The sequence below is a fragment of the Streptomyces durocortorensis genome, assembly GCF_031760065.1.
Lineage (GTDB): Bacteria > Actinomycetota > Actinomycetes > Streptomycetales > Streptomycetaceae > Streptomyces.
Map to the genome: position 1 here is coordinate 458,366 of NZ_CP134500.1, position 56,733 is coordinate 515,098.

50 protein-coding genes (2 of these 50 only partly in view) are annotated in these 56,733 nt (G+C 73.1%); 30 read left to right on the forward strand and 20 right to left on the reverse strand.

Annotated elements, in window-relative coordinates; all coding sequences use genetic code 11:
- A protein-coding gene (locus RI138_RS01850; RefSeq protein WP_311118484.1) for a DUF6421 family protein crosses the window boundary here: on the reverse strand, positions 1-733 show its 5' portion. The gene continues 665 nt to the left of window position 1, outside the view; the window shows 733 of its 1,398 coding nt (coding positions 1-733); the start codon lies at positions 731-733; the stop codon falls past the left edge of the window.
- Positions 734-1,026: 293 nt separating this feature from the next.
- Between RI138_RS01850 and RI138_RS01855 the strand changes: the two genes are divergently transcribed.
- Entirely contained in the window at positions 1,027-1,710 is a 684-nt protein-coding gene (locus RI138_RS01855) for a glycerophosphodiester phosphodiesterase (protein WP_311118485.1), read from the forward strand.
- Between the two features lie 44 nt (positions 1,711-1,754).
- On the opposite strand, the gene RI138_RS01860 is transcribed toward RI138_RS01855, so the two are convergent.
- The gene (locus tag RI138_RS01860) at positions 1,755-2,303 is read right to left on the reverse strand and encodes a GNAT family N-acetyltransferase (RefSeq protein ID WP_311118486.1); all 549 of its coding nucleotides are present in this window, start codon (positions 2,301-2,303) and stop codon (positions 1,755-1,757) included.
- A 191-nt stretch (positions 2,304-2,494) separates the two neighbouring features.
- On the opposite strand from RI138_RS01860, the gene RI138_RS01865 reads away from it, so the two are divergent.
- From RI138_RS01865 to RI138_RS01885, 5 genes are all read left to right on the forward strand, one after another.
- The gene (locus RI138_RS01865; protein ID WP_311118487.1) at positions 2,495-3,100 is read left to right on the forward strand and encodes a DUF5134 domain-containing protein; all 606 of its coding nucleotides are present in this window, start codon (positions 2,495-2,497) and stop codon (positions 3,098-3,100) included.
- A 98-nt stretch (positions 3,101-3,198) separates the two neighbouring features.
- Positions 3,199-4,134 carry a M56 family metallopeptidase gene (locus RI138_RS01870; RefSeq protein ID WP_311118488.1) on the forward strand — a complete coding sequence of 312 codons (936 nt, stop codon included), beginning with the start codon at positions 3,199-3,201 and terminating at the stop codon, positions 4,132-4,134.
- Positions 4,135-4,193: 59 nt separating this feature from the next.
- Positions 4,194-4,904 carry a phosphatase PAP2 family protein gene (locus tag RI138_RS01875; RefSeq protein ID WP_311118489.1) on the forward strand — a complete coding sequence of 237 codons (711 nt, stop codon included), beginning with the start codon at positions 4,194-4,196 and terminating at the stop codon, positions 4,902-4,904.
- Between the two features lie 76 nt (positions 4,905-4,980).
- Positions 4,981-5,712 (forward strand): HAD family hydrolase, encoded by a 732-nt coding sequence (locus tag RI138_RS01880; RefSeq protein ID WP_311118490.1) that lies wholly within the window; start codon positions 4,981-4,983, stop codon positions 5,710-5,712.
- A 57-nt stretch (positions 5,713-5,769) separates the two neighbouring features.
- Positions 5,770-5,946, forward strand: coding sequence for a hypothetical protein (locus RI138_RS01885; protein WP_179500159.1), 177 nt, complete (start codon positions 5,770-5,772; stop codon positions 5,944-5,946).
- 220 nt (positions 5,947-6,166) lie between these two features.
- Here RI138_RS01885 and RI138_RS01890 read toward each other — a convergent pair whose 3' ends face one another.
- A complete protein-coding gene (locus tag RI138_RS01890; protein WP_311118491.1) occupies positions 6,167-7,660 on the reverse strand; it encodes an LVIVD repeat-containing protein in 1,494 nt (497 codons plus the stop codon).
- 156 nt (positions 7,661-7,816) lie between these two features.
- Here RI138_RS01890 and RI138_RS01895 point away from each other — a divergent pair, with 156 nt between their 5' ends.
- Entirely contained in the window at positions 7,817-8,503 is a 687-nt protein-coding gene (locus RI138_RS01895) for a DUF305 domain-containing protein (RefSeq protein ID WP_311122785.1), read from the forward strand.
- A 67-nt stretch (positions 8,504-8,570) separates the two neighbouring features.
- Complete coding sequence (locus RI138_RS01900) at positions 8,571-9,977, forward strand: FAD-dependent oxidoreductase (protein WP_311118492.1); 1,407 nt, start codon at positions 8,571-8,573, stop codon at positions 9,975-9,977.
- Positions 9,978-9,989: 12 nt separating this feature from the next.
- Here RI138_RS01900 and RI138_RS01905 read toward each other — a convergent pair whose 3' ends face one another.
- On the reverse strand, positions 9,990-10,760 hold the full coding sequence (locus RI138_RS01905; protein WP_096628085.1) for a class I SAM-dependent methyltransferase: 771 nt from the start codon (positions 10,758-10,760) through the stop codon (positions 9,990-9,992).
- A gap of 61 nt (positions 10,761-10,821) precedes the next feature.
- Positions 10,822-11,256: a hypothetical protein gene (locus RI138_RS01910; RefSeq protein WP_311118493.1), complete on the reverse strand. Its 435-nt coding sequence runs from the start codon at positions 11,254-11,256 to the stop codon at positions 10,822-10,824.
- A 301-nt stretch (positions 11,257-11,557) separates the two neighbouring features.
- Between RI138_RS01910 and RI138_RS01915 the strand changes: the two genes are divergently transcribed.
- From RI138_RS01915 to RI138_RS01930, 4 genes are all read left to right on the forward strand, one after another.
- Positions 11,558-12,643 (forward strand): WD40/YVTN/BNR-like repeat-containing protein, encoded by a 1,086-nt coding sequence (locus RI138_RS01915; RefSeq protein WP_311118494.1) that lies wholly within the window; start codon positions 11,558-11,560, stop codon positions 12,641-12,643.
- 44 nt (positions 12,644-12,687) lie between these two features.
- Positions 12,688-13,365 (forward strand): uracil-DNA glycosylase, encoded by a 678-nt coding sequence (locus RI138_RS01920; RefSeq protein WP_311118495.1) that lies wholly within the window; start codon positions 12,688-12,690, stop codon positions 13,363-13,365.
- Positions 13,362-14,558 (forward strand): BadF/BadG/BcrA/BcrD ATPase family protein, encoded by a 1,197-nt coding sequence (locus RI138_RS01925; RefSeq protein WP_311118496.1) that lies wholly within the window; start codon positions 13,362-13,364, stop codon positions 14,556-14,558. Before RI138_RS01920 ends, RI138_RS01925 begins: the two co-directional genes overlap by 4 nt.
- A gap of 62 nt (positions 14,559-14,620) precedes the next feature.
- Positions 14,621-15,553: a sirohydrochlorin chelatase gene (locus RI138_RS01930; RefSeq protein ID WP_311118497.1), complete on the forward strand. Its 933-nt coding sequence runs from the start codon at positions 14,621-14,623 to the stop codon at positions 15,551-15,553.
- Between the two features lie 121 nt (positions 15,554-15,674).
- Here RI138_RS01930 and RI138_RS01935 read toward each other — a convergent pair whose 3' ends face one another.
- Together RI138_RS01935 and RI138_RS01940 are read right to left on the reverse strand one after the other, a co-directional pair.
- Positions 15,675-16,748 (reverse strand): lactonase family protein, encoded by a 1,074-nt coding sequence (locus RI138_RS01935; protein WP_311118498.1) that lies wholly within the window; start codon positions 16,746-16,748, stop codon positions 15,675-15,677.
- A 303-nt stretch (positions 16,749-17,051) separates the two neighbouring features.
- Positions 17,052-18,560: an FUSC family protein gene (locus RI138_RS01940; RefSeq protein ID WP_311118499.1), complete on the reverse strand. Its 1,509-nt coding sequence runs from the start codon at positions 18,558-18,560 to the stop codon at positions 17,052-17,054.
- A gap of 334 nt (positions 18,561-18,894) precedes the next feature.
- Between RI138_RS01940 and RI138_RS01945 the strand changes: the two genes are divergently transcribed.
- The 3 genes from RI138_RS01945 (at position 18,895) to RI138_RS01955 (ending at position 21,707) form a co-directional block, all read left to right on the forward strand.
- Positions 18,895-19,401, forward strand: coding sequence for an Lrp/AsnC family transcriptional regulator (locus RI138_RS01945; protein WP_096628112.1), 507 nt, complete (start codon positions 18,895-18,897; stop codon positions 19,399-19,401).
- A 40-nt stretch (positions 19,402-19,441) separates the two neighbouring features.
- Positions 19,442-20,158 (forward strand): HAD family hydrolase, encoded by a 717-nt coding sequence (locus RI138_RS01950; protein WP_311118500.1) that lies wholly within the window; start codon positions 19,442-19,444, stop codon positions 20,156-20,158.
- Positions 20,159-20,405: 247 nt separating this feature from the next.
- Positions 20,406-21,707, forward strand: coding sequence for a serine/threonine-protein kinase (locus tag RI138_RS01955; protein ID WP_311122786.1), 1,302 nt, complete (start codon positions 20,406-20,408; stop codon positions 21,705-21,707).
- 65 nt (positions 21,708-21,772) lie between these two features.
- Here RI138_RS01955 and RI138_RS01960 read toward each other — a convergent pair whose 3' ends face one another.
- Complete coding sequence (locus tag RI138_RS01960) at positions 21,773-22,765, reverse strand: aldo/keto reductase (protein WP_311118501.1); 993 nt, start codon at positions 22,763-22,765, stop codon at positions 21,773-21,775.
- Positions 22,766-23,101: 336 nt separating this feature from the next.
- Between RI138_RS01960 and RI138_RS01965 the strand changes: the two genes are divergently transcribed.
- Positions 23,102-23,602: a DNA polymerase ligase N-terminal domain-containing protein gene (locus RI138_RS01965; RefSeq protein ID WP_398864189.1), complete on the forward strand. Its 501-nt coding sequence runs from the start codon at positions 23,102-23,104 to the stop codon at positions 23,600-23,602.
- Between the two features lie 165 nt (positions 23,603-23,767).
- On the opposite strand, the gene RI138_RS01970 is transcribed toward RI138_RS01965, so the two are convergent.
- Positions 23,768-28,558 (reverse strand): HEAT repeat domain-containing protein, encoded by a 4,791-nt coding sequence (locus RI138_RS01970; protein ID WP_311118503.1) that lies wholly within the window; start codon positions 28,556-28,558, stop codon positions 23,768-23,770.
- Between the two features lie 218 nt (positions 28,559-28,776).
- Between RI138_RS01970 and RI138_RS01975 the strand changes: the two genes are divergently transcribed.
- Positions 28,777-30,135, forward strand: a complete 1,359-nt coding sequence (locus RI138_RS01975; protein WP_311118504.1) for a geranylgeranyl reductase family protein — start codon at positions 28,777-28,779, stop codon at positions 30,133-30,135.
- Positions 30,136-30,262: 127 nt separating this feature from the next.
- On the opposite strand, the gene RI138_RS01980 is transcribed toward RI138_RS01975, so the two are convergent.
- Entirely contained in the window at positions 30,263-32,107 is a 1,845-nt protein-coding gene (locus RI138_RS01980) for a hypothetical protein (protein WP_311118505.1), read from the reverse strand.
- Positions 32,108-32,231: 124 nt separating this feature from the next.
- A complete protein-coding gene (locus RI138_RS01985; RefSeq protein ID WP_311118506.1) occupies positions 32,232-33,164 on the reverse strand; it encodes an ion transporter in 933 nt (310 codons plus the stop codon).
- A gap of 149 nt (positions 33,165-33,313) precedes the next feature.
- On the opposite strand from RI138_RS01985, the gene RI138_RS01990 reads away from it, so the two are divergent.
- Entirely contained in the window at positions 33,314-33,586 is a 273-nt protein-coding gene (locus RI138_RS01990; RefSeq protein WP_311118507.1) for a twin-arginine translocase TatA/TatE family subunit, read from the forward strand.
- A 23-nt stretch (positions 33,587-33,609) separates the two neighbouring features.
- Here RI138_RS01990 and RI138_RS01995 read toward each other — a convergent pair whose 3' ends face one another.
- Both RI138_RS01995 and RI138_RS02000 read right to left on the reverse strand, forming a co-directional pair.
- Entirely contained in the window at positions 33,610-34,632 is a 1,023-nt protein-coding gene (locus RI138_RS01995) for a hemolysin family protein (protein WP_311118508.1), read from the reverse strand.
- A complete protein-coding gene (locus RI138_RS02000; protein WP_311118509.1) occupies positions 34,629-35,960 on the reverse strand; it encodes a hemolysin family protein in 1,332 nt (443 codons plus the stop codon). The genes RI138_RS01995 and RI138_RS02000 overlap by 4 nt, the downstream gene beginning before the upstream one ends.
- 401 nt (positions 35,961-36,361) lie before the next feature.
- Between RI138_RS02000 and RI138_RS02005 the strand changes: the two genes are divergently transcribed.
- On the forward strand, positions 36,362-36,583 hold the full coding sequence (locus RI138_RS02005; RefSeq protein ID WP_096628040.1) for a hypothetical protein: 222 nt from the start codon (positions 36,362-36,364) through the stop codon (positions 36,581-36,583).
- Positions 36,584-36,800: 217 nt separating this feature from the next.
- On the opposite strand, the gene RI138_RS02010 is transcribed toward RI138_RS02005, so the two are convergent.
- Positions 36,801-37,733, reverse strand: a complete 933-nt coding sequence (locus tag RI138_RS02010; RefSeq protein WP_096628038.1) for a M56 family metallopeptidase — start codon at positions 37,731-37,733, stop codon at positions 36,801-36,803.
- Positions 37,734-37,735: 2 nt separating this feature from the next.
- Positions 37,736-38,167, reverse strand: a complete 432-nt coding sequence (locus RI138_RS02015; RefSeq protein ID WP_311118510.1) for a BlaI/MecI/CopY family transcriptional regulator — start codon at positions 38,165-38,167, stop codon at positions 37,736-37,738.
- A 185-nt stretch (positions 38,168-38,352) separates the two neighbouring features.
- Here RI138_RS02015 and RI138_RS02020 point away from each other — a divergent pair, with 185 nt between their 5' ends.
- The 3 genes from RI138_RS02020 to RI138_RS02030 all read left to right on the forward strand — a co-directional run bounded on the left by RI138_RS02020 (position 38,353) and on the right by RI138_RS02030 (position 40,343).
- Entirely contained in the window at positions 38,353-38,928 is a 576-nt protein-coding gene (locus RI138_RS02020) for a TerD family protein (protein ID WP_096628035.1), read from the forward strand.
- Between the two features lie 77 nt (positions 38,929-39,005).
- A complete protein-coding gene (locus tag RI138_RS02025) occupies positions 39,006-39,587 on the forward strand; it encodes a TerD family protein (protein ID WP_096628034.1) in 582 nt (193 codons plus the stop codon).
- A 93-nt stretch (positions 39,588-39,680) separates the two neighbouring features.
- Positions 39,681-40,343 (forward strand): hypothetical protein, encoded by a 663-nt coding sequence (locus RI138_RS02030; protein ID WP_311118511.1) that lies wholly within the window; start codon positions 39,681-39,683, stop codon positions 40,341-40,343.
- 9 nt (positions 40,344-40,352) lie between these two features.
- Here the strand turns inward: RI138_RS02030 and RI138_RS02035 are convergent, their stop codons facing one another.
- From RI138_RS02035 to RI138_RS02045, 3 genes are all read right to left on the reverse strand, one after another.
- Positions 40,353-41,093, reverse strand: coding sequence for a gamma-glutamyl-gamma-aminobutyrate hydrolase family protein (locus RI138_RS02035; RefSeq protein ID WP_311118512.1), 741 nt, complete (start codon positions 41,091-41,093; stop codon positions 40,353-40,355).
- A gap of 59 nt (positions 41,094-41,152) precedes the next feature.
- On the reverse strand, positions 41,153-42,631 hold the full coding sequence (eat, locus tag RI138_RS02040; protein ID WP_311118513.1) for an ethanolamine permease: 1,479 nt from the start codon (positions 42,629-42,631) through the stop codon (positions 41,153-41,155).
- A gap of 137 nt (positions 42,632-42,768) precedes the next feature.
- The gene (locus RI138_RS02045; protein ID WP_398862171.1) at positions 42,769-43,578 is read right to left on the reverse strand and encodes an FCD domain-containing protein; all 810 of its coding nucleotides are present in this window, start codon (positions 43,576-43,578) and stop codon (positions 42,769-42,771) included.
- A gap of 73 nt (positions 43,579-43,651) precedes the next feature.
- Between RI138_RS02045 and RI138_RS02050 the strand changes: the two genes are divergently transcribed.
- From RI138_RS02050 to RI138_RS02060, 3 genes are read left to right on the forward strand one after another with little or no spacing between them, the layout of a single operon-like run.
- Positions 43,652-45,016 carry a glutamine synthetase family protein gene (locus tag RI138_RS02050; RefSeq protein ID WP_311118514.1) on the forward strand — a complete coding sequence of 455 codons (1,365 nt, stop codon included), beginning with the start codon at positions 43,652-43,654 and terminating at the stop codon, positions 45,014-45,016.
- Between the two features lie 40 nt (positions 45,017-45,056).
- Positions 45,057-46,439: an aldehyde dehydrogenase family protein gene (locus tag RI138_RS02055; protein WP_311118515.1), complete on the forward strand. Its 1,383-nt coding sequence runs from the start codon at positions 45,057-45,059 to the stop codon at positions 46,437-46,439.
- Between the two features lie 5 nt (positions 46,440-46,444).
- Entirely contained in the window at positions 46,445-47,230 is a 786-nt protein-coding gene (locus tag RI138_RS02060) for a 3-oxoacyl-ACP reductase (protein ID WP_311118516.1), read from the forward strand.
- A gap of 74 nt (positions 47,231-47,304) precedes the next feature.
- Here the strand turns inward: RI138_RS02060 and RI138_RS02065 are convergent, their stop codons facing one another.
- Positions 47,305-48,510, reverse strand: coding sequence for a helix-turn-helix domain-containing protein (locus RI138_RS02065; protein ID WP_311118517.1), 1,206 nt, complete (start codon positions 48,508-48,510; stop codon positions 47,305-47,307).
- A complete protein-coding gene (locus RI138_RS02070) occupies positions 48,507-48,659 on the reverse strand; it encodes a hypothetical protein (protein WP_179500155.1) in 153 nt (50 codons plus the stop codon). Before RI138_RS02070 ends, RI138_RS02065 begins: the two co-directional genes overlap by 4 nt.
- Before the next feature lie 184 nt (positions 48,660-48,843).
- Here RI138_RS02070 and RI138_RS02075 point away from each other — a divergent pair, with 184 nt between their 5' ends.
- From RI138_RS02075 to RI138_RS02095, 5 genes are all read left to right on the forward strand, one after another.
- Complete coding sequence (locus RI138_RS02075) at positions 48,844-49,827, forward strand: DUF3068 domain-containing protein (protein ID WP_311118518.1); 984 nt, start codon at positions 48,844-48,846, stop codon at positions 49,825-49,827.
- A gap of 243 nt (positions 49,828-50,070) precedes the next feature.
- Entirely contained in the window at positions 50,071-51,240 is a 1,170-nt protein-coding gene (locus tag RI138_RS02080) for a glycosyltransferase family 4 protein (protein WP_311118519.1), read from the forward strand.
- A complete protein-coding gene (locus tag RI138_RS02085) occupies positions 51,237-51,956 on the forward strand; it encodes a class I SAM-dependent methyltransferase (RefSeq protein WP_311118520.1) in 720 nt (239 codons plus the stop codon). The genes RI138_RS02080 and RI138_RS02085 overlap by 4 nt, the downstream gene beginning before the upstream one ends.
- On the forward strand, positions 51,953-56,239 hold the full coding sequence (locus RI138_RS02090; RefSeq protein ID WP_311118521.1) for an alpha-(1->3)-arabinofuranosyltransferase domain-containing protein: 4,287 nt from the start codon (positions 51,953-51,955) through the stop codon (positions 56,237-56,239). Before RI138_RS02085 ends, RI138_RS02090 begins: the two co-directional genes overlap by 4 nt.
- On the forward strand, positions 56,239-56,733 hold the 5' end (the start) of the coding sequence (locus RI138_RS02095) for a condensation protein (protein WP_311118522.1). Its footprint extends 834 nt past the window's final position; only the first 495 of its 1,329 coding nucleotides appear in the window; it begins with the start codon at positions 56,239-56,241; its stop codon lies beyond the right edge, outside the window. Before RI138_RS02090 ends, RI138_RS02095 begins: the two co-directional genes overlap by 1 nt.

Sequence of the window (56,733 nt, forward strand, 5' to 3'; positions counted from 1 at the left end):
CCTGCTCGCAGCGCTGCTGGTCGCCGATCATCTCGCGGATGTCGTCGGGCAGCTCCAGGCCGAGCAGGTCGACGGAGGCCTCGGTGACGCGGCGGAAGCGGGCGGCCTCGCGGTCGCAGAAGATGCCGCCCCAGCTGAAGCGCTCGGGGGCCTCGCGCACGGCGATGGTCTCCGGGAAGAGGACCGCGGAGTTCGTGTCGTACCCGGCGGTGAAGTCCTCGAAGGTGATGCCGCAGAAGAGCGGGTTGTCATAGCGGTTCGCCTCCAGGTCGGCGAGCCACTCGGGCCAGACCATCTTGAGGACGACCGCTTCGAGGTTGCGGTCGGGGTTGCCGTTCTGCGTGTACATCGCGAAGACGACGAGGTGCTGGAGGCCGTCGGTGCGGTTCTTCGCGGGCTGGAAGGCGAGCAGCGAGTCCAGGAAGTCCGGCACACGGAAGCCGTCGGCGGCCCAGCGGCGCAGGTCGGTGACGAGCGCGCGGTGGTAGTCGGCGTCGTGCGGCAGCAGCGGGGACAGCTCCTCGACCGCGCCGATCACGCGCTCGACGGCACGCTCGACGGTCGCGGGGGACGGGGCGCCCTCGGCCTCGAAGTCGATCGATCCGTCCTTGGACTGCCAGGGGCGGATCTCCTCGACGGCACCCTTGAGCACAGGCCAGGCCGGGTGCTCGACCACCCGCTGGGCCGTAGCTATCTCGCCTTCGGTGGCGTCGTGCACAAGAATTTCCGTCATAACACTTCCTCCACGGGAGAACCTCGCGTGGAGCCACCGTAGCCGCGCAGGGTTCCTCCCGACAAGGGGGGTCCTGAAAATTATCCTGTGCACCCCCATGGTCACCGCTGTTTTTCCTGTCACACCCCGGACAGAGGCACAGTTCCCGCAGTCGCTGCGGGAGCCTGCCGACCGGGCCCGCACGGCGGCAGACATCGGGAGCCCCGGCCGTTACCCTCCCCAGTGCCGTATTGCCGTACCTCCGCGCGGGCAGGAGCAGTTGGCGGACAACCGCCGACGGAAACGAGGTCGCCTTGTCTTTTCTCACCCTGGGTCATCGCGGAGTGATGGGTGTCGAGCCCGAGAACACCCTGCGCTCCTTCGTCCGCGCGCAGGCGTCCGGGATGGACGCCATCGAGCTGGACCTCCACCTGAGCAAGGACGGCGCGCTCGCCGTCATGCACGATGCCGCCGTCGACCGCACCACGGACGGAACCGGGCCGATCGCGGCCAAGACCCTGGCGGAGCTGCGCGAGCTCGACGCGGGTCAGGGCGAGCGGGTGCCCGTCTTCGAAGAGGTGCTGGAGGCCGTCTCCGCGCCGCTCCAGGCAGAGATCAAGGACGTGGCGGCGGCCCGCGCGCTGGCGGACGTGATGCTGGAGCGCGGTCTCGTCGGACGCGTGGAGGTGTCCTCGTTCCACGACGAGGCCGTCGTGGAGATCGCCCGGCTGGTGCCCGGCGTACGGACGGTGCTCATCGCCAGCCGCTGGGGCGCGGACGTGGTGGACCGGGCGAAGGCGGCGGGCGCGGCAACGCTCGCGCTGAACATCCGCCGCCTCACCCTGGAGGTGGTGGAGCAGGCGCACGCCGAGGGAGTGAAGGTGATCGGCTGGGTGGTCAACACCCAGGACCAGCTGCGCCTGGCGCGGGCGCTGGGGCTGGACGGCGCGACCACCGACTTCCCTGAGATCCGCCGCACCGGCCGCTTCACCGCCTGAGCCCGGCCGGGCGCGCCGGGCACACCGGGCACACCGGGCACGCCTCAGAGGCTCTTGACCAGCAGTTCGAAGGCCAGTCCGTCGCGCTGCGGGATGCCGAAGCGCTCGTCGCCGTACGGGAACGGGGTGAGCTCTCCCGTACGGCGGTAGCCTCGGCGCTCGTACCAGGCGATCAGGTCCTCGCGCACCGAGATCACCGTCATGTGCATCTCGCCGACGCCCCAGCTCTCCTTCGCGGTGCGCTCCGCCTCGGCGATGATCAGCTTGCCGAGTCCGCCGCCCTGAAGCCCGGGACGCACCGCGAACATGCCGAAGTAGGCGGCCTCGCCCCGGTGTTCGAGCTGGCAGCAGGCGACGAGCTCACCGTCCCGCTCGACCGCGAGGAGCCGTCCCGCCGGGGCGTCGAGGACCTCGCGCACTCCCTGTTCGTCGGTCCGCTGCCCCTGGAGGATGTCGGCCTCGGTGGTCCAGCCGGTGCGGCTGGAGTCCCCGCGGTAGGCCGACTCGATGAGGGCGACCAGCGCCGGGACGTCGTCCCCGGTCGCGTCGCGGAAGGTCAGCCGGGCCGAATCGGCGGGCGGGGCGGTGTCCATGGTGGCGCTCTCCGTTTCTCAGCGGCCTCTCCGCTGCCGTGCGTGCGATCGAGCGTAGCGCGACCTGTAGCGCCCCTCCCGGGCCCCGGCGCACCCCCTTCACACCCCTGTGCGCCGGGTTCGGCGGCGATCGCCCGGGCATCGACCAGTCGACCCGCAGGAGTGCCGTACGTCCGAGGGGGATGCGCGCCGTGCACGGAGGAACCCTGGTCGGCTGGATGCTGCTGGCGTTGTGCGCGGTGAGCGGCGCCTACTGCCTGCTGCACGCCCGTACGGGGACCCCGGCGGAGCGCCGCGCCGCGCGCGCGGAGGCGCTGATGGGCTTCGGCATGGCGGCGATGGCCGTACCCGCCGCGGTGCTGCCGCCCCCGGAGTGGGCGTGGGCACTGTATGCGGTGCTCTTCGGCGCCGCGGCGCTGCGGTCGCTGCGCCCCGCCCTGGGCGGCGGCCATCACCTGCACCACCTGATCGGCTCGCTGGCCATGGTCTACATGGCGATCACCATGGCCCCGGCGGTCTCGGGAGGCGGCGGGGACGGGCATGCCGGACACGGGGCGGCGGGCGGCGCCGGAGGGATACCCGCGCTGACGGGCGCGCTGCTCGTCTACTACGCGTTCTACGTACTGAGCTCGGCCGGGCGGCTGTTGCCCGTGGCCGCCGCGCCCGGCGGAGTGGTGCGCGTCGCCGGGCGCGGGCCCGGAGGATTCGGGAGCGGTACGGACGAACGCTCCGGGCTCACCACGGCCTGCCGGCTCACGATGGGCATCGCCATGTTCGCCATGCTGCTCACCCTGTGAGACGGGAAGTGGGACAGAAGCCCCGGCAAACCGTGGTCTGCGTCACTTGCCGGTCGCAGCCATACCAATGGAAGACCCGCCCCTCATAGTCTGAGGCCATGCTGGTCTCCCTCGCGCTGCTGCTGCTCGGTGCACTGACCGCTCTGGTGACCCCGCGACTCATGGCGCGCGCCCAGTGGCCGGAGCGCGAGCCGGTGGTGGCCCTGTGGGTCTGGCAGTGCGTGGTGGCGGGGGTCCTCGTCTCGTTCGCCCTGTCCATGACGTTGAGCGCGGCGGCCGCCTGGCAGGCGGTGCGCGGCCATGTCTTCGCCCCGGCCCCGCACGCCGTGGTCGAGGCGTACGCCCTGGCGGCGTACGGACCGTGGTCGGCGGTCATCGCGGTGCTGCTGGCGCTGGGCGGACTGTGGAGCGGCGCGATGCTGCTGAGGGAGATCCGGCGGGCGCGGCGGCGGCGCAGGCAGCGCCGGGCCGAGCTGCTGGTCCGCTCCCCTCTCCTGCCGGGCGAGGAACCGGGCGCCGACCGTCTTGTGGTGCTGGAGGGCGAGCGCCCCGACGCCTGGTGGCTGCCCGGTACCGCGCCGCAACTCGTCATCACCACCGCCGCGCTGAGCCGTCTGAAGGGCCGCCAGCTGGACGCCGTGCTCGCCCATGAGCAGGGCCACGCCCAGGCGCGGCACGACTGGCTGCTGCACTGCTCGTCGGCGCTGGCGGTGGGCTTCCCGCAGGTCCCGGTGTTCGCCGCGTTCCGCGACGAGATGCACCGGCTGGTCGAACTGGCCGCCGACGACGTGGCGTCACGCCGCTTCGGCCGGCTCACGACCGCGCTGGCCCTGGTCGGGCTCAACGAGGACCGGGGGGTGTTCGGCCCCTGCCCCACACCGGATGCCCAAGTCCCGCTGCGTGTCAACCGGTTGCTGGCCCCGGTCGAGCGTCTGACGGCGGGCCGTCGGCTGCGCCTGACGGCCGCGGCGGCGCTGGTGCCGGTGGTTCCGCTGGTCGTGGCGTTCGTTCCGGGTCTGCGGGCGCTGGGCTAGGAGTACGCCGGGCGGGGCGGGTTGGGCTTCGGACCGCGTCCTCCGCGAGGATCGCCCCCATGCGCTCCCTCCGAGTCTCCCCGCCGCAGCCCCTGCCCCGCCCCCGGACCGCCGCGCTGTGGACCGCGTCCGTCGCCGCTGCGGCCGCCCTGGCGCTGCTCGCCCTGGTGGCCGCGCGGTGGCCCCCGCTGCTGTCCCTGGACCGCATGGTCGCCGAGGCCCTGCACCGGGACGCGGTGGCCGATCCCGGGCTGGTCCGGGTGAGCCGGGTGCTGACGGACTGGGTGTGGGACCCCTGGACGATGCGCCTCCTGATCGCGGTGGCCGTGGTCGCCCTGTGGTGGCGGGGTGCGCGGCCGCTCGCCCTCCGGGTGGCCGCGACGAGCCTGCTCGCCTCCCTCCTCCAGCAGGGGCTGAAGACCGTCGTGGGGCGCGAGCGCCCGCAGTGGCCCGACCCGGTGGACACGGCCGACTACTCCGCGTTTCCCTCCGGCCACGCCATGACAGCGGCGGTCAGCTGCGGGCTGCTGGTCTGGCTGCTGCGGCTGTACGGCACGGGCCCCGGGGTGTGGGGTGCGGCGCTGGCCGTGGCGGTGGTCTCGGCGGTCGGCGTGGCGGTGACCCGGGTGTATCTGGGGGTGCACTGGCTGAGCGATGTCGTGGGCGGCGCGTTGCTGGGGGTGGCCGCGGTGGCGCTGTGCGCCGCCGGGTACGCACGGGTCCCGGCGCGCCGGGACCCGGCGGGCGCGGCCCGGACTCCCCGGCCCTGAGGGCCCTCGAACACCGCGGCGGGCCCGATGGCAGGCGGTCTTGTCGGCGTGGGAACGTACCGGGAAGGATCGCACCATGGTGGTCAAGGGTGTGCTGTTCGACTTCTCCGGAACCCTGTTCCGTATCGAGCCGGTCCGGGACTGGCTCGCGACCGTGCTGCGCGAGCGCGGCACCGAGGTGGCGCCGGAGGATTTCGAGCGGTACGTGCGTCAGCTCTCGGCCGCCGGTGCCCTGCCGGGCGGTCCGCCGCCGGTCCGGGTGCCGGAGCGGCTGGCCGGGTTGGTGGCCCGCCGGGACCTCAGCGCCACCCTGCACCGCGAGGCGTACACGGGTCTGGCCCGGCAGGTCGCCCTGCCCGATCCGGGGCTGTACGAGGCGCTCTACGACCGCCATATGCTGCCGGACGCCTGGCGCCCCTACCCGGACGCGGCGGAGGTGCTGGAGGGGCTGCGGCGGGCGGGCATCGCCACCGGGGTGGTCAGCAACATCGGCTGGGACCTGCGCCCCGTCTTTCGCGCCCATGGGCTCGACGCCCTGGTCGACGCCTATGTCCTGTCCTACGAGCACGGGATGCAGAAGCCCGCCGCCGGACTGTTCCGGACTGCCTGCTCGCTGATCGCCCGGGATCCGGCGGACGTGGTCATGGTCGGTGACGACCGCGGGGCCGACGGGGGCGCGGCGGCCGTCGGCTGCGAGGTCCGGTTCGTGGACCACCTGCCGGTGGCCGGGCGGCCGGACGGCCTGCGGTCGCTGGGACTCGTACCGCCCCGGGGCGGCAGCGCGGACGGCAGCCGGTCCGGGGTGTGAGGCATATCCCGCCGCGGAGGGGGTAGTAGGGGCGGATCGTGGCCGTAGCCTGGGAGCATGTCCCCGATGTCGTCGTCCGTTTCCGCGCGTTCCACTGCCGAGGTCAACGCGGAGATCCGCGACCTCTGGCAGCGCTCGGGCGGCCGACTGACCCCGCAGGACGAGAGGGAATACCAGCGGCTGCTGGTGGAGTGGGCCGCAGCCACCGGCGACACCGACCGGACCGCCGCCTGAGGGCTTCCGGGCCCCTATGACCGCGCGCGCGAAAAGCGCCCGATCCGGCGATCCCCCGCGTCGCCGGATCCGGGCGCATCCAGCATGTCCCGGCCCGGCTCACCGGTCAATGAATTTCCGCCGCTCACACGGCGGGGCCGATGCCTCCCGGGCGGAGAACCGCACGGAGGACACCGGCCCCGGAGTGTGCGACGGGTGATCCGGGGAGCCCGCCGACGGGTCAGCGGTCGAAGTAGTCCGGCTGCGTCTGCGCGTTGAGCTCGTCGAGCCTGACCCGCTTCGCCGGGTCGGTGCGCCGGTCCTTCAGCTTCAGCACGTCGAAGCCCTTGGCGATGTCGCTGGAGTAGATGTGACCGTTGTAGTAGTACGCCGACCAGGGGCCGGCCGTGGTGACCCGGTCGAGGGTGACCGGGCCGCGCTCGAAGAAGGCGATCTCCTTGGGCTTGGCCGAGTTGGTGAAGTCCCATACGGAGATGCCGCCCTGGTACCAGGCCTGGACCATCAGGTCGCGGCCCTTCACCGGGATGATCGAGCCGTTGTGGGCGACGCAGACCTCGACGTCGGCCTGGTGACGGTCGATCTTGAAGTAGCTGCGGAAGACCAGCTTGCGCTTGTCGCCCTTGCCCACGATGTCGTAGATGCCGTCGGCGCCGCGGTCGGGGCCGATCTCCTCGTTGCAGGTGGCCGCGCCGCCGCCGCCGAGCTCGTCGGTGAAGACGACCTTGTTCGCGCCCTGGTTGAAGGTCGCCGAGTGCCAGAACGCGAAGTTCACGTTGTCCTGGACGCGGTCGATGATCTTCGGGCGCTCCGGGTCCTTGATGGAGAACAGCAGACCGTCACCCATGCAGGCGCCGGCGGCCAGGTCCTTGGACGGCAGGACCGTGATGTCGTGGCAGCCGGTCGTCTTGGAGACACCCGGGTTCTCGGGCGCCCCCGGGTTGCCGCCGTCCGGGAAGAGCACCGGGAAGTTCACGATCCGGGCCTTCTGCGGCGCCTTGAGCGGCACCTTGATGATGGAGATCCCGTCGTGCGGCGGCTGGCAGTCCGGGAACGCCTCGTTGGGCGAGTACGAGGAGACGTACACGTACACGTTCTTCCTGCCGTCCGGCACCAGCGTGTGCGTGTGCGAGCCGCAGGCGGTCTCGACGGCGGCGATGTACTCCGGACGCCGCTTGTTGCTGATGTCGAAGATCTTCATGCCCTCCCAGGAGGACTTCTCCGTGGCCGGCTGGGAGGTGCTGGAGCACGAGTTGTCGCTGCGCGAGGAGTCGGTCGACAGGAACAGCAGGTTCCCGGAGACCGAGATGTCGTTCTGTGCGCCGGGGCAGAGCACCTGGGCGACGGTCTTCGGCTTCTTCGGCTTGCTGATGTCGTAGATGACGAAACCGTCGTAGTTGCCGACGTAGGCGTACTTCCCCTGGAACGCGAGGTCCGTGTTGGTGCCCTTCAGGTCGCCCTTCGGCACGTTCGCCAGGTGCTTGATGTTCGAGCTGTGGACGATCTCGTCCACGCCGGGTATGTCACCGGCGGCTATCGCGGCCCTGGCCTCGGCCTGCTCGCTGGTGGTGACGGAACCGCGTTCGGCCGGGGCATCGCCCGGGTCGGGCGTCGCGGCCGCTGTGGTGGCCGTCAGCAGCGTGGCGAGGAGTCCGGCTGCGGCTGCAACCGCGCCCAGGCGTCTGCGCCGCACGCGGGTGGTGTGCAACGAGGTCACTGCGTCCTCCCTTGTATCCGTTCGGGTCGAACGGTTCACGGACCCGGGCAGTATCGCCCCTCTCATGTACACATCAACAGATGGCAGCATGGACGCGCCGGAAGTTTCCGATCTCAGCTGTGTGGAAGCGTGTCAGGACGGTCCGCAACAGCCCACGTGCCACTGGAGGTCGCCGTGTTGATCCACCACCGGTCCGCAACCCTGCGCTCAACCACTCTCGCGGCAGCGGCAGTTGCCGCCGTACTCACCCTGGGAGCCTGTGACGCGGACAGCGGTGACGGGAGGCCGGCTGCGGGCAAGGACGCAGGTCCGGGTGTGGTGGCGCCCGGCAGACCGGGCGAACCCGCACGGACGCTCACCGCCGAGGAGGCCGCCGCGGAGACCGGCCAGGACACCGCCAACTCGGCGGACTTCCGCTATGCGCAGATGATGATCGAACACCACAGGCAAGCCCTCGTGATGACCGGACTCACCCCGGACCGGGCCTCGTCCACTTCGGTCAAGCGGCTCGCGGAACGTATATCCGCAGGCCAGAAACCCGAGATCGGGGCGATGGAAGGATGGCTGAAAAGAAACGGCGGGGACGAGCGGAAGCAGCACCACGACCACGCGGGGATGCCCGGCATGGCGACCGAGGCTCAGCTGAAGAAGCTGCGTGCCGCCGATGGCAAGGCCTTCGACAAGCTCTTCCTCGAACTGATGATCACCCATCACCAGGGGGCGATCACCATGGCCACGGAAGCGCTCTCCGAGGGGAACGACGTCATCGTCGAGCAGATGGCGAACGACGTCGTCGCCCAGCAGACCGTGGAGATCAACCGGATGCGCGCGCTGATGACGTGATGCGCGGGTATCCCGTGTTCCGGCCGTCGGTGCGATGCTGGAAGCACCCTCCGGGAAGAGGTGCGCCGTGCTCTCAGTCGCCGTCGTGGGTTCCGGTCCCAGCGGGGTCTACACCGCCCAGGCCCTGCTCCAGCAGTCGCTCGTGCCCGATGTCCGGGTGCACGTCCTGGACCGGCTGCCCACCCCGTACGGCCTCGTGCGGTACGGGGTCGCTCCCGACCACGAGAAGATCAAGTCGCTCCAGAACAGCCTCCGGGCGGTGCTGGAGGACGAGCGGGTCTCGTTCGTCGGCAACGTCGGCGTCGGTGGGGCGGACGGCGTCTCCCCCGCGCGGCTCGCCCGGCTGTACCACGCGGTCGTCTACTGCGTCGGGGCGGCGGCCGACCGCCCGCTGGCGGTGCCGGGCGAGGATCTGCCGGGGAGTTTTTCGGCCACCCGCTTCGTCTCCTGGTACAGCGCGCACCCCGACATCGCCGCCGACCCCTTCGCCCTGGACGCCCGCTCGGCCGTGGTGATCGGCGTGGGCAACGTGGCGGTCGACGTGGCCCGGATCCTGGCGCGCGGCGCGGACGAACTGCGCTCCACCGACGTGCCCCACGCCGCGCTGCGCACTCTCGCGGACAGCCGGGTGCGCGACGTGCACATCGTGGGCCGGCGGGGCCCCTCCCAGGCCCGGTTCACCACCAAGGAGCTGCGGGAGCTGGGGGCTCTGCCCGGCGCCCGGATCGTCGTCGACCCGGCGGAGCTGGCGCTCGACCCGGCGTACGCCGCTCCGGGCGCCCTCCCCGCATCGCCGCCGCTGCCCGCCGTGGTCCGGCGCAACCTGGAAGTGCTGCGCGGCTGGTCGGCGGGCGGAGGGCCGGTGGCGGAGGGGCTCGGAACCCCCGATGCCGTACGCCGCATCCGGTTGCGGTTCTTCCTGCGGCCGGTCGAGCTGCTGGAGCGCGGCGGGCGGGTGGCCGGGGTGCGCTTCGCCCGTACGGCTCCGGACGGCGCGGGGGGTGTACGGGACACCGGGGCGTACGAGGACGTCGAGGCGCAGCTCGTCCTGCGGGCCGTCGGCTATCGCGGAGTGGAGCTGCCGGGGCTGCCCTTCGACCCGGTGCGCGGGACGGTGCCGCACCGGGCGGGGCGGGTGGTTCGGGACGGGGCGCCGTCGCCGGGTGAGTACGTCGCCGGGTGGATCAAGCGGGGGCCGACCGGCGTGATCGGCTCGAACCGCTCGTGCGCCAAGGAGACCGTGGCCTCGCTGCTGGAGGACGCGCCCCTGCTGGAGTCGCGTACGGCGGCGGCGGACCCGTTGGCGGTGCTGAGGGGGTGGGGGCTGCGGCCGGTGGAGTGGGACGGCTGGCTGTCGATCGAGCGCGCGGAGGTGGAGCTCGGCCGGTCGCTGGGGCGCGGGCCGGTGAAGATTCCCGACTGGCCCGGGCTGCTGGCGGCGGCACGGGACGGGACAGGGACCGGTGAGCGGTGAGCCTTGCCGGTCTCACTCCCGGGTCGCCACCACCAGGCGTGCCCGGGGGCTGCCGTCGGGACGCAGGCCCAGCTCGGTCAACGGCAGCAGCCGCACGACGAAGCCGGCCTGCGTCAGGTCCTCCAGCACATCGCCGAGCCGGAACGTGCGGTAGTACATGATGAACTTCGGGCGCCACAGGGCGTTGCGCAGCCGCATCGCCGCGTCGAACCCGAACAGCGACCAGTAGGCGCGCGAGCCCACCGGGGGCGGTGCGCCGAGCGGGAAGACGAACTGGCCGCCCGGGCGGAGCGATCCGTACACCTCGGCGAAGAGCCCGAAGCGCTCCTCGGGCAGGAAGTGCCCGAACGCGCCGAAGCTCAGGGCGACATCGAAGGCGGGCGCGAAGGGCAAGGCGCGGGCGTCGGCCCGCACCCAGTGCACCGAAGGCCCGCCGCCCCCGGCAACCGCCGGGCCTTCGCCCCCGGCCGGGTACGCCGCGCGGTCCGGGAACGCGGCGCGGGCCTCGGCGAGCATGCCCGCGCTGAAGTCCACCCCGGTCACGCGTTCCCGGCACACCCGACGCAGCACTCCGACGCCCGCGCCGGTGCCGCAGCAGACGTCGAGCCCGGTGTCGAAGGGGCCCAGCGGACGCAGCGCCCGGGTGACGGCGTCGAGCACGCGGTCCGGGGTGCGGTAGGGCGTCTCGTCGAACTTCGGGGCGAGGAGATCGTATCCGCGCTCTGTCGAGGAGAGCGCCTGAACGGCCAGTTCGCGCACGGTGGGGCCATGTTTGGTGAACATCACGGACCAGCCTACCGACGCGGGGACGCCCGGCAGGCGCTTCCGCCACCCGCGACCCGCGTCAACGGCCCTCGGGAAGGCGTCGCTTGAGGGTGATAGCGACATCGGCGCCGTACGCCTGGGTCCAGGTGCGTCCGGCCCCGGACCTCCAGGTGACGTGGGCTGTGGAGCCGTCGGTCCGTACGTTCTCGACGGTCATGGCGCGGTCGCCGTCGCGCACGTCGCCCCTGCGCAGTGCGCCCGCCTCGACGGTGACGGGCTGCTCGCCGGGCGCGTTCTCGGCCTCCTCGGCCGCCCGTACGAGTGACGCGGCCAGCTCGCGGGCCGCGTCGGGGGTGCAGGACCAGGCGAGCTCTCCTGCCGGGGCCGAGGGCTCGACGGCTCCGCCTGCCCGGTACGAGAGCCGGACGGCGACGCGGGGATACCCGCCGGGCGGCACGGGGATGACCGTGGCCCGCACCTCGCGGCCCTCGGCGTCCGTGATCCCACTGCCCATGGTCGTCTCCTCGGTGTCCGCTACCCGTCCCGGCCCCTGTCCGGCCCCGGTACGGCTCCTGTCCGACCCGGTACGGCTTCGGTCGGGGCCCTGCCCAGCATGCCAGCCCCGGCGGCGGGCTACGCGAGCGGGCCGCGGGCGGCCCGGTCCCAAGCGGCACAGACGGCGCAGGTGCAGGTGCGGGCCGAGCGGCTCGGGTGCGGGCGTGACCGGGCCGTCCAGCGTGTGAGCGGGCCACTGTCAGTGGCCGGGTGCAGACTGGCACTGTTCCGGCACAACGGCGTATCGGGAGGTCTGGACCATGACCGACGTACTCCTCACCGCAGGCACCCGCAAGGGCCTCTTCATCGGCCGCAGACGCGGCGGGACCTGGGAGCTCACGGGCCCGCACTTCAACGCGCAGGCGATCTACTCGGTCGGCATCGACACCCGCGGGGACAGCCCGAGACTTCTGGTGGGCGGGGACAGCGCGCACTGGGGGCCGTCCGTCTTCCACTCCGACGACCTGGGCGAGACCTGGGTCGAGCCGCAGCGGCCCGCGGTGAAGTTCCCGAAGTTCACCGGGGCGTCCCTGGAGCGCGTCTGGCAGCTGCACCCGGCGGGCCCGGAGGCTCCGGACGTGGTCTACGCGGGCACCGAACCGGCCGCGCTGTTCCGTTCCGAGGACCGGGGCGAGTCCTTCGAGCTGGCGCGTCCGCTCTGGGAGCATCCGACCCGGTCGCGGTGGGAGCCGGGCGGCGGGGGCGAGGGGCTGCACACCGTCCTGACCGACCCGAGGGACGCCAAGGCGGTGACCGTCGCCGTATCGACGGCGGGGGTGTTCCGGACGAAGGACGGCGGAGCGACCTGGGCCCCGTCGAACAAGGGCGTCTCCGCGGTCTTCCTCCCCGATCCGGACCCGGAGTTCGGCCAGTGCGTCCACAAGGTCACCCGGGACGCGGCCGACCCGGACCGGCTCTATCTGCAGAACCACTGGGGCGTCTTCCGCAGCGACGACGGGGGCGGTCACTGGAGCGACATCGGCGCGGGCCTGCCCTCCGACTTCGGGTTCGCCGCGGCCGCGCACCCGCACCGCGGTGACACGGCGTACGTCTTCCCGATCAACGCCGACGCCGACCGGGTCCCGGCGGAGCACCGTTGCCGGGTGTTCAGGACGACCGACGCGGGTCGCACCTGGGAGCCGCTCACCGCGGGCCTGCCGGACGGCGCGCACTACGGCACGGTGCTGCGGGACGCCCTGTGCACAGACGACGCCGATCCCGCCGGCGTCTACTTCGGCAACCGCAACGGGGAGTTGTACGCGAGCGCGGACGACGGGGACACCTGGCAGCAGCTCGCCTCGCATCTGCCGGACGTCCTGTGCGTGCGGGCGGTGGTGCTCGACTGACGGCAGTTGATCGGAGTGGTCGTATCACCAGTAGAGTGCGGGCCGTGGCAGCACGACCGTTGAAAGAGATCATCGAGCCGGGGTGGGCCGACGCCCTCGAACCCGTCGCCGAACGCATCGCCGCTATGGGCGACTTCCTCCGCGCGGAGATCGCGGCGGGACGCACCTATCTGCCCTCGGGGCCGAATGTGCTGCGGGCGTTCCAGCAGCCGTTCGAGGAGGTGCGGGTGCTGGTCGTCGGCCAGGACCCGTACCCCACCCCGGGACACGCGATCGGGCTGAGCTTCGCTGTGGCCCCCGATGTCCGGCCGCTGCCGGGCAGTCTGGAGAACATCTTCCGGGAGCTCAACGCGGATCTCGGTCTGCCGAGGCCGTCCAACGGTGATCTCACGCCGTGGACCCGGCAGGGTGTGCTCCTGCTGAACCGGGCGCTGACCACCGCGCCCCGGCGGCCCGCCGCCCATCGGGGCAAGGGGTGGGAGGAGGTGACCGAGCAGGCCATCAAGGCACTGGTGGCCCGGGGCACACCGCTGGTGTCGGTGCTGTGGGGACGCGATGCCCGCAACCTGCGCCCGCAGTTGGGCGACTTCCCCGCGATCGAGTCCTCGCACCCCTCCCCCATGTCCGCGGACCGGGGCTTCTTCGGCTCGCGTCCGTTCAGCCGCGTCAATGAACTGCTGGAGCGCCAGGGGGCGCGGCCGGTGGACTGGCGGCTTCCGTGACGCATCCCCCGGCGGCGACCGCCCCGGCCCACCCGGACGCGTATGTCCTCGGGGTCGACTCCGGGGGTTCCGGACTGCGCGTGGCACTCGGTCGGGTGGATCCGGCCGGGCCGGTGTCGACGATGGTCTGCGCCGAACCCGTACGGACGGGTCCCGGCGGTATCGACGCCGTACATCTGCTGGACCAGCTGCTGCCTGCGGCCCGGGAGCTGCTGGCCCGGGCGGCGGCACCCGGCACGGCAGCACCAGGCACGGCGGCACCCGGCGCTGCGGCTGCCGGGGAGATCGCCGCGGTGGCGATCGGGGCCGCGGGGATGGCCACGCTGGGCGGGCGGTTGCGGGCGGAGCTTCCCGGTGCGCTCGCGGATGCGCTGGGCGTACGCAGGCTGGCGCTGGCCGCCGACGCGGTGACGGCGTACGCGGGCGCGGTCGGACAGCGTCCCGGGGTGGTCGTCGCGGGCGGCACGGGCATGATCGCCCTCGGTACGGACCTGGCGTCCTGGCGCAGGGCGGACGGCTGGGGCCATCTTCTGGGTGACAGCGGCGGCGGCGCGTGGATCGGCCGGGCCGGGCTGGACGCGGCGATGCGCGCGCACGACGGACGGCGGGGCGGTTCGCCCGCGCTGCTGGCCCGGCTGGTGTCCGTGTTCGGTCCGGCCGAGGATCTGCCGGGGCTGCTCTACCCCCGCTCCGACCGGCCCGCCGTACTGGCCTCGTTCGCCCCGGAGGTGGCGGCGTGCGCCGGAGCGGATCCGGTTGCGGCGGGCATTCTGCGCGAGGCCGCCCGCCATATCGCCGAGGCGGCCGCGGCCGTGTGCCCGAGAGGCGGGGGCGAAGGCCGGGCGGAAGGTGACGGAGAGGACGACAGGGGTGGCGCCACTAGTGGCAGCAGCAGCGGCGGCCGGAGTGAAGTGGCCCTGACCGGAGGCCTGTTCCGGATGGGCGAGCCCCTGCTCGCACCGCTGCGCGAGGAGTTGGCCCAGCTGCTCCCCCGGGCCCGGGTGGATACGGGGACGGGTGACCCGCTCACCGGCGCACTCCGGATCGCGCGCGCCCTGGCCGCGGACGATCTGCGGCTGCCGCGCCATCCGGCGATGCTCCGGGTGCCCACGGAGACATCGGAAGGCACGAAGAACGAGGCGACAGACAGGGATACTTCGGCTGTACATCACTCATCGGACATAAGCGGATAGTTAACGCTCGACCGGGCCCTCCCCGAACCGTGGGGCAGGCAAAACCAGTAGCATGCGGCGCCATGAGCACCCCCACTGGGCCCGCTTCCGGCCTGCCTGTACGAATGCCGCGACCTCGCCAGTCCGGACGGCACCGCCGCCCGGAGCCGGTGGTCGCACCTGAGGGCGCTGCCGCGCTCGTTCTCGCCGTTCCCGGTACGCCTTCTTCGGCCACGCGCAGCCTGGCCGAAGAAGTGATCAGCATCGCCCGTTCCGAGCTGCCCGGGCTCAACGCCCGGATCGGTTACCTCGACGGCGACGACGCCGAGTACCCGACCCTCGCCACCGTTCTCACCCACACCGCCGCCGAGCGCGTCGCGCGCTACGAGCAGGCCACCGCCGCCGGTCGCGAGGTCCCCGAGCCCGCAGGTCCGTCCGCCGTCGTGGTCCCGCTGCTCGCGGGTCCCGACAACGCGCTGATCCAACGGATACGGCAGGCCGTGACGGACAGCGGTACACAGGTCGAGCTGACCGACGTGCTCGGCCCGCACCCGCTGCTCGCCGAGGCGCTGCACGTGCGGCTGTCGGAGGCGGGTCTCGCGCGCGCCGACCGCGCCCGGCTGTTCACCGTCGCGACCGCCGCCGACGGCATCGTGCTGGCCACGGTGGGCGGTGAGGAGGCCGTACAGGCGGCCGGGATCACCGGCATGCTGCTGGCCGCCCGCCTCGCCGTGCCGGTGATGGCCGCCGCGCTGGACGTGGAGGGCTCGGTCGCCTCGATCGCGCAGCAGCTCCAGGCCTCCGGCTCGGCGCAGCTCGCGCTGGCGCCGTATCTGGTGGGCCCGGAGATCGACCCCGGTCTGCTGGACGCCGCCGCGAAGGAGGCGGGCTGCGCGACGGCCGAGCCGCTGGGCGCGTACCCGGCGATCGGCAAGCTCGTGCTGTCCCTGTACGCCACGGCGCTGGGCATCACGCCCGCGACGCCGCAGGGGACGCAGGGCGCTCAGGCGCACTGACCGGGGGCTGTCGCCCTCGCGGCGGCCCGGGAAGCCGGACAGCACAGTGGGCCCGAACCGGGGCGATTGCCTCCGGTTCGGGCCCACTGCGCTCTCCGTGTCCGGGTCCGGACACCCCCGGTCAGGTCAGGACGACGCAGGAAGCCGCCGGGATCTCGACGGAGCCCGCGTGCTGCGGGACGCCCGTCTCGGCGTCCACCGCGAACCAGCTGACGTTTCCGGAGTGCTCATTGGCCGCGTACAGCCACTGGCCTCTCGGGTCGAGGGTCAGATCGCGGGGCCAGCGGCCGCCGCAGCCCACGGTGGCCACCAGGGAGGCCTTCTCGCCGGTCTCGTCAAGGGTCAGCACCGAGATGCTGTCGTGGCCCCGGTTGGCGGTCCACAGGAAGCGTCCGTCAGGCGCGACGACCACCTCGGAGGGGTAGGTGCGCACCGCGTCGCCTGCGCGCTCGTGCCCGTCCTCGTGCTCGGGCAGCACCGGCGTCTCCCCGAGTACGTCGAGCCGGCCCCTGGCCGCGTCCCAGCGGCAGACGGTGAGGGTCGCCTCCAGCTCGCCCAGGACGTAGGCGAGCCGGCCCGAGGGGTGGAAGGCCAGGTGGCGCGGTCCGGTGCCCGGGCGCAGCGCGGTCTCCGTGTGCGGCCGCAAGGCGCCGGTGGCGGGGTCGAGGGCGCAGACCCGTACCGAGTCGGTGCCGAGGTCCACGCCCACCACCCAGCGCCCGGAGGGGTCGGCGAGGACCTGATGGGCGTGCGGTGCCTCCTGGCGGGCGGTGTCCGGGCCGCTGCCCTCGTGGCGGAGCACCGAGGAGACCGCACCGAGCGTCCCGTCGGCGCGGACCGGCAGGGCGGTGACGCTGCCGGAGCCGTAGTTGGCGGTGATCAGGTGGCCCGACGCCAGGGCGAGGTGGGTGGGCGCTTCGGCCTCGACGGGCCGGACGGGGCCCAGGAGGGCCGGTACGTCGCCGCTGACGTCGAAGGCGGCGGCGACTCCCGGGGTGCTCTCCCCGACCGCGTACAGGGCCGCAGGGGCCCCCGCGGGGGCGAGCGCGAGGAACGAGGGATCGGGCACGGCGTCCGTGGACCCGAGCACGGTCAGCGCGCCGGTGTCGCGGTCCACGGCGGCGGCGGTGATTCCTCTGCCGCCCGCCGAGGTGAACGAACCTATGAATGCCCGCCCGGCGCTGTTGCCGCTCATGGCGCTACCCCTCTTCACCGTCGCCGTGATCTTCCCGGCCGACGGTAGCAGTCAGGCCTTTGCGGTCTAGACCAACGCGCCGCCGGGGGACCGGGGCATACGCGGCAGACGGATTGGGCCAGTTCCGGGGCAGTCTCGGGCCGGTTCGGTGCAGCCTCGGACCGGTTCGGAGCAGCCTCGGACCGGTTCACGGAACGGCCGGAAGAGTGAAAGAGCCGATAACCGGAAGTGAAGAAGCCGGAAGACCCGAAGAAGTGAACAAGCAGCGGACTCCGGGTCCGGCCCCGACGGAACCCGGTGGGTTCAGGCGCCCACGATCGGCGCCCGGCCACCGCGCCCGCCGAGCGGTGCTGCCAGTGCGGCGAGCGCGCGTTCCAGGCCGTGCAGGTGGGCGAGGGCGGGGTCCGCGGCGCCGCCGGGCAGCTCGGCCGGGCGGAAGGCCCGGCGCCGCTGCCCCTCCGGCGCCGTGAGCGCCTCGACGGCGGCCTCCACGCGGGAGCACGCGGCCGTGAGCCGGGCGTCGTGCGAGGCGTCCGGGTCGGCCGCGATCGAGGCCAGGCCGCGGACCTCCCGTACGCAGTCGTCCAGCGACGCGAGCACCTGCCGGGCGCGCGCCTTGCGGGCCGCCAGCGGGCTCAGGGGGTGCACCAGCGGCGCGAGCGAAAGCCGGACCCGGCCGAGCAGCGACTCCAGCTCGGCGACGCGGGGCCCGGGGTCGGCGACCGTCGAACCGGCGAGGCGGTCGGCGGCCTCGGCCGTGCAGGCGTGCACGCACCGCAGGGCCTTCTGGATCCACGCGTCGGTGATGGCATGGGTCGTGACGGGCAGGACGAGCAGCACGGCGATCACCGCGCCGAGCGACCCGACGGCGGTCTCCGCGACGCGCAGCCACAGCAGCGAGGCGTCCAGCACGCCCAGGACGCCGTAGAGCATGCCCACCATCACCGTCACGAAGAACATCATCCAGCTGTACGAGACCGCCGCCGTGTAGAAGATCCCGAAGACGCAGACCGCGACGATGGCAGCGGTCGGGGCGCCCGCGCCGTCGAGGGGAATGGCCACGGCGAATCCGGCGACGATGCCGATGACCGTTCCCAGGACCCGCCGGAATCCCCGTACGAGCGTCTCCCCGCGCGAGGTGGTGTTGACGAAGACCCACCAGGTGGCGCCGACGGCCCAGTACCACCGCTGGTCCGACAGCACCTGCCCGAGCCCCAGCGCGAAGGCCCCGCCCAGTGTGGCCTGCACGGCCTGCCGGGTGGTGATCCGGGCCAGTCCGCGGCCCTCCGGGGGTGCGGGCGCCGCCGCGACGGGCAGCCGCCGCTCGTAGCACCACAGCCCGAACCGCACGGCGGACGAGACGCACAGGGACAGCACAACGGCCACGTACAGCTCGGGCAGCTGCTCGGGGACGGTGTGCAGGAACTGGGCGGCGAAGAACGTCATGAACGCGAAGACGCCCAGCGCGTGCCCGCGCGGCCCCCAGCGCCGGGCGTACACGCCCACGCCCATCACGGTGAGGAAGGCCAGGTCACGGGCGGCCGGCTGGTCGTGCAGCACAGCGGCCACGGCGAGGACGGGCAGGCCGACGAGGGGGAGCAGCGCCGTGGTGGCCGCCTGCCCGCGCACCGTCGGGTCGGTCACGGTGAAGAGGGCGAGCAGCGCCGCGAGGCCACCGGTGATGGCCGCGGCGAGCGAGAGACCGGCGAGGCCGCACAGCGCGACCGCGAGGCCGATCCCGAGCACCGCCCGGGCGGCGAAGCGCAGCCGCACCCGCCCCGGGTCCGGCGCCACGAACACCCTCTTCAGCACGCTTCTACCCCTTCCGCGTCACCACAGAGCTCGCATGAAAAAGGCGCCGCGGAGATCCGCAGCGCCATCGACGTAGACATAAGAGCATCCTCCGGACCCATGGATCAAACGAGGCGGAAAACGCTGCACCAATGGCCCACCCCTTGGCCCGAATGGTCGGCCATCAGCAGACCAACGGACCACCCTGAAGGAAGGACGGCCACCTCCCTGGCGACTACGCGTGGACGGCGGTCGGCGGGGAGGGCCGGACCGCGCCGCGACGCGGGTGACCTGGGTACAGTCGGGTCGAAACGGCTGAAGCCGACGGGGACGGGCCGGAAGGGATATGCGGATCATGGCGGTGGACGCGCTCGACACCCGGATCCTGCGGCTGCTGATCGAGCAGCCGCGCACCAGCGTCCGGGAGTACGCGCGCATCCTCGGTGTGGCCCGCGGCACGCTCCAGGCGCGGCTGGAGCGGCTGGAGCGGGACGGTGTGATCACCGGTACGGGCCCGACCCTCTCCCCCGCCGCCCTCGGCCACCCGGTGCTCGCCTTCGTCCACCTGGAGGTCACCCAGGGGCATCTGGTGGAGGTGGGCGACGCGCTGGCGGCCGTGCCCGAGATCATCGAGGCGTTCTCGACGACGGGCGGCGGTGATCTCCTGACCCGTGTCGTCGCCCGGGACAACGGACATCTGGAGGACGTGATCCAGCGGCTGATCCAGTTGCCGGGCGTCGTCAGGACGCGGACGGAAGTGGCGCTGCGCGAGCGGGTGGCACACCGGGTGCTGCCACTGGTGGAGTCCGTGGGACGCGCGGCGGGCGGCAGCCAGGGGCGCCCGGGGGCCCCTCGCGAGTGACCGGCCCGGCCGCCCGTCCCGGCTGCGGGATGCTGGGGTCATGACCTCGCACCCCTCCGCCGGCCGTGCAGCCGTTCCCGCCTCCCCCGCCCCCGTCCACGTGGTCTTCGACCTCGACGGGACGCTGGTCGACAGCGAGCCGAACTACTACGAGGCGGGGCGGCGGCTGCTCGCCCGGTACGGGGTGCGGGACTTCGGCTGGGAGGAGCACACCCGGTTCATCGGGATCGGCACCCGCGAGACCCTGACCGCCCTGCGCGCGGAGTACGGGATCGACGCCCCGGTCGACGAACTGCTCGCCGGGAAGAACGCCCTGTATCTGGAGCTCGCCGGGGCCTCGACGGACGTCTTCCCGCAGATGCGGGCGTTCGTGGAACGCCTGCACGCCGCCGGGGTGCCGATGGCGGTGGCCTCCGGATCGTCCCGGGCCGCGATCGGTGCGGTGCTCACGGTCACCGGGCTGGACGCGTACATCCCGCTGTACGTCTCCGCCGAGGAGGTCCCCCGCGGCAAGCCCGAGCCGGACGTGTTCCTGGAGACGGCACGCAGGATGGGGGCGGAACCCGCCGACTGCGTGGTGCTGGAGGACGCCCCGCCGGGGGCGGCGGCCGCGCACGCGGCGGGCATGCGGTGCATCGCCGTGCCCTACGTGCCGAAGACCGCGTCCGACCCGGCCTTCGAGGCCGCCGACCTGCTGTTCACGGGCGGGCAGTCCGCGTTCACGGCCGAGGCCGCGTACACCTGGCTGATCGGCTGACCCGGGCCGGTGGCAGCCGCGCCGGGCCCCGGGGGTGTGCCGGTCCGTCAGCCGTGCCCGGCGAAGGGGCCGTCGGGGGCATCCGGGGTCCCCGGACGGATATCCTGATCATGTCGTTCGCCCCACCGCCCCGGACACCGCAGGCCCCAGGTGGGCCGACAGCCGGTACGGGCCGCCCTTCGAGATAGGTGTACAGGTGCTGGTAGCTGGTCGGTACCGATTGGTGTCCCCCATCGGGCGTGGCGGCATGGGCGAGGTCTGGCGCGCCACGGACGAGGTGCTGGGCCGGGCCGTGGCCGTGAAACTGCTGCTCGGGGACCAGGCGGACGCCTCGTCGACCGCCCGCTTCCGGCTGGAGGCACAGACCGCTGCCCGGCTGAGCCACCCGCACCTGGTGGCCGTGTTCGACTTCGGCGCCTGGGAGGACCGGTTCTTCCTGGTGATGGAGCTGGTCGAGGGGCAGAGCCTCGGGGACCTGCTGGCCGCCCAGGAACGCGTCCACCCCGAGCAGGTCGCGCAGATCGCGGGGCAGGCGGCCGCCGGGCTCGCCGCCGCGCACCGGCAGGGCATCGTCCACCGGGACATCAAACCGGGCAACCTGATGCTGGACGCGGACGGTTCGGTGAAGATCGGCGACTTCGGCATCGCCCAGTTCGTCGACGATCCCTCGACCGCTCTAACGACGGCCGGTCAGATCGTGGGCACCAGCCTCTACTTGGCCCCCGAGCGCGCCCTCGGCCGCACCGCCGACTCCGCCTCCGACATGTACTCCCTGGGCTGCGTCATCTACCAACTGCTGGCCGGACACCCGCCGTTCCGCTCCGACACAGCGACCGCGACGCTCTATCAGCACGTCGACACCCCGCCGGTCCCGCTGCGGCAGCGGGGCGTGGAGATCTCCGCCGCCTTCGACGCGTATCTCCTGGGTCTGCTGGCCAAGCAGCCCGAGGAGCGGCCCACCGCACAGCAGGTCTCCGACTGGTTCCGCACCGAAGCCTGGCGGGGGCGGCCCGAGCCCCTCCCGATGCAGACACCCGCGTCCCACCGCGCCTCCGGCCCGGCCCCCGCACCCTCGACGTCCCTCCCGGCGGCACCGCCCGCCGCCCCCGTCGGCCCCACGACATACCGGCTGCCGCAGCCGACGGGCCGAAGGCGCAACACCTCATCCCGGTCCGTCCCCGCCCGCCGCCGCAGCACGCGCGAGGCGATCCGTCGCCGCCCGAGGGTGGCCAGCGCCATCGCGGGGACGGCGACGTTCCTGGCCGCCGTGTATCTGGGGATGATCCTCTTCTCCCCGGACTCCAGCTCCGCCGGCACGCCGGACCCGTCGCCGACGTCCTCCGGCCCGGCGGAGAACGTCAGCGACGGCGGCAACGGCGATGACGGTGGCAACGGCGGCGAACAGCAGCCGGGCCAGGAGCGGGATCAGCAACAGGACCAGCCGGGCGGCCGACAGGGCAGCGACCCGAACCAGGGCCGAGATCAGGATACGAACCAGAACGACGAGCGGGACGACGACGAGGACGAGGACGACGAGCGGGACGACTGACTCCCGCTCGTCGCACGGCTGTTCGGCGGCGGCCCGTTCAGCGGCGGTCGTTCAGAGGCAGCCGCTCACCATCGGCCGTGCACGTCCGCGCGGACAGACCGGTCGTACAGCTCCCGTACGGCGTCCAGCGTGCTCTGCGGCAGCTGCGGCAGGGATGCGGCCGCCGCGTTGGCCCGCGCCTGTTCGGACGAGCGCGCGCCGGGGATGACGGTGGTCACGCCGGGCTGCTGGATGATCCAGCGCAGCGCGGCCTGGGCCGGGGTGGCACCCTCTGGGGCGAGCTCGGCGAACTCGGCGGCAGCGGCGAGACCGGTCGCGTAGTCGACACCGGAGAACGTCTCGCCCTGGTCGAAGGCCTCGCCGTGGCGGTTGTACGTACGGTGGTCCTCGGGCGCGAAGACGGTGTCCTTGGTGTACCTGCCGGAGAGCAGACCGGAGGCCAGCGGGACCCTCGCGATGATCCCGACGCCCGCGGCGGCCGCCGCCGGGAGCACCTCGTCCAGGGGCTTGAGCCGGAACGGGTTCAGGATGATCTGCACGCTCGCGACGCCGGGGCGCGCGATGGCCGTGAGGGCCTCGGCGCAGGTCTCCACGCTCACCGCGTAGGCCGCGATCCGCTGCTCGGCGACCAGGGTGTCCAGCGCGTCGTAGACCGCGTCGGAGGAGTAGACGCCGGTGGGCGGACAGTGCAGCTGCACGAGGTCGAGCGTGTCGGTGCCCAGGTTGGCCCGGGAACGGTCGTTCCAGGCGCGGAAGTTGTCCAGGACGTAGTTCTCCGGCACCTGTTCGGCGCGCCGGCCCATCTTGGTGGCGACGAAGACGTCCGCGTCGGGACGGCTCGTGAGGTAGCGGCCGATGAGCTGTTCGCTCCGGCCGTCTCCGTACATGTCCGCCGTGTCGAAGAAGGTGACGCCGGATTCGACCGACGCGTCGAGGATGTCGAGGGCGTCGCTCTCCGCGACCTCGCCCCAGTCGGCCCCCAGCTGCCAGGTGCCCAGTCCGACGGCCGACACGTCACGGCCGGTCCTGCCCAGTGTGCGTTGCTCCATGAAGATCATGCTATTCCGCTCGGCCCCGCAGCGGCAGGGGTGGCGGGCAGCCGCGGGAGCGAACAGCGGCAGGAGCACCGCTGCCGCCGCCCACGGCGGAGCCGGCCGGAGCGTCGAACCGGTCCTCGAAGACGACGGCCTGCGCCACCGGCCCTCACGGCACAGTCGTTGCGCATATGCACCTGAAGGCAGCGGGGTCCGACGCGCGATTCCCCCGGGACGGCGGCAGAGTGGAGACACGCACCTGTGACACGTCCAGGCCGACGGAGGGAGCAGGCGGTGGGGACGGAGAGCGACGAGACGGCACGGCCGCATTTCGTCGTGCAGATCCATGACGCACGCCGTATGCACTTCGACTTCCGGCTGGAGGTCGACGGCGTACTCAAGTCGTGGGCGGTGCCCCGCGGCCCCTCGGAGAACCCCAGCGACCGCCGGCTCGCCGTGCCCACGGAGGATCATCCGCTGGAGTACCGCGAGTTCGAGGGGGTCATTCCCCGGGGCGAGTCCGGCAGTGGCACGGTCATCGTCTGGGACCAGGGAACCTACCGGCCGCTCGGACACGACGGGCAGGGCGGCTCCGTCCCCTTCGCCGAGTCGCTCGGCCTCGGGCATGCGACGTTCTGGTTGTACGGGAAGAAGCTGCACGGGGAGTTCGCGCTCACCCGCATCCGGAAGGGCGACGAGCCGGACAGCGGCGGCCACGAGGCCTGGCTGCTGATCAAGGCCAACGACCGGCTCGCCGTACGCGGCAGACCCGGCTCACCGGACCCGTACCACGCCCGGTCCGCCCGTACGGGACGCACGCTGCACCAGGTCGCGGCGGCGGCGCGGGGAGACGCGGGCTGAGCTGAGGGCTGTCCCGTGATCCCTGGCGGGCGCAGGACGACAGCCACGGCAGCCGGCCGCGTTGTCGGAACGCCCGGACACGTCTCCTATGCGGACGCCCCTCCGCCGTGCGATACGCCGCATCTGACGCCGCGTGCTGGTCCGCCAGGGATGACGGGACAGCCCTCAGGGCCCGTCGCGCCGATCAGGGCCGGGGCCCGAGTCCGTGATCTCGGTGAGGACGTCGGTGTAGAGCGACCGCCGGTCGGGCCGGGCGTGCGCCTCGGCCCGGCGCAGGACGGGAACCGCGGTCGCCCCGAACCCGGCGACAGCCTCCCGGGCCGCACCCCGGACCACGGGCCTGGCATGGCCGAGGAGCCGGACGAGGTCCGGCAGCGCCGGTTCCCAGGCGGCGCGGCTGAGCGTCCGGACGGCCATGCGCACCACGTCCGGCAGCGGGTCGGACAGCAGGAGCCCGGTGAGCCGGGCGTGGGTGGCCCGGTCGAACAGGGCCCGCGAGGTCCGGTGGGCGTGGAGCCGGACCCCGGCACGCGGGTGGCGGAGCAGCTCCTCGACCAGCTCGCGCAGGGCCTCGTCCGGTTCCGCCCCGGGCGGCGGTGCGTGCTCCTCGACGAGGCGGGTGAGCGTACGGCGGGTCTGCTCGGGCGTTCCCGTACGGGCGAGGTCGAGCAGCTCCGGCAGTGACGGGCGGGGCGCCACAACCGCCGGGGCGGAGGCCGGGGCGCGCAGGACGTCCAGCACGGTGGCGTCCTCGCTGTCGGTCCCGGGTGCGCGCAACGGACCGTCGACGAGCCTGAGGCCGTCTGCGACGCTGTCGCGGCCTTCGGCGCGCAGTCGGCCCAGGGCCCGGGTCAGCGTCGGGGTCCGAAGCAGGGGGCGACCGGTCAGCAGGTCCACGAGCCCGAGTTCGCCCGCGTCGATACGGGGTGCCAGCAGATGGGCGAGGGCGTCCGCGGGTACCCGCCGCAACGCGGTGCGGGCGGTCTCTCGCACGGCGGGCGGGCCGTGTTCCCACCACTTCAGGAGCAGGGGGACGAGCGGAGGCAGGTCGTCCTCGGGGAGCAGGCCCGTCCAGCGGAGGGCCCGTTCGGGCAGTACCACCTCAGCGGCCAGGACCTGGTCGGCGGTCTGCCCCGCAAGATGGGCCTGCCCCGCGCGAGCCGCCAGCCCGAGCAGGTCGGCGGGGAGGAGGTCGACGCGACCGTGCAGGAAAGCCCGGAGCAGGGCGAGCGACACCTCCGGCTCGGGCCAGGTCCGCAGGGCCCGCACGGCGGTGTTCCGGCGTTCCGGCTCCGGGGCCTCCAGCATGGCCAGCAAGCGGGCTCGCTGCGCGGCCGACCGGGGCTGGTCGAGATCGTCCGCCCGCACCGGACGCGGTGGCGCGGCGGCGGCCCGTACCACCGTCCTGGTCTCAGCGACGTTCCACGGCGGCGCGTCGAGCGGCTGGAGCTCGGCCATCCAGTCGACGAGCGGCCCCCGTACGTCCGGTCCGGCCGCCGGGTACGCGGTGACGAGGGCGGCCAGCAGATCCCTGGACCCGGCCGCACCGCTGGTGCCGCGCCCCCGGAGCTCCGCCAGCGCCCCGGGCGTCCGTACCGCTTCCCTCAACTCCGCACGCCACGCCTCCGATACGCCGCCCCCGGCGTCCTTCTCCGGCGCCGCTCCGGACACCTCCCGCGGTCCCGGTACGCCGAACGCCTCACCGAGCACGGCGGGCGCGGCCTGCCAGGGGTCGGCGCCCAGGTGGGCGGAGTCCAGGGCCCGGTCGAGATCGGCGCGGACCAGCACCGCGCCCAGCTCCCGGAGCAGGGTCAGGGTGGCAGCGGCCGTCAGCGCCGGGGCCCCGTACCCGTCGGGCGCTTCACCAGCACCGGGCGGCAGGGTACGCAGCCCCTCGACGACCATGAAGCGCTGGACACCGGACAACTCCGGCGCGACGGCGTGCAGTACGCCGGTCAGCTCCCCCGCGAACGATGCCTCGCCGACCCCCGTCGCCTCGTCGAACGCGTCGGCCACCGTGCCGGCGTACCGGGCGAGGAGCGCCGTCTCGTCGGCGGACCAGGGCGCCGGGCACAGGCGCAGCGCGCACCGCAGGAGACGGCTTGGGAGTCCGGCCTCGCGGGTGCTCTCGGCCAGGGCGAGCCACTTCTCCAACTGCGCCCGAGCTCGCGGGTGTTCGCGTACAGCGGCGGCCGTCACGTCGGTGAGCTCCGGGGGCGTGGCCCGACGGGCGATCCGCAGGGCGAGCGCCGGGTCCCAGCCCGACCGCAGCAGGGTCGCGACCTCCGGATCGGGCACGCACGGTGACGGGTTCGGGGCGACCGGGGGCGCCGGAACGCCGTGCCGGGCCAGTGGTTCCGACAGGTCCTCGACGGAACCGTCGGCGAGGCGGACGCCGCCGTCCGCCACGAGCGTCAGGAGGAGGGGGACGACCGGCGAAGCCTGCGCGTCGAGGGCGAGCACCGCACGCGCGGTCAGCTCGCCGTCGAGCGCGCTCAGCAGCAGGCGGCGGCCGCGCGCCTCCGTGCCCGCCTCGGCGGCGGCGAGGAGGGTGGCGGCGTAGGCACGGCCCACGACGGCCCGCAGCGCCCGGGTCAGCGCGGCCCGCAGTCCCGGATTGTCGTCGCGGCCGAGCCGTCCGAGGATACGGGGGACGGAGGCTGGTGCGCCCGCGTGGACCAGTGTCGCCGCCGCCGTCTTCCTGACGTTCATGTTCGGGTGGTCGAGGCACGCGGCGACCGCCTCGCCCGCCCAGACCGCCCGCGCCGCGCCGAGGGCCAGCAGGGCCTGTCGTACGGTCCGGATGTCCGGGTCGGCCGTCAGGGGGACGAGCGTCGCCGACAGGGCCCGGGCGTCGCGTCCCGAAGTGTCATGGGCCAGCAGGGCGATGACGTGCTTGCGCACCTGCGGGTCGCGACTGCGCAGCAGCCGGTGCACGCGGGCGCGGGTGGCGGGGGTGGCGGCGGTCTGCGTCAACGCCTTGAGCAGCACGGCCTGTTCGCCGCCGGAGAGACCCGGGCGCTCCAGCAGGTCGAGCAGCGTCGTGGACAGCAGAGCGTGGCCCGCTGCGGTGCCGTCGGTGGTGCCCAGCAGGCAGACGGGCCTGATCCGTGCACGTCCGCGGAGTCGGCGGCCGAGGGCCCGCACGGCGCTCAACGCCTCCTGCGGCAGCTCCGGTTCGGGGCCGGGCTCCCGGGGCGCGGCGAGATCGCGCACGATGCGCAGGATCAGGTCGGCGACGAGGGGCAGTGTTCGTCTTCCGGCGTTCCCCGCGATCCGGCACAGTGCGCCCACCGGGTCGTCGACGTCCACCCGGGAGCGCAGAACGGCCAGTTCCCGTTCGTCCGGGGCCCCGAGGTCGGCCTCGACGGCTCCCGGGAGGTTCTTGGGGTCGAGCCGCGAGAGGAGCCGCCGCCGCTGGACGGGCTCGTCGGTGAGGTGCCAGAGGAGTTCCAGGGCCCGGTCGCGTACGGGGCGCAGCTCGGGTGCGATGGCGGGCACGGGCGCACCGGCGGGGGCGGCACCGGGGACCGCCGTCGGGTCCGCCACGCCCAGGCCCTGAGCGAGCGCCTCCCGCGTACGGGCTCCGCCGATGGCCTCCAGCGCGGCCAGTGCGGCGCCGGGCGCCCTCGGCAGCAGGGCGAGCACGGCCTCCTCGGCGTCCGGCGGGCGCAGAGCACGGATCGCGTCGAGAAACGGGCCCGCGGCCGGAGCGGCGGGAAGGAGCCGGGTGACCGCCTCACCGATCGGCACGTCGGTGGCGCCCTGCCCCGCCAGCGCGACGAGCAGCTCCAGACGGCGCGGCCAGTCCGGGGCGGTGGGCGGTGCGTCCACGAGGGCGTCGAACAGGTACCGGCGGCAGGTGTACAGGACCGTGGCGACATCGTCCGCCGGGAGCGTGTGGTCCCCCAGGGCCAGGGCGAGAAGCGGCCGGACGTCCGGGCCGGTGGGGAAGTGGCCGCGCCGGTGCAGTCCGAGCAGAGCGGTCAGTACGGGCCCCGCGAGCAGCAGGGGGTCCGGCTCGGCTACCGCCAACAGGCGTCCAGTGTCCGTGCGTTCGGCCGAATCGCCCAGCAGTTCCAGCGCCCGTCGGCGCAGGGCGGGGGGTGAGGCCGCGTCCTCCGCCGTCCTCCACAGCAGCTCCTGATGGCCGTGGCGGGCCGCCGCGAAGAGAGCGGCGTCGGCGACCGCCGCGCCCCCTTCCCTCCTCCCCGGCGTCCCCGGCCCGCCCGCCAGGCGGGACAGCGGCAGCAGTTCCAGGGGCGTCACCGCCGCCCAGGGCTCGGCGAGTTCGCGCAGCGCCCCGGTGACGACCTCGCCGTCGGGCGCGTCGAGCAGCCGGATCAGATGAGCGCGGGCGGACGCGGGCGCGAGCAGCCCGGCGTGCAGCCCTTCCCGGGCCAGCCGCAGCGCCTCGGTCCCCAGGACCGGGTCCCGGCTGCCGATGAGTTCGGCCACGAGCCGGTCAAGCCGGTCGGGCCGGTGCACGACGGCGGCGGCGATCGCGCCGACGGCCCGGTACAGGAGTTCGCCCGGCGGTTCCGTACGGACGGCGGCCGGGTCACCGAGGAGTTCGGCCCGCAGCCAGGCGATCCGTACCCGCGCGGGCAGCTCCGCCGTACGCCAGTCCGGCAGCCGGTGTCCCGGCCGCTGCGCGCCGAGCCGCGAGTGGAGCTCCGCGAGCAGCAGGGACTCCTCGGGGGACGCGCCCGGCGATGCGGGCAACAGGCGCGCCAGGACATCCTGTTGATCCGCCCCGCCGCCCCCTGCCGCCGGGGTGGCCGTGCGTTCGGTGAGGAGCAGGAGGCCGAGGTGGCGCAGCCGGGGGGCCGGGTGCCGGAGCAGCCGGGCGAGCAGCTCCGGCGGGCAGGTCCGGGCGTCGAGGTGCCGGGCGAGGAGTCCGGCGTCGGCGCGGTCGAGGGCGTCGTCGATCAGCGCGTCCGGTGGGGTGGCCATCCGGGGATCGTAGACGGGCGGTCGGGTCTCCCACCCCCTGGGCCGGGGATCGTGGACGGGCGGTCCGGTCTCCCACCCCCTGGGCCGGGTATCGCGAACGGACGGTCCGGTCTCCCACCCCCTGGGCCGGGTATCGCTGCCGCCCGTCCTGGTCGATGATGTGGCCCGGGGCCCCACCGCCCCGGCAGGAGCAACGGCCGCGGAAGGAAGGGACTGTGATGCGGGATCTCTCACCACCGGACCTGGCGACGACGGACGTACGGGAGGTGTCCCGCTCGGGGGAGGACGCCCTGGTGATCGTGGTGGGGGCGGGACCGGCGGGCTCGTCGGCGGCCTACCACCTGGCCCGGGCCGGGGTCGACGTGATCCTGCTGGAGAAGGCCCGCTTCCCCCGGGAGAAGGTGTGCGGCGACGGTCTGACCCCGCACGCGGTGCATCAGCTGATCCGGATGGGCGTCGACGTCTCCGCGCCGGGCTGGACGCGTTCGCGCGGTATGCGCTGGGTCGCCGGGGAGCACCGGGTGCACATCGACTGGCCCGCGCTGGGCCGCTACCCGGACTTCGGTCTCTCCCGCAGCCGGCACGACTTCGACGACATTCTCGCGCGGCACGCCGTGGCGGCCGGGGCCCGGCTGTACAGCGGCTGGAAGGCGGAGCGGCCGCTGACCGACCGGGCGGGCCGGGTCATCGGGGTCGCCGCGACTTCGGACTCCCCGGACCTGCCGGAACCGGTCGACTTCCGCGCGCCGGTCGTCGTCGCCGCCGACGGGGCCTCCGCGCGGCTCGCCCTGGCGATGGGCCTGGAGCGGGACCCCCGGCGGCAGATCGCGACTGCGGCCCGCCGTTACTACCGCAGCCCGGAGCGCTCCCAGGAGGACTATCTGGAGCTGTGGGCCGACCTTCGCTTCCCGGACGGCGGCCCGTATCTTCCGGGGTACGGCTGGATCTTCCCGGTGGGCGACGGCCGGGTCAACGTCGGGCTCGGGGCGCTCCCCCACCGGCGGCACGGCAAGGCGGACCTGCGCGCCACGCTGGACCAGTGGCTGGCCCGTACCCCCGAGGAGTGGGGGCTGCGCGAGGAGAACGCGGAGGGCCCGGTCCGCAGCGCCGCGCTCCCCCTCGGCTTCAACCGGCATCCGCTGTACGCGCGGGGGCTGCTGCTCGTCGGTGACTCAGGCGGAATGGTCAGCCCCTGGAACGGTGAGGGCATCGCCCAGGCCATGGAGGCGGGCGAGGTCGCCGCCGAGAGCGCGGCGCTGGCCCTGGCCCATCCCGAGGGCCCGCGCCGCGAACAGGTGCTGCGCGGCTACCCGGTGGAGATGAACCGCCGCTGGGGCCGCTACTACCGGCTGGGCAACACCGCCGCCGACCTGGTCTTCAGCCGGTCGGGCTTCCAGCCGGTGCTCAACCGGTACGTCATGGGCTCGCCGTTTCTCCTCAACACACTGGCCCGGCTGCTCACCAACCTCACGGACACGCCCTCGCGCGATGTCGTCGACCATCTGCTCAACACCGCGTTCCGCCTGGTCCCGTCCCCGAAGCCGGGCGCTCGCGGCAGCGGCGCGCGTTCACGCTGACGGGCCCGGCCCCTTCCTCCCCCCTCGGGGCACGGCGTGCGCCCTCGATCGGCCCTCGCGGCACGACGCGGAACGGGCGGTCGCGCGCGGCCCATGCCCCGGCCCCCCGGAATCGTGTCCGGGCGGCTCAGGAGAGGAGCCCGGCGAAGTACTCCCGGTCCCGTACGTCCTCGGGTCGCACGGCGTCGTATCCGTGCAGCGGCCACAGCGGGCGTCCGTCGATCCACGGCACGAGCAAGGGGCGCTCCGCGTCGTCCGGCAGGGCGCCCGTCCGGCCGCCGTCCGCCGTCGGCGTGCCGTCGACGTCCCCGTACAGCTCCGCGACGCCGGTGGGGGCGGGCAGGCCACGCCACGGCTTGCGTGACGTGCCCGGCGGGAATACCTCCAGGGAGCTTTCCGCCTGCGCCTCCGGGCCGCCGTCCAGCGGGAAGAAGATCAGGACCAACGTGTCGTCGTGGCTGCGCAGCAGGGCGTACCGCTTGCGTACGGGTCCGGGGTGGCGGGCCGCACGGACCAGTCCGCGGACGTTCGGTATCCCGTGGCGCAGGGCGCGGTAGCCCAGCCGTACGGCATTGCAGGCCGCGAGGCCGCCGACCAGCAGGAGTGCCGGTTCGTCCAGCCACCACCACAAGGCGGTCGCGGCCAGCGAAAGGGCCAGGGAGCGCAGGGTGTCGAGCGTCGCCGAGAGCGCCAGCAGCGGCCCGATCCGCCACCAGGGCCTCTCCCGGGCTCCGGGTGGGAGGGGCGGCAGTGGTTCCGTGACGTCCGGGGCCCGGCGCTCGGCCGCCGCGGACATCACCGCGCAGGAGAGGTCGGGGCCCTGTTCCGCCGGGGCGCCTTTGACCAGGGACACACGAGGGCGCGGCGGCGTCACGAGGGAGGCGTGGGCCGGGCGGTGCGCGAAGGAACGGCGGTCCCGCATCCGGCGTACGACGCGGATGGCGCCGCCGATCAGGGAGCCGAGGATCAGCAGCACGCCCGCCAGGAACACCACGTCGTTCACCTCGTTGGCCGGGGTGCCCTCCCAGTCGGCGTTGTACAGGTCGCCCTTCCACGGGCCGTAGGACACCACCCAGCCGACCTCCCAGTCGTGCAGGATCGGGGCCCGGTCGGGATCGCAGCTGAACGGGCCCTCCCGCCGCTCGCCGCTCCAGGGGTCGGCCCAGCGCACGGTGCAGTCGCCGTCGGCCGACTCGCTGATCACGGTCAGCTCGGCCTTCGGGTCGTCCATGGCCGCCAGGGACGCGGCGATGCCCAGCCCCAGGACCGCACAGCCCACGAGCAGGACCCAGCGCCAGCACGGCCGCCGGCGTGGCACCGCCGCCGGGGCCCTGAGCTCGGCTGTACCCGGCCCCGCCTGCGGCCGCTGTCCGGGGATCCGCTCAGGGTCGGGGCGGCCGTCGATGCCCGTCTCCCGCGCCCACGCGATGAGCCGGCTCCCCTTGGCACCGGTCTCCGGGCGGGCCCAGAACAGGCCTTCCCCGCCGGGCCGTGACACGACACCGCCGCGCACCGGGTCGCCGCACCACCACAGGATGCCGTCCCACCCGGTTTCGGCGAGGCGGGCGTTGGCCTGCGCGACGACGGCGCCGAGGCACACGAGGTCACCGGTGCGGGGGTCGCGGAGCACCAGGCGCGGTGCGCCGGTCATGGCCGAGATCGTCGACCGGGCGACGCAGGCCGTCCAGGGGGCCGCGGACAGCCGCCCTTGCATGCGGCGGGCGTTGAAGACGAGGACCAGGCCGACGAGGAGAGCGATGAGGCCCGCCACGGACAGCCACGCCGCGAGCGGCATGGCCCAGCCCGGACGGGCTCCGCCGCTCCCCGCCAGGAGGACCGCCGCCGGACCGGCCACGAGAGCCCCGCCCCCGGCAGCACACCATGTGCCCGCCCGTCTCCGGTAGCGGGCGACGGCTCTCGCGGTGGCCGGGAGAGCGATCGCCGTCCCCTCCCGCTCCTTCGTGGAACTCACGCGCGCCCTGCCTCTCCACCGGCCCGCCGACAGGCCTGAACTGCTGATATGACCGCTGATAGGACCGCCAGTATCGCCTCCGCCCGGTGGGAGGCGGACAGCGGTGCCCGCAGACCGACCCGGATCAGTCGGTACGAGTACGGGACGCGGGTGCGAGTGCGGTGGCCGTGTGCTCCACCGGGGCCGCCGCCAGGGCTCGTTCGAGGTCGTCCAGGGCCCGGCGGGCCGCGGCGACGCGTTCGCGCAGCACGATGGCGTCGGCGTTGGGCAGGGGTGCGTCGGCCGGGGCGGGGCGGGCGGGCTCCGGTGATTCCGCCGGCTCCTCCATCGAACGGGCCTCGTCGAGCGAGGTGATGACGACCCCGATCAGGACGTTGACCAGGACGAAAGAGGCGAACAGGACGTACGAGGCGTAGTAGAGGATGCTCCACCGGGAGATCTCCAGGCCCGCGCGCACCGCGTCGCCCAGTCCGTCCAGGGTCATCAGCAGGAACAGGGTGAGGATCGCGCGGCCCAGGGAGCCGAAGTGTTCCGGGTCGCTGTCGGAGAAGCAGATCCAGCCGACCATGGCGTAGAGGTAGAGCAGCAGACCGCCGACGAGCAGGAAGCTGACGGTGCCGGGAAGGCTTCTGCCGACCGCGACCAGGACGACGCGCAGCTGGGGCAGGAAGCGTGCCGCACGCAGCACCCGGGCGAGGCGCAGGAGGCGCAGCACGGTGCCGTTCTCGCGGAGGAACGGCAGGAAGGCGAAGAGGACGACGGTGAGGTCGAAGAGGTTCCACGGGTCGCGGAAGAAGGCCGCGGGCCGTTCGGCGTGGGCTCCCGCGCGTAACAGGATCTCCACGGTGAACGCGGCGAGGAAGCTGTACTCGACCGTGCGCAGGGCCAGATGCCACCGCTCGGCCAGTCCGGAGTACGTCTCGACGCCGAGGACCGCCGCGTTCGCGAGGATGAGGCAGAAGACCAGGGCGGCGAACCAGCGGGCTTCCGTGATCTCCCTGCACCGCCCGGCGACCGCCCGCCGCCGGCGCGGGGTATGCGCCGCTGGGTCCGTCATCCTGCTTCCCTGGTCGTCCGCGGCCACCGAACACGACTGGCCTGAAAGGAGGTTGCTCCGGGCAGCCTGATCATGGAACCCGCGAACGGATACTCTACAGGCCTGTAGATTGCCTACCGACGCAGATCGCACGAGAGAAAGCAGCAGCCATGTTGGGGTTCGGTGAGCTCACCCTTCTTCTTCTCGTGATCGTGGTGGTCCTGAGCATCAAAAGGCTGCCGGACCTGATGCGTTCGGCCGGCAAGGCCGCGCGCATCCTCAAGAGCGAGAAGCGGGCCCTCAAGGACCAGGACGCCCCGCACACCGACCCGCAGAGCGTCCCGCAGGCCGGGGCGGCGCCCGGTGGGGCGGCCCCGGACGACGACGCCCGGCCGTCCCCTCGCGTGATCCGCGGGGAGGCGACCGAGCGCAAGGACCTGTAGCCGCTCGCGGCCCTGGGGGTCCCTCAGGCGGCCGTCGGCGGGTGCAGCAGGCGGGCGAGGAGATCGTCCAGGCTGACCAGTCCGGTAAGCCTGCCCTCCGCGTCGCGGACCACGGCGATCGTGGCGCGCCGATCGCGCAGCTGCTCCACGGCGTGGGCGGCGGTCTCCTCCGGTGCCAGCTCCGGGACCGGGCGGGCCAGGTCGCGGGCGAGGACGGCCCGGCCGCCGGCGCGGGCGACCAGGGCGTCGCGGGCGTGCACTGATCCGAGGATCCGTTCCCCGTCCCGTACCAGCAGGCGGGTGCGGTCGGCCTCGGCCGCGGTGGCCAGGATCCGGTCGAGTCCGGCGTCCGCGGGGACGGTCGCGATCCGTTCGGCGGGGATCTGGAGGGTGGACACCGGGGCCTGCGGCTCGGTCAGGGACCGGGTCATCAGCCCGGAGTCGCCCTTGCTGATCAGGCCGAGCCGCTCGGACTCCTCGATGAGGTGGGTGAGCTGGTCCCGGTTGTGCACCGAGGTGAGTTCGTCGCGCGGGGTCACCTTGCAGAGCCGTACCAGGGCGTTGCTGATCGCGTTCAGCAGCCGGATCAGCGGGCGTACGGCGTTGACCAGCGCGCGGAAGGGCGGGCTCAGGAGCATCGCGGAGCGCTCCGGGTGGGCGATGGCCCAGGACTTGGGTGCCATTTCGCCGACGACCATGTGCAGGAAGACGACGACCATCATCGCCAGCGCGAAGGCGATGCCGTAGCTGAGGGCGGCGGGCAGTCCGAGCCGCTCCAGCAGCGGGTCCAGCTCGTGCGAGATCGCGGGCTTGGACACGGAGCCGAGGCCCAGGGTGCAGATGGTGATGCCGAGCTGGGCACCCGCGAGCATCAGGGACAGCTCGCGCATTCCGGCGAGCGCCGCCTTCGCCCCGCGCTGCCCCCGGGCGGCGGCCTGTTCCATGCGGTGGCGCTTGGAGGCGACCAGGGCGAACTCGGCGGCGACGAAGAATCCGCTGCCGATCAGCAGCAGGACGGTCACGAAGAGGGCCAGGGGGAAACTCATGCCTGCGGCTCCTGTTCGGTGCGTCCGGTGCCTTGGGTGCTTTCGATGCGGACGTACTCGGCGACGTGCCGGTCGAGCGTGCGGACCTCGATCCGGGCGGTGCCGGTGGTGAGCCGGTCCCCCACCGTCGGGAAGCGGCCGAGCCGGTCGATGATCAGTCCGGCCAGGGTGTCGTAGTCGTCGCTCTCCTGGGGCAGTTCGACGCCGGTGGCCTCCTGGATCTCGTCGGGGCGGCGCCCCGCGTCGACGATCCAGCCGGTCCCGTCGGCCACCGCGAGTTCGACGACGGTGTCGCTCTCGTCCGCGATGTCCCCGACGAGCTCCTCGGCGATGTCCTCGTAGGTGACGATCCCGGCGAGGCCGCCGTGCTCGTCCAGGACGACGGCGAACTCGTCGTCACGCTCCCGCATCTGCGCGACGGCCGCGGGGAGTCTCAGAAGCTCGGGCAGCAGGAGGGGGCGGCGTGCCAGGGTGCCCACGGTGGTGCGGCCGACGTCGGCGGTCGAGAGGCGCATCAACTCCCGTACGCCCAGGACTCCGGCGGGGTCGTCGGGGTGGTCCCCGAGCACGGGGTAGTTGGAGTGTCCGTGGCGGGCGATCAGCTCGACGGCCTCGGCGGCCATGGCGTCCCGGCGGACGAAGGCGACATCGGCGCGCGGGATCATCACCTCGCCGAGGGTGCGCTCGGAGAACTCCAGGGCGTGGTCGATCAGCTCGGCGGTCGCGGCGGGCAGCTGGCCCTGCTCGTGGGACTCGCCGATCAGATGGCCGAGCTCCTCCAGCGTGGCGCCGTGGTGGAGCTCCTCGACGGGTTCGATGCCGATCCGACGCAGCAGCCGGTTGGCGGCGCTGTCGAAGACGCGGATCACCGGGCCGACGGCTCGGAGGTAGATCAGGGTGGAGGCGGCCAGGGACTTCGCCATCCGCTCGGGGATGGCGAGGGCGAGGTTCTTCGGGGCGAGTTCGCCCAGGACCATCTGGATGACGGTCGCCACCACGAAGGAGAGCGCCACGGAGATGCCCGACACCACTCCGTCGGGCACACCTGTGCCGCTCAGGGCGGGCCGCAGCAGGGTGGAGACGGACGGTTCGGCGAGGAAGCCGACGATCAGCCCCGTGACGGTGATGCCCAGCTGCGCGCCGGACAGCATGAACGAGAGCCGTTCCAGGACGTTCACGGCGCGGGCGGCCCGCTTGTCACCCGCCGCGGCCTCCCGGGAGAGGGTGAGGCGGTCGGCGGAGACGTAGGCGAACTCCTGGGCGACGAAGTAGCCGGTCCCGGCGGTGAGGACGAAGACGGCCAGGAGGCCGAGCAGCGCGGCGGTCATCGGGCACTCGCCCCACAGGAGCGGTGGCCCACCCGGTCCGGGGCCGCGGTGGCGGACCGGGCGCGGTGGAAGTCAGGCCCCGAAGGGCGGAGGTCAGGCCCCGAAGGGCCCGGACTGGCATACAACGCATGGCTCCTGTCCGGCTGGGGGTCCAGCCAATGTATGGAGGGGCAGCGCCCGCTCCGCCGCTGCCGGTGCGTTTCCGGCGGCGCCCACGATGGGACTGCGGTCCACGAACTCTACAGCGGAGTAGACCGGAGATCGGGGCGGCCTCCGTGGCGAGAACCTTTCGGTGCCGGGCACGGCCGGGAACTGACCGGCCGCCCTCCGCGGTTGTGCTGTCGGCCCCGACCGGGGCCACCCGCCGTCAAGGCGGGGCGACATGCTCCCAGGAGGCAGCAGTGGCCCAGATCGACCTGGACAAGGTGCTCGACAAGGCTTACGCGGACAAGGACCTCAGCACGATTCTGGCGGCCCCGGTCTCGGCGCTGAAGGGCGTCTCGGACCGCGACGGCGAGCTGCTCCAGGAGGCGTTCAACGTCAAGACGGTGGCAGATCTGGCCAACCTGAAGTACGCCCGCTGGGCCCAGGCCCTCGCCGCGCTCGACGTCGGCCGGGCCTGACGGGCTCCGGTGCGGCCCACCGGGCTCCTCCGGCGGGCCGCACCGCGCCTCTCCCAAGGGCTGTCCCGCGATCCCTGGTGGATCAGCGCGCGGCGTCAGATGCGGCGCATCGCAAGGCGGAGGGACGCCCGCATACTGGATGTATGCGGACGTTGCGACAACGCGGCAAGGTGCCGTAGCTGTCGTTGCGCGCCCGCCAGGGATCGCGGGACAGCCCTTAGAGAGGTGTCGCCGCTTCCAGGACGAGGAACAGCGCCACGGCCGCGTTGAGCGCCGACAGTGCCGAGACGGTCGTCCCGGCCGCGGCGACGAACGCGGCGGCCCCGGCCGGGGTGAGGGCGGGCGGCCATCCCCGGTCCGGCGGCACGGGACCGAGTAGCGCGGCCACCCGGCGGGGCACCGGTCCCGTCGCGGCGAACGCGGCGAAGGCCGGGCGGCCGGGGGCCGGACGGGAGACGAGAGCCGCCTTGCCGACCGCGCGAGCGGTCAGCCTGCGGTCGCCCGTGACCCGGGCCGCCTCCTCGTCCGCCCAGCGCTCCGTGCTGTAGACCAGGGCCGCGATCAGGGGCCGCAGGAGGGGGTTGACGCATCCAGCCAGCCGGGTCGCGAGCAGCAGCCGGTGGTGACGCCCCGCCAGGTGGGCCTGCTCGTGGGCGAACAGCGCCCGGCGCTCCGCCGGCTCCAGGGAGGCGAGCATCGCGGTGGAGACCAGCACCCGACCCGGGGAACCGGGAAGCGCGTAGGCGTACGGCACGTCATCGGGGAGCACGGCGAGGTCGCCGCCCGGCAGACCTGCCAGCGCCCGGTGCGCCCGGGCCCGGAAGAGGTAGTGGCGGTGGACGGTGAAACCGCAGGACACGGCCACGGCGACGAGCGCGACGATGGCGGCCTTGCCCGCGAACGCGTCGTGGGGCACGGCGTCGCGGACCTCGTCGTCGGACCAGCCGTCGGGCAGCGGATTGCCGGGCAGCTGGGCCGTGCCGACGACCACCAGCAGCCCGAGGCAGACCAGGCTGCAAGAGGCGAGGATCACGGCGGCGGTGGCCAGCAGCCGCGCGGCCCTGCGGGGGTGGAGGTGCTGTTCGGCGAGCCGCGCGATCGGCAGGGCGGTCAGCGGGAGAACGAGAGGCAGGAAGACGAAGACACCCATCGTCAGCGCTCCGGCCGGTCCGTGGGCGCGTGGGGGTGGCCGGGACCGCTCTCGGCGAGCAGGGACCGCAGCAGCTCCTCGTCGTGGGAGGACAGGACGGAGACGAAGCTGGAGAGCACCGCGTCGCGGTCGCTCTGCTTGTCGAGCAGTCGGCGCATGCGCAGCGCGGCGAGGCCCGCCTCGTTCGCCACGGGCTGCCACAGGACGGGGCGTTTGGGCCCGGTGCGGGTGACCGCCTGCTTGGCGTGCAGCCGGGTGAGGATGGTGATGACCGTGCTGTACGACAGGCCGCCGCCGAGCCGTTCCAGCACCCAGGCCGCGTTCACCGGCTCGCTGGCCTCGCCCAGCACCGACAGCACCTGGGCCTCCAGCTCGCCCTGGCCCCGTCTGCGGACAGGCACTTCCCGCTCGCCACCGGCTCCTTCGGCTTCCACGGCCCGACCCCCTGTTTCCGTCCGGCCCGGTTCCGGCCGTTCACCGGCCGGGCATCGGGAAATCGTATCCAGCCACCGGGAGGAGCGGCCACCGGCCGGGAGCGGCGGGAATCGTCCGTCTTCCGGCACGGCAAATCTACAGTGCTGTAGATTTGACCACCCGTCACCGTACAAGGGAGAACATCATGGGCGTGAGTCTGGCCAAGGGCGGAAATGTCTCGCTGAGCAAGGAAGCCCCCGGTCTGACCGCGATCCTCGTCGGTCTCGGCTGGGACGTCCGCACCACGACCGGCACGGACTACGACCTGGACGCGAGCGCGCTGCTCTGCGACGAGGCCGGCAAGGTCCTGTCGAACGAGCACTTCATCTTCTACAACAACCTGAAGAGCCCCGACGGCTCGGTCGAGCACACCGGGGACAACCTCACCGGTGAGGGCGAGGGCGACGACGAGATCGTCAAGGTCGACCTCTCCGCGGTGCCCGCGACCGTCGCGAAGATCGTGTTCCCGGTCTCCATCCACGAGGCGGAGGGCCGCGGGCAGAGCTTCGGCCAGGTCCGCAACGCCTACATCCGCGTGGTGAACCAGGCGGGCGGCGCGGAGATCGCCCGCTACGACCTGAGCGAGGACGCCTCCACCGAGACCGCCATGGTCTTCGGCGAGCTGTACCGGCACGGCGCGGAGTGGAAGTTCCGTGCGGTCGGGCAGGGTTACGCCTCCGGGCTCAGCGGCATCGTCGCCGACTTCGGGGTCAGTCTCTGAGCCGCCGGGCTCCGGACACGCACACCACACGAAGTCCAGCAACACAGGCATCAGCACCAGGTACCGAAGGCGGAACCATGACGATCAACCTCACCAAGGGCCAGCAGGTCAGTCTCACCAAGTCCGGCGGCGGCGAACTCGGCGTCGTGCGGATGGGTCTGGGCTGGAAGTCCGCTCCCCGCAAGGGGTTCCTGGCCCGGCTGACCGCCCGCGACATCGATCTGGACGCCTCGGCGGTGCTCTTCGCGGGCGGTCAGCCGCAGGACGTGGTCTTCTTCCAGCACCTGACCAGCGATGACGGTTCGGTCCAGCACACCGGGGACAACCGGGTGGGCGGGGCGGGCGAGGGCGGCGACGACGAGTCCATCGTCGTCGACCTGCGGCGTGTGCCCGCCCATGTGGACCAGATCGTCTTCACGGTGAACTCGTTCACCGGCCAGACCTTCGAGGAGGTCGAGGCCGCCTTCTGCCGGCTGGTCGACGAGAGCAACGGGCAGGAGCTGGCCCGCTACACCCTGACCGGGGGCGGACGGCACACCGCGCAGATCATGGCCAAGGTCCAGCGGGCGGGCGCGGGCTGGCAGATGACCGCCATCGGAGCGGCGGCGGACGGGCGCACGTTCCAGGACCTCATGCCCGCGGTTGCACAGCACCTGTAGTTCCACCGGCTTCACCGCGCCGGCCCGGAGGGCAGCCACCGGGCCGGCGCACCGCTGTACAGCGACGTATCGATGTATCGACTGAGGGACAGTATGCGCAGGCCTTCCCGGTCCGGGGACTTCGAGGACGAGGACAGATCCGACTACACGAGCGCGCTCGACGAGGTCATCAACGGTCCCGAGATCCAGCGGCTGCTCGAACGGTCAGGAGTGCCCGTCGGCCGGCTTCGCACCCTGGCCCTGGAGGCCGCCCCACGCACGGCTGCCGCCGCGGACACCGAGTACCGCCGTTACGCGGTCCTGCGGCAGGAGGCCCTGGGCGCCCGGCACGGCGTCAGGGCGGCGCCGCTGTCCGGGCCGGGTGACCAGGAGCGGCCGGGGGCCGGGGTGCTGGCGGTGCTCGGGGTGCTGACGCCGGTGCTCGCCGCCGTCGCCGCGGCCACGTTCCTGCTCCTCGGTTACGCGCTGCGCTTCGCCGAGAGCCTGCCCGCGCTGTCCGGCACCCTCGTCGGCGTCGGCTGGATCAGCCTTTCGGTCGCGGCGGCCGCGTCCCTGATCAGCATCGTCGCCCTCTACCGCACGGCGGCGAGGCAGTCTGCGGACGGGCCGTCGGCCGCTCCCGTCCGGGCGGACGCCCTGGACCGTGCCCGCGAAGCCTGGCTGGACGCCCTGCGGGACAAGGGCATCCGGCCGTTCCTCGTCGGGAAGTTGACCGAGGCGGCCCCCTCCCCGTACCTCCCCGACACCCGCCGCTGACCAGTCGCGTCAGGAGACGGCGACCGCCACATCGGCGGGTGCTCCGCCACCCGGTGTGCGCGAGCTACGGCGGGCCGCCTCGACCAGGGCCGTCATGACCCGGGTGTCCTCGCCCATCTCCGGGTGCCACTGGACGCCGAGCACCAGGCTTTCGTGGCCGGGGAGCTCCAGGGCCTCCACCGTTCCGTCCGGGGCGTGGGCGGAGGGAGTCAGGCCCGCGCCCAGGCGGTCGACCGCCTGGTGGTGGTACGCGGGCACCACGGCCGTCTCCGGTACGGCGTCCGCGTACGCCGTACCGGGTACCGGGGTCACCGGGTGGCGGCCGAAGACGCCGGGGCCGCCGGTGTGGTCGTCGAGGTGCTGGTGCAGGGTGCCGCCGCGGGCGACGTTCAGCAGCTGCATACCGCGGCAGATGCCGAGCAGCGGGACCCGCTGCTCGATCGCGGCCCCGATCAGGGCCAGTTCCCAGGCGTCGCGTTCGCGGGCCGGGGGGCCGGTACGGGGGTCGGGGGCCGCACCGTAACGGGCCGGTTCGACGTCCGCGCCGCCCGCGATGACCAGTCCGTCCAGGGCCGCGACGGTCTCCCGGGCCGCGTCCGCCGCGTCATCGGGCGGGAGCAGGACCGCGAGGCCGCCCGCCGCCCGGACGAGGCGCGGATAAGCGGCGGGCAGCAGCACCGCGGGCATCTCCCACACACCCCAGCGGGCCGGGTCCTGGTAGGTGCTGATGCCGATGACGGGCCGGGACATGGAACGTACTCCTTCGGGTCGGGGGGATCGCGTCGACGGCCGCAAGGGTGCGGACGGGTTCAGTGGCGGGCGAGTTCCGCCTCGGCCGCCGCGAGGGCGGCGAACTCCTCCTCCGGGGCTCCGGCGACCAGGCGGTGGCGGCTGTAGAAGGCGAAGTAGGCGAGCGCCACCGCGTACACACCGAGCGCGATGAAGGCCGCGTCGCGGTCCACCAGGAAGGTCGCCACCAGCGCCGAGCATGCCAGAACGAAGGCGACCGAGGAGGTGCGGGCGCCGCCGGGGGTGCGGTAGGGGCGCGGCAGGTCCGGTTCGCGGCGGCGCAGCACGATATGGGAGAGGGCCATGAGGGCGTAGCTGATGGTGGCGCCGAAGACGGCGACGTTCAGCATCCGGCCGCCGTTGCCGCTCCAGGCGGCGAGCGTGAACCCGATGACTCCGGGGATCAGCAGCCCGAGGTAGGGGGACTTGCGGTGGTTGGTCAGGGAGAGGAAGCGGGGGAGGTAGCCCGCCCGGGAGAGGGCGAACAGCTGACGGGAGCCCGCGAAGATCAGGGAGAAGAAGGAGGCGACCAGGCCCGCGAGGCCCGCGTAGTTGACAAAGCGGCTCAGGACGGTCGGCTCGCCGCTGCCCTGGAGCGCGACCACCAGCGGGTTCCCGGCCTCCTTGATGGCGTTGGCGCCCTGGGCGCCGGTGGCGGAGACGAAGGTGATGAGGGCGAGGAAGACCAGCACGGCGAGCGAGATGGCCAGAGCCTTCGGCATCGAGCGGACCGGGTCCTTGGCCTCCTCGGCCGCGAGCGGCACGCCCTCCACGCCGAGGAAGAACCACATGCCGAAGGGGAAGGCGGCCCAGATGCCGAGGAGTCCGTACGGCAGCCACGAGGAGGAGCCGAAGGCGGAGGCGTCCGCCGGGATGTCGTTGAGGCGTCCCGCGTCGAACTCGGTGAACGCGCCGACGGCGAAGATGAGGAGGGCCGCCACCGCGATGGCGGTCACCACCAGGCTGAAGCGCAGTGCCTCGCCGACGCCCCAGAGGTGGATGCCGATGAAGATCGCGAAACAGGCGAGGTAGACGGGCCAGCCGGAGGTGAGCCCGAACAGGCCGAGCGACTCGACGTAGTCGCCGATGAAGAGGGAGATGGCGGCCGGGGCGAGGATGTACTCGATGAGGATGGCCGTGCCGGTGAGGAAGCCGCCCCAGGTGCCGAGCGCGCGCCGGGCGAATCCGTAACCGCCGCCCGCCGTGGGGAGGATGGCGGAGAGTTCGGCCAGGGCGAAGACGAGGCAGGCGTACATGACGCCCATGAGGAGTGTGGCGACGGCGAGTCCGCCGAAGCCTCCCTTGGAGAGGCCGATGTTCCAGCCGGAGAAGTCGCCGGAGACGACATAGGCGACGCCGAGCCCGGTCAGCAGCAGCCACCCGGCGCTGCCCCGGCGCAGGGTCCGGCGGTGGAGATACGCGGTGGTGCCGGAGGCGTCGGCCGTTCCCGTACTCGCGTCGCCGGGTGGACCTGCGGGTGTTTCGGTTTCCTGAGCCATCAGGTGCTCCAGATGTGTGTCGACTTCACCGGTGGAACTGCGTCGATCAAAGGTTCGTCGGCACACCTTTGTGGAACATCGGGACGCATGGCAAGGGGCGTGCGTTAAAGAGCGGTTACGGATTCGCTTCCCGGGTCTCAGGCCAGGAAGCCGCGCAGCAGCGCCGCCGTACCGCCGCAGTGCTCGCGCATCATCTCGCGGGCCGCCTCCGCGTCCCGGTCGAGCACCGCCTCGACGACGGCCGCGTGCTGCTGCTGGGAGTGCTCCAGGTTGCGCACCAGCAGGGGGATGCAGTCGAGCAGTTCGTTGAGGGTCGCCCGGACGGAGGCGTACTGGGCGGCGAGGGTGCGGGAGCCGGAGAGCTCGGCGAGGGTGAGGTGGAGCAGGGTGTCCTGACGGCGGTAGTCGTCCAGCCGGGCGCCCTGGGTGGCTTCCAGGGCCGCCCGCAGCCGGGCTACCCCGTCCGCCGCGAGGCCGTCGGCGCAGAGCCCGGCGGCCCCGGTCTCCAGGACCTCGCGGAAGCGCAGGGTGTCCTCCACGTCGACGGCCGCCACCCGGCGCCGCAGTTCGTCGCTGCCGTCGGCGCCACTGGTGCGCGGCAGGACGAACGTCCCGCCGTAGCGGCCGCGCCGGCTCTCCACCATGCCCTGGTCCTGGAGGACCTTGAGCACCTCGCGCAGGGTCACCCGGCTGACACCCAGGTGCTGGGCGAGTTCGCGCTCGGCGGGCAGCCGGCCGCCGGGCGGGACGAGGCCGAGGCGGAGCAGTTGCAGGACCTGCTCAAGGGTCTCCTCGAAGCCGTTGCCCGCGCGCACGGGCCGCAGGACGGAGGCCAGCGGGCCGGAGCCGCCCTTGGCCGCTCCCCCGCCCGCCACCGCTCCGCCGGCACCGGGAGCGCCCTCCTCGACCGCCGGACGGGTGCCGTCGCTTCTCCTTCTGGTGACCACTGACGAATCCCCTTCCCAAGCAATGGTTCTCTGTCATACCTTATGGCTCCCGGTTCACCCAAGGAGGCATCCCGTGGCAGACCGCACACCCCCGCTCGGCGTCGACGAGCTCCGCTCACGCGTCGCGGACGGGTCGATAGACACCGTGGTGCTGGCCTTCCCGGACATGCAGGGACGGCTCCAGGGGAAGCGGTTCGCGGCCGGGTTCTTCCTGGACGAGGTGCTGGAGCACGGTACCGAGGGCTGCAACTACCTGCTGGCAGTGGACACCGAGATGCGGACCGTCGACGGCTATGCGATGTCCTCGTGGGAGAACGGCTACGGCGACTTCGGCATGGTCCCGGACGCCGCCACCCTGCGCCCCGTCCCCTGGCACGAGGGCACGGCCCTGCTGATCGCGGATCTGGCCTGGCACGACGGCAGCCCGGTCGTGGCCGCGCCGCGCCAGATCCTGCGCCGCCAGCTCGACCGGCTGGCGGAGCTCGGCTACACGGCGCAGGTCGGCACGGAGCTGGAGTTCATCGTCTTCCGGGACAGCTACGAGGAGGCCTGGGACCGCGACTACCGCGGACTCACCCCGGCCAACCAGTACAACATCGACTACTCGATCCTCGGCACCGGCCGCATCGAGCCGCTGCTGCGCCGCATCCGCAACGAGATGCAGGAGGCCGGGCTGACCGTCGAGTCCGCCAAGGGCGAGTGCAATCCGGGCCAGCACGAGATCGTCTTCCGTTACGACGAGGCGCTGACCACCTGCGACCAGCACGCCGTCTACAAGACGGGCGCCAAGGAGATCGCGGCCCAGGAGGGCGTGTCGCTGACCTTCATGGCCAAGTACGACGAGCGTGAGGGCAACTCCTGCCACATCCACCTCTCGCTCACCGACGGGAACGGCGAGAACGCGATGGCGGGGGACGGTCCGGACGGCATGTCGGAGCTGATGCGCCACTTCCTGGCCGGTCAGTTGGCCGCCCTGCGGGACTTCTCCCTCCTCTACGCGCCCAACATCAACTCCTACAAACGCTTCCAGCCCGGCTCCTTCGCTCCCACCGCCGTCGCCTGGGGCGTCGACAACCGCACCTGCGCCCTGCGGGTCGTCGGCCACGGGCGCTCGACGCGCTTCGAGAACCGGCTGCCCGGCGGCGACGTCAACCCGCACCTCGCGGTGGCCGGACTGGTCGCCGCCGGCCTGTACGGGGTCCAGCACCGGCTGCCGCTCCCCGAGGCCTGCACGGGCAACGCGTACACCGGGGACTACGACCAGGTGCCGACGACCCTGCGCGAAGCGGCCGAGCTGTGGGAGGCCAGCCCCATCGCCAAGGAGGCGTTCGGCGAGGAGGTCGTGGCGCACTACCTCAACATGGCCCGCGTCGAGCTCGCCGCGTACGACGCGGCGGTGACCGACTGGGAGCTGCGCCGCTCCTTCGAACGCCTCTGACCCGCCCGTCACCACGACCACTCCCGATCGAGGTCCGTACGTGTCCCAGCCCACCCTGGATGTCCTCAACCCGGCGACCGCCGAGCTCGTCGCCACCGTCCCCGCCGCCTCCGCCGCCGACGTGGACGCGGCCGTCACCCGCGCCGCCGCGGCCCAGCACCCCTGGGCGGCCGCAGCGCCCGCCGACCGGGCCCGGCTGCTGCGCCGCTTCGCCGCCGTCGTCGACGAACACATCGAGGAACTGGCCCGGTTGGAGGTCCGCGAGGCGGGCCACACCATCGGCAACGCCCGCTGGGAGGCGGGCAACGTCCGCGATCTCCTCGACTACAGCGCGGGCGGGGCGGAGCGGCTGCTCGGCCGGCAGATCCCGGTGGCGGGTGGCATCGACTTCACGGTCCTGGAGCCGCTCGGTGTCATCGGTGTGATCGCCCCGTGGAACTTCCCGATGCCGATCGCCGCCTGGGGGCTGGCCCCGGCGCTCGCCGCGGGCAACGCCGTCCTCCTCAAGCCCGCCGAGACGACCCCGCTGACCGCTCTCCGGCTGGCCGAACTCGCCCTGGAGGCAGGCCTTCCCGAGGGTCTCTTCCAGGTGCTGCCCGGCGAGGGACCGGTGGCAGGGAGCGCCCTGGTCGAGCACCCCGGCGTCGCGAAGATCGTCTTCACCGGCTCCACCCGGACCGGGAAGCACATCATGACCCGGTGCGCCGAGCGCGTGAAGCGGCTCACCCTGGAGCTGGGCGGCAAGAGTCCCAACCTCGTCTTCGCGGACGCCGACGTGGCGGCCGCGGCGGCCGCCGCCCCTCTGTCCTTCCTGGACAACGCGGGCCAGGACTGCTGTGCCCGCACCCGCATCCTGGTCGAGCGGTCCGTGTACGACCGCTTCCTCGACCTGCTCGTCCCCGCCGTGGCCGCCGTCGTGGTGGGCGACCCGGCCGACGAGAGGACCCAGATGGGCCCGCTGATCTCGGCCGTCCAGCGGGACCGGGTGGCGGGGTTCGTCGACGGCGGCCGGGGCGCCGACGGCGTACGTACCTTCCTCGGCAAGGCGCCCGAGGGGCCCGGGTTCTGGTATCCGCCGACCGTCCTGGCCGGGGTCTCGCCCGATGCGCCGGTGGCCGTCGAGGAGGTCTTCGGGCCGGTCGCGGTGGTCCTGCCGTTCGAGGACGAACAGGACGCCGTGCGCCTCGCCAACGCGACCGACTACGGGCTGGCGGGCTCGGTCTGGACCCGGGACGTCGGCCGCGCGCTCCGCGTCGGCCAGGGTCTGCGGGCGGGCAACCTGTCCGTCAACTCGCACTCCAGCGTGCGCTATTCGACCCCCTTCGGCGGTTTCAAGCAGTCGGGTCTGGGCCGTGAGCTCGGCCCCGACGCCCTGGCCGCCTTCACCGAAACCAAGAACGTCTTCATCAGCACGGAGGCCTGAGCACCATGACCGACACGTCTTCTGTCTGCCGCCGCCTGGTCGGCCGCACCGCCGTCGTCACCGGAGCCGGCAGCGGCATCGGACTGGCCACCGTGCGGCGACTGGCCGCCGAGGGCGCCCATGTCGTCTGCGCCGATGTGGACGAGGAGCGCGGCAAGGCCGCCGCCGAGGAGGCCGCCGGGCTCTTCGTCCGTACGGACGTCACCGACGCCGAGCAGGTGGACGCCCTGTTCAAGGCGGCGTTCGACACCTACGGCTCGGTGGACATCGCGTTCAACAACGCGGGGATCTCCCCGCCGGAGGACGACTCGATCCTGGAGACCGGTCTTGCGGCCTGGCGGCGGGTGCAGGAGGTCAACCTGACCTCCGTCTACCTCTGCTGCAAGGCGGCCATCCCCTACATGCGGGCCCAGGGCAGGGGTTCCATCATCAACACGGCCTCGTTCGTGGCCCGGATGGGCGCGGCCACCTCGCAGATCTCCTACACCGCGTCCAAGGGCGGGGTGCTGGCGATGTCGCGCGAGCTGGGGGTGCAGTTCGCGCGCGACGGCATCCGCGTCAACGCGCTCTGCCCGGGGCCGGTCAACACCCCGCTGCTCCAGGAGCTGTTCGCCAAGGACCCGGAGCGGGCCGCGCGGCGTCTTGTACACATTCCGGTGGGCCGGTTCGCCGAGCCGACCGAGATCGCCGCCGCCGTCGCCTTCCTGGCGAGCGACGACTCCTCGTTCGTGAACGCCACGGACTTCCTGGTCGACGGGGGGATCGCCGGGGCGTACGTCACCCCGGTCTGAGCCCGGGCCCGAGCCCCCGCGGGCACACGGGGGCGCCCGCGGCCCCGGGCGCGGGGGCCGCGGCGGTTGCGGTCTCAGCCCTGGACGGGTGCCAGATCGCCCCGCAGCCGCTGGGAGCGGAGCACGAGGAGCATCTCGAAGCGCTGGTCCGGTTCGTCGATCGCGTCGCCCCACAGCTCACGGATCTGCCGGAGCCGGTAGCGGGCCGTCTGGGGGTGGATGCCGAGCCGGGTGGCCACCTCGGGTGCGCCGCCGGAGGTCTCGATCCAGGCGAGCAGGGTCTCGGCCAGGCGCCGGGTCTGGGTCGGACTGAGGCCGTCCAGCGGGGCGAGGCAGCGGCGGGCGGACGCGTCGGTCAGCTCCTGGGCAGGCAGCAGCACCAGCTCCTCCGTGCGCTCGGTGCAGTACAGCACCTCGCCCTGCGGCAGCAGGTCCTTCTTGATCAGCTGGACCGCCGTCTCCGCCCAGCGCAAGGACGTCGCCGCGGACGCCAGCGGGACCGGCGGTCCGATCGCCCCGGACCAGCCGGCCGTGGCCCGTCGCAGGGTCTCCGCGCGGCCCGCCGTGTCCGGGTCCGGGATGACGATGCGCGGCTGCTCGCTCTCCATGTCCAGCAGGATGCCCTGGCCGACCGCCGGGGCCACCGCTTCCCGGGCGGGGCGGATGAGGACGCCCACCGCGATCGTCTCGGGAAGCTCCCAGCCGATCCGGGCGGCCCGCTCGGCCAGGGTCCGGGTCGATTCGGCCCGGTGCTCCATGAGCAGCATCTCGATCAGCTGGCGCTGGAGGCGGAGGCGTTCGCTGGCGCGCCGGGCCGCCGCCTCGGCGTAGCCCCGTACCGACTGTTCCACGAGTCCGTCCAGATACTCGAATCCCGATTCGGCGAGCTCGTACATGGCGGGTGCGGCGATGTCGATCTGCTGTCCGATCTCGGCGAACCTGCGCCAGGTGAGCCTCACGCCGAGGCGGTAGATGGCCTGGAGCGAGTCGAGGCTGCGGCCCTCAAGCCCTTCGCCCCGCCCGAACTCCTGGAACATCTCCGGCGGCACCCGGGGGTGCGCACCGGAGGTGAGGTTGTGGACGAAGCCCTCGATGGCGCGGCGGATGCCGACCAGGGCCAGGGGCTCGCCGGACTCGTCCTCGACCAGGTGGAGATAGGGGTAGTCCCGGCGGATCGCGTGCAGGATCGTCTGCGCGAGTTCCGGGGCCTCGGACAGGGCGATGGCGGCGAACCGGTCCAGTTTCGGCCGGGGCACCTCCTGCCAGGCCGTGCGCGTCATGGGGCGGCCGGTGCGGTGTCGTAGCTGATCAGCGGTGTATTGGGCTGGTCGGGGGTGGCGTCGAGCAGTGCCACGACACCGACCGCCGCACCTACGGCGAGCGCCGCGGCCGCCAGGGCGGTGACAAGAGCGGCGATGAGTCTGCGCATAGTCGGGTCAGCTCCTTGCTGGAGACGATCCCCACCCCGTGAGCCGGGCCCCTCCGGCTGGCACACAGTGTCGACAGGTCATTGACATCTCGTCAAGGCCTTGCCTACTGTTCACGCCAATCAAGGGCTGACCGGCCCGGGGCCCGTGCACCTCCGCGAAGAGATTCGACCCAGGAGTGCCCGGATGCGCCGCAATACTTCACCCCTCTCGCTCGTCCTGCTGGGGGCGGGGGTCTTCCTGCTCGTGCTCGCGCCGCTGCTCGTCTGGTACGTCCAGCCGCAGGCCAAGCGCACCCCGATCGACATCGACACCACCACCGTCTTCACCGGGACCGGCAGCTTTTTCGACACCGGCGAGGTGGAGACGGTCGACGGCGAGACGATCACGATCACCCGGCAGGTGCGCGGGGACGTGGCCGACAGCGAGAAGAGCGGCAACGCCGTCTGGGATGTGTCCACCTCCGTGGACCACGACGGGACGCTGCCCGCCGCCGATCCCCGCGACGCCCTCCAGTGGACGCTGGAACGCTGGGTGACCGACCGGACGACGAACGAGCCGGTGCACTGCTGCGAGGAGTCCCCGACATTCGACGGGGAGGCGTACCTGAAGTTTCCCTTCGACGTCGAGAAGCGCGCCTACCGCTGGTGGGACAGCACCCTCGGCGGGGTGGTGCGGCTCTCCTACGCGGGTGAGCAGGAGGTCCAGGGCTACTCGGGCTACCTCTTCAAGGGCCGGGTCGAGCCCACCAGGACCGGGGTGCGCCAGGTGCCCGGCGTGCTCGTGGGCCGGAAGAAGACGTCCCAGGTGCTGGCCGAGGAGTGGTATTCCAACAGCGGCATCGAGCTGGTCGTGGACCGGCGCACCGGCCGCATCATCAACGCGGCGATCGGGCCGAAGAAGACGCTGCGCGCACCGGGCTCGAAGAGGGACGCCGTGGTGCTGCTGGAGAGCAAGCGGGTGGAGTTCACCAAGGAGACCCAGGAGAAGCAGGTCGCGCTCGCCTCGGCGGACAGCGACCGGCTGGCGATGCTCGGTGAGACCGTGCCGATCGGGGCGGCCGGGCTCGGGGGCGTACTCACGGCGGCGGGGGTCGTCCTCGTCGTGCGGGGGCGGCGGACGGAGCCGGAGGCCCCGAGCACTCACATGATGACGAGTATGCACACCTGAGTTACTCGCAAGTTGTTGCGCCGGTGAGTAGCCGGGCGGTAACCCGTGCCGAAAACTGTCTATCCCCACCAGAGCACGGCCCCCCGGTCTCGCCCTTCCGTTCCGTCGTTCGCGTTCACCACCCCTTCTTTCCCCGCCCTTTCCGGTTCGCCCCTCCCGCTTCTCCCCTCTTCCCGCGGTTCCCCTCCCCCCTCGTACCGCTCATCCCCGAGTCCCCGCACCCAGAGCCGAGTTGGAGCGCCCATGCCCCAGCACGTACCTCCCCCACTGCTCGACGCAGCCACGCGCCAGGGTCAGGGCCCGACGTCCTCCAGGGTCCCGGCCGCTCCCAGACGCATCGTGTTCCTCGCCCACCGCGACCTGGGCAATCCGGCCGCCGGCGGCTCCGAGCTGCTGATCGACCGGCTTGCCCTGGGCCTCACCGAGGAGGGCCATGACGTGACGCTCCTGTGCGGCGGCCAGGCCGCCCGCAGGCCCTACCGGGTCGTCTCGGCGGGCAGCACGCTGGGTCACTACCTCGGTGCGCGTTCCGCGTTCGCCAGGCAGGTCGGCGACTGCGATCTGCTGGTCGAGGTCTGCAACGGCATGCCGTATCTGGCCCCCCTGTGGCATCGCGGGCCCACCGTATGCCTCGTCAACCATGTGCACACCGATCTGTGGGACATGCGTTTCCCCACGCCGGTGGCCCGTGCCGGGCGGCGGCTGGAGCACTGGGCGCTGTCCCGCGCCTACCGCGACCACCTGATGATCGCCGTGTCCCCGTCCACGGCGGGCGCCCTGCGCGAGCTGGGCGTGCCCGACCGGCGGATACGGGTGGTGCACAACGGTGTCGAGGAGCCGAGCCCGCAGAGCGACCGGTCCGGGACCCCGCTCTTCCTGGCGCTGGGCCGACTCGTCGACTACAAGCGCATCGACCTGCTGCTCCAGCTGTGGGAGCGGGTCCGGCCGGTCACCGGCGGCCGTCTCGTCATCGTGGGCGACGGCCCCGAGCGCGCCCGGCTGGAACGGCTGGCCGGACCGGGGGTGGAGTTCGCCGGTCATGTCACCGAGGCCGAGAAGCACCGGCTGCTCTGCGCCGCGTGGATGCTGCTGCATCCGGCGGCCGTGGAGGGGTGGGGGCTGGTCGTCACGGAGGCCGGTGCGCGCTCCACCCCGACGCTGGGCTTCGACGTGCCGGGGCTGCGCGACTCCGTCGAGGACGGGGTCACCGGCATCCTGGCCCGGGGCGCGTCCTCCTTCGCCGCGGCCTGGTGCGCGCTGGCGCTGGACGACGAGCGGCGCGAGGCGATGGGGAAGGCGGCCCGGGAACGCGCGGCCGCGTTCCGGTGGACCTCCAGCGTGCGCCAGTTCATGGCGGTCGCCGCCGAGGCGACCAGCGGCGCGAGCGCCCCGGCGATCGGTGCGAGCGCGTGAAAGACCCTTCCTTCCGGCGCTCGGCCGCCCTGTTCCGCGCCTTCCTGCGGGAACAGGGCGACCCGGCGACGGCGTACACCCTGCTGGCCCGCGATGCGGCGGACCAGGTGGAGCGGCACGGTCCGCTCCGGGGCAAGGTCGTCGTGGACATCGGCGGCGGCGACGGCTACTTCACCCGGGAGTTCCGGCGGCGCGGTGCGCACGGCTATCTCTTCGAGCCGGACGCCTCGGAGCTCGGCCCCGGGCAGCGCGCGGACACCGTCGTCGCCGACGGCTATCTGCTGCCGCTCGCCGACGGCGCGGCCGACGTCTGCTTCTCCTCCAATGTGCTGGAGCACGTCGCCGATCCGCACACCTTTCTCAGCGAGATGGCGCGGGTGACACGTCCCGGCGGGCTGATCTACGTGTCGTTCACCAACTGGCTCTCCCCCTGGGGCGGCCATGAGTGGGCTCCCTGGCACTATCTCGGCGCCGAGCGTGCCCGTGGCCGCTACGAGCGGCGCACCGGCTCCCCCGCCAAGCACCGGCTCGGCGAGAACCTCTTCCGGATCGGCGTCGGCGAGACGCTGCGCCATGTCCGGGCCCGTACCGATGTGTCCGTCGTCTCCGCACGCTCGCGCTACTGGCCCGTCCTTCCCCAGCTCGTGCCGCGGATCCCCGTACTGCGGGAGTTCGCCACCTGGAACCTCCTTCTCATCCTCCGGCGGTGTTCATGACCAGCGCTGTCCACCCACCCCGGCCCGCCGCCCCGGACGGCCCGGGTCCCGAGCCCTCCGCCCCTGCCGACGGCCTGCCGCAGCCGCGGTCGCGGCGCTGGCTCCTGGGGTTCTGGGCCGTCGTCTTCCTGGCGTTCCTGGCGGTGTCGCCCGGGCGGATGACGTTCGACACCAAACTCGGCGTCGTCACGGCCCCCCGCCGGTTCCTCGGTGACCTGGGCGAGCTGTGGCACAGCCGGGCCGGGTTCGGCGGGATCGCCGACCAGTACATCGGCTATCTCGTCCCGATGCTGCCGTACTACGGGGCCGCCGACCTGCTGAAGGTGCCCACCTGGCTCGCGGAGCGGCTGTGGCTTTCGCTGATCGTGGCGACCGCCTTCTGGGGTGCGCTGCGGCTGGCGGAGCGGCTGCGGGTGGGCTCCTCGGCCACCCGGCTGCTGGGCGCCGTCGTCTACGCGCTGTGGCCGACGTACACCATCGTCGTGGGTTCGACGTCCGCGGCCGCGCTGCCGGGCGCCCTGCTGCCGTGGGTGCTGCTGCCGCTGACGGACCCGCGCCTGGCGCCGAGGATCGCGGCGGCCCGGTCCGCGCTGCTGATCCCGCTGATGGGCGGGGTCAACGCCGCCTCCACGCTGGCCTCGCTGCTGCCGGTCGGGCTGTATCTGCTGTCCCGGCCCCCCGGACCGCGCAAGCGCGCACTGCTCGCCTGGTGGATACCGGGCGTGGTCATGGCGACCGCCTGGTGGATCGTTCCGCTGCTGCTGCTGGGGACCTTCGGCGAGAACTTCATGCCGTACGTGGAGTCCTCGTACACCACCACGACCACCATGTCGGCGACCGAAGCGCTGCGCGGCGCCGGCAACTGGGTGGGCTATCTCAACTTCGGCGAGGCCTGGCTCCCGGCCGGGTGGACCGTCGCGACCGCGACCCTCACCGTCCTGTGCTCGGCGCTCGCCGCCGCCCTGGGACTCGCGGGTCTTGCCCGACGGGATCTGCCCGAACGCCGCTGGCTGGTGCTGACCGTCCTGACCGTCGCGCTCGTCACGCTCGCCGGGTACGGCGGTGCGCTGGGCGGGCTGTTCCACGGAACCGTACAGGACTGGCTGGACACCTGGCTGGTGCCCTTCCGGAACATCTACAAGTTCCAGACGGGTCTGGCGCTGGCGCTGGCCCTGGGCCTGGCGCACATCACCGCCGTCGCCGCTCTGGCGGCCGCCCGCCGGGACCGCGACCCGGCCCGGATGCGCCGCCTCGCGCCGGTGATCGCCGCCGTGATCGTGCTGCCCGGCCTGGCCTGGCCGTACGTCAACGGTTCGATCCTGCAACCAGGTTCGTTCAAGGAGCTGCCCGACTACTGGAAGAAGACCGGCGGTTGGCTCAAGGACAATTCGCCCCATGACCGCGCCCTGGTCGTCCCGGCGACCGCGCACGGCATCTACACCTGGGGCTCCCCCATCGACCAGCCGCTGGACGTCCTGGCGAACTCGCCCTATGCGCAACGGGATTACGTCCCCTTCGGCACGCCCGGCAACCGGCGGGCGATGGACGCCGTCGAGCAGGCGCTGACCTCCGGGGGCGAGGTTCCCGGGCTCAGCGGGTACCTGAACCGGGCCGGGCTGCACTATGTGGTGGTCCGCAACGACCTGGACCCCGACCAGTTGGGGTACGTCCCCACCACTACGGTCAAGCGCACCCTGGAGGCGTCCGGCTACCGGCGGGTGAAGGGCTACGGGCCGGTGATGACCGGCGGCCGGATCGCGGCGGACACCCCCGTGCAGATCGAGGGCCTGTATCCGCGGCAGCAGGCGGTGGAGATCTACCGGCCGCCCGCCGGGACCGAGCGTCCGGGACGGGCGGAAGCGACCCCGGTCGCCTCGACGGCCGTGGTGAGCGGCGGCCCCGAGTCGCTGCTGCCGCTGTCGGCGACCGGTGCGCTGGACGGCCGGCCGGCCGTGCTGGCCGGTGACGCGCACCCGGGCCTGGGACGGCCGTCGTTGTACGCGGCGGGCGACGGGCTGCGCCGCGCCGACACCCGGTTCGGTCTGGTCAACTCCAACACCTCGTACACGTACACCGCCGATGAGCGCAACGCCGTGGACGCGGTGCAGGATCCGGGCCGCGAACCCCGGCAGATCCTGCCGACCTCCGGGGCGAAGCACCAGACGACGGCGGTACTCCGGGGCGCGAAGTCGGTCAGTGCGTCGTCGGTGGGCAACTGGCTGTTCCATCTGCCGCAGTACGACCCGGTCAACGCGTTCGACGGCAATCCGGAGACCGGCTGGGCGGAGGGGTCCCCCGGCTCCCCCGAGGGTGAGTGGGTGCGGGTCGACTTCGCCACCCCGACGGAGCTGCCGAGCTCCCTCCAGGTGACTCCGCTGCCCAGCGGGAACATGCGGGCCGCGGCGACCGTGATCCGGGTGCAGACCGACCAGGGCTTCAAGGACAGCCCGCTGCGGCCGGACGGTTCGGCGCAGCAGGTGGCCGCTCCCGCCGGGCAGGCGTCCTGGCTGAAGGTGACGATCCTGGAGTCCCAGCAGGGGCGCCCCGGACTCAGCGGCGCCGGGTTCACCGACATCGCCATCCCCGGCGTACAGGTGACCCGGATGCTGGAGCTGCCGAACGACGCGCCGCGCGAGGGTGCGGACTCGACGATGTTCTCGCTGCGGCGGGGCAGTGACCCGGGCGGCCTGTCGTCCGTGGCCGCCGAGGTCGGGCTGAGCCGGCAGTTCACCGCACAGGAGGCGGGCGAGTACACGGTCTCGGCGAGCGCGCTGCCGGTGCCCGGCGAGGCGCTCGACAAGCTGCTGTTCGAGCTGACCGGGGAGCGGGACAAGATCGAGGTGAGTGCCGACTCCACGGCCCGGCTCGGTACGAACCTCAGCCCCCGCAACCTGACCGACGGTGATCTGACCACGGCGTGGATCGCGGGCGAACGCCCCGTACTGCATCTGACCTGGCCGGAGAAGAGGCCGGTCGGCGAGATCGTCTTCGCGGCGGCCGGGGGGCTGTCCACCCGGCCCGAGCAGGTGCAGATCAGTTCGCCGGACGGTACGGCGGTGGCGTCGGTGGACGAGAACGGGATGGCCCGCTTCTCGCCCGTCAACACCGACAGGATGGACATCACCATCTCGCGCCAGGCGCGGCTGACCGTGCACAACCCGGTGGCCGACGGCCAGTTGCAGCTGCCGGTCGGGCTGAGCGAGGTCTACATCCCGGCGCTGGAGGAGTTCCGTTCGCCGCAGCCGAAGCCGGATCAGGAGTTCAGCCTCCCGTGCGGCAGGGGTCCGGTCCTCTCCGTCGGCGGTACGTATCTGGAGACCCGGGCCGAGGGGCGGGTGCGGGATCTGACCCAGCGCCGGCCCATCCAGGTCTCGCTGTGCACGGAGGACAGCAAGGTGGAGCTGGCCGCCTCGTCCACCACGGTCCAGGCGGGCGACGCGGGCCCGCTGGCCATCACCGACGTCACCCTGAGCAACGGAAGCACCGAGGCCGCGGCGGCGGCACCGCGGAAGGTGGATGTCGAGCAGGGCGAAGGCGACCGGCGCACGGTCTCCGTCGGTGCGGGCGAGGCCTCGTACCTCCAGATCCACGAGAACCACAACAAGGGCTGGAAGGCCACCCTGGACGGCAAGGAGCTGACGCCGCTGCGGATCGACGGCTGGCAGCAGGCCTGGCTGGTGCCCGAGGGCGAGGGCGGCACGGTCACCCTGGAGTACGAACCGGCCGAGATCTACCGGGCGGGTCTGATCGGTGCGGGCGTGCTGTTCCTGGCGCTCGTGGCGCTCGCTTTCGTACCGCGCCGGGGCTCCGGACCGTACGAGGCCGAGGAACAGCCGGTCCCGCCAGGGCCGGGGCTGGTCCTGGGCACGGTCGCCCTCACCCTGGTGGGGGTGGTGATCGCGGGTCCCCTCGCCGTGGCTGTTCCGCTCCTCGCCGTGCTCGCGCACTTCCGGCCGAGGCTGCTCGTTCCGGTCGCGTTCACGGCGATGGCCGCCGCGGGGATCGTCGCGGCGGTGGGCACCGGGGAGAGTACGGCAATGGGCGCGGGTGCGTTCGGTGCCACCGCTCAACTGCTCGCCCTGATCGGGTTGTTCGCCGCACTGGTCACGGTGGGCCGGGAGCCGCTCGGCAGGCGGGCGGTCCGGGTCGGCCGGGGCGGGGGTGAGCCGGACCCGGCCGCCGGGGACGGGCAGACGCTCCAGCTTCCGGCGCAGCCCGCACCGCACTCGGGCCGGACGCTGTCCGCCGACGGCAAGCACCCGGCGAAGGGAGGGGACACCTGATGGCGACCACGCAGCACCAGCGGGTCCCGGGCGGCGGGCAGCCGCCCGGGAGGCTCGCCCGGGTGCCGTTCCCGGTCGTCGACGAGGTGGCCCGGCACTGTGCGCAGGACGCCGAGCCGAGCACGGTGCTCATCGAGATCCAGCTGCCGGGCCTGGTCGACGAGGAGCGGCTGCGCTCCGCGTTCGCCGGCTCGCTCGCCCGGCACCCCCGGGCACTGATGCGGGAGCGGCCCCGGGGCCTGTTCGCCCGGCGTTACGAGTGGGAGCTGACCGAGAGCCCGGACACGGACCCGGTCTCCTTCCCGCCGTGCGCTCCCGGGGCACTGGAGCGGGCGCGGGCCGGGGCGCTGGAGCGGGCCCCGGCGCTGACGGCCTCGCCGCCGCTGCGGCTCGAAGTGGTCCGGGAGCCGGACCGGGAGGGCTGTGTGCTGCTGTTCACCGTGCACCACACCGCTCTCGACGGCCCGGCGTGTCTGCGGCTGGCGGGGACGGCC

Coding starts and splice junctions, on each gene's coding strand:
- RI138_RS01905 (WP_096628085.1), bottom strand. CDS start 10,760: ATGTTCACCAAACATGGCCCCACCGTGCGCGAACTGGCCGTTCAGGCG.
- RI138_RS02020 (WP_096628035.1), top strand. CDS start 38,353: ATGGGCGTGAGTCTGGCCAAGGGCGGAAATGTCTCGCTGAGCAAGGAA.
- RI138_RS01950 (WP_311118500.1), top strand. CDS start 19,442: ATGACCTCGCACCCCTCCGCCGGCCGTGCAGCCGTTCCCGCCTCCCCC.
- RI138_RS02070 (WP_179500155.1), bottom strand. CDS start 48,659: ATGCGCAGACTCATCGCCGCTCTTGTCACCGCCCTGGCGGCCGCGGCG.
- RI138_RS02025 (WP_096628034.1), top strand. CDS start 39,006: ATGACGATCAACCTCACCAAGGGCCAGCAGGTCAGTCTCACCAAGTCC.
- RI138_RS01960 (WP_311118501.1), bottom strand. CDS start 22,765: ATGATCTTCATGGAGCAACGCACACTGGGCAGGACCGGCCGTGACGTG.
- RI138_RS01930 (WP_311118497.1), top strand. CDS start 14,621: ATGAGCACCCCCACTGGGCCCGCTTCCGGCCTGCCTGTACGAATGCCG.
- RI138_RS02030 (WP_311118511.1), top strand. CDS start 39,681: ATGCGCAGGCCTTCCCGGTCCGGGGACTTCGAGGACGAGGACAGATCC.
- RI138_RS01915 (WP_311118494.1), top strand. CDS start 11,558: ATGACCGACGTACTCCTCACCGCAGGCACCCGCAAGGGCCTCTTCATC.
- RI138_RS02000 (WP_311118509.1), bottom strand. CDS start 35,960: ATGACCGCCGCGCTGCTCGGCCTCCTGGCCGTCTTCGTCCTCACCGCC.
- RI138_RS01935 (WP_311118498.1), bottom strand. CDS start 16,748: ATGAGCGGCAACAGCGCCGGGCGGGCATTCATAGGTTCGTTCACCTCG.
- RI138_RS02090 (WP_311118521.1), top strand. CDS start 51,953: ATGACCAGCGCTGTCCACCCACCCCGGCCCGCCGCCCCGGACGGCCCG.
- RI138_RS01955 (WP_311122786.1), top strand. CDS start 20,406: ATGGGCGAGGTCTGGCGCGCCACGGACGAGGTGCTGGGCCGGGCCGTG.
- RI138_RS01875 (WP_311118489.1), top strand. CDS start 4,194: ATGCGCTCCCTCCGAGTCTCCCCGCCGCAGCCCCTGCCCCGCCCCCGG.
- RI138_RS01885 (WP_179500159.1), top strand. CDS start 5,770: ATGTCCCCGATGTCGTCGTCCGTTTCCGCGCGTTCCACTGCCGAGGTC.
- RI138_RS02035 (WP_311118512.1), bottom strand. CDS start 41,093: ATGTCCCGGCCCGTCATCGGCATCAGCACCTACCAGGACCCGGCCCGC.
- RI138_RS02010 (WP_096628038.1), bottom strand. CDS start 37,733: ATGGGTGTCTTCGTCTTCCTGCCTCTCGTTCTCCCGCTGACCGCCCTG.
- RI138_RS01995 (WP_311118508.1), bottom strand. CDS start 34,632: ATGAGTTTCCCCCTGGCCCTCTTCGTGACCGTCCTGCTGCTGATCGGC.
- RI138_RS02060 (WP_311118516.1), top strand. CDS start 46,445: ATGACCGACACGTCTTCTGTCTGCCGCCGCCTGGTCGGCCGCACCGCC.
- RI138_RS01880 (WP_311118490.1), top strand. CDS start 4,981: ATGGTGGTCAAGGGTGTGCTGTTCGACTTCTCCGGAACCCTGTTCCGT.
- RI138_RS01910 (WP_311118493.1), bottom strand. CDS start 11,256: ATGGGCAGTGGGATCACGGACGCCGAGGGCCGCGAGGTGCGGGCCACG.
- RI138_RS01975 (WP_311118504.1), top strand. CDS start 28,777: ATGCGGGATCTCTCACCACCGGACCTGGCGACGACGGACGTACGGGAG.
- RI138_RS02065 (WP_311118517.1), bottom strand. CDS start 48,510: ATGACGCGCACGGCCTGGCAGGAGGTGCCCCGGCCGAAACTGGACCGG.
- RI138_RS02075 (WP_311118518.1), top strand. CDS start 48,844: ATGCGCCGCAATACTTCACCCCTCTCGCTCGTCCTGCTGGGGGCGGGG.
- RI138_RS01870 (WP_311118488.1), top strand. CDS start 3,199: ATGCTGGTCTCCCTCGCGCTGCTGCTGCTCGGTGCACTGACCGCTCTG.
- RI138_RS01945 (WP_096628112.1), top strand. CDS start 18,895: ATGGCGGTGGACGCGCTCGACACCCGGATCCTGCGGCTGCTGATCGAG.
- RI138_RS01860 (WP_311118486.1), bottom strand. CDS start 2,303: ATGGACACCGCCCCGCCCGCCGATTCGGCCCGGCTGACCTTCCGCGAC.
- RI138_RS01965 (WP_398864189.1), top strand. CDS start 23,102: ATGCACTTCGACTTCCGGCTGGAGGTCGACGGCGTACTCAAGTCGTGG.
- RI138_RS01970 (WP_311118503.1), bottom strand. CDS start 28,558: ATGGCCACCCCACCGGACGCGCTGATCGACGACGCCCTCGACCGCGCC.
- RI138_RS01985 (WP_311118506.1), bottom strand. CDS start 33,164: ATGACGGACCCAGCGGCGCATACCCCGCGCCGGCGGCGGGCGGTCGCC.
- eat (WP_311118513.1), bottom strand. CDS start 42,631: ATGGCTCAGGAAACCGAAACACCCGCAGGTCCACCCGGCGACGCGAGT.
- RI138_RS02080 (WP_311118519.1), top strand. CDS start 50,071: ATGCCCCAGCACGTACCTCCCCCACTGCTCGACGCAGCCACGCGCCAG.
- RI138_RS01990 (WP_311118507.1), top strand. CDS start 33,314: ATGTTGGGGTTCGGTGAGCTCACCCTTCTTCTTCTCGTGATCGTGGTG.